Annotated in this window: 63 protein-coding genes (1 of these 63 running past the window's edge); 45 read left to right on the forward strand and 18 right to left on the reverse strand. The window is 69.7% G+C overall.

What is annotated here, in order from left to right:
• Positions 1–320, reverse strand: a 320-nt coding sequence (locus ACFQ9V_RS11775) for a helix-turn-helix domain-containing protein (protein WP_382459336.1), incomplete at its 3' end; no start/stop codon positions are given.
• Between the two features lie 379 nt (positions 321–699).
• Entirely contained in the window at positions 700–1311 is a 612-nt protein-coding gene (locus tag ACFQ9V_RS11780; RefSeq protein ID WP_382459337.1) for a TetR/AcrR family transcriptional regulator, read from the reverse strand.
• Positions 1312–1379: 68 nt separating this feature from the next.
• Here ACFQ9V_RS11780 and ACFQ9V_RS11785 point away from each other — a divergent pair, with 68 nt between their 5' ends.
• A complete protein-coding gene (locus ACFQ9V_RS11785) occupies positions 1380–1688 on the forward strand; it encodes a hypothetical protein (protein ID WP_382459338.1) in 309 nt (102 codons plus the stop codon).
• A 303-nt stretch (positions 1689–1991) separates the two neighbouring features.
• Positions 1992–2354, forward strand: coding sequence for a hypothetical protein (locus tag ACFQ9V_RS11790; RefSeq protein ID WP_382459339.1), 363 nt, complete (start codon positions 1992–1994; stop codon positions 2352–2354).
• 30 nt (positions 2355–2384) lie between these two features.
• On the opposite strand, the gene ACFQ9V_RS11795 is transcribed toward ACFQ9V_RS11790, so the two are convergent.
• A complete protein-coding gene (locus ACFQ9V_RS11795; RefSeq protein ID WP_382459340.1) occupies positions 2385–2807 on the reverse strand; it encodes a MarR family winged helix-turn-helix transcriptional regulator in 423 nt (140 codons plus the stop codon).
• A gap of 81 nt (positions 2808–2888) precedes the next feature.
• Here ACFQ9V_RS11795 and ACFQ9V_RS11800 point away from each other — a divergent pair, with 81 nt between their 5' ends.
• A complete protein-coding gene (locus ACFQ9V_RS11800; protein WP_382459341.1) occupies positions 2889–3635 on the forward strand; it encodes an alpha/beta fold hydrolase in 747 nt (248 codons plus the stop codon).
• Positions 3636–3708: 73 nt separating this feature from the next.
• Here ACFQ9V_RS11800 and ACFQ9V_RS11805 read toward each other — a convergent pair whose 3' ends face one another.
• Entirely contained in the window at positions 3709–4398 is a 690-nt protein-coding gene (locus ACFQ9V_RS11805; protein WP_382459342.1) for an SDR family NAD(P)-dependent oxidoreductase, read from the reverse strand.
• A 120-nt stretch (positions 4399–4518) separates the two neighbouring features.
• Here ACFQ9V_RS11805 and ACFQ9V_RS11810 point away from each other — a divergent pair, with 120 nt between their 5' ends.
• The gene (locus ACFQ9V_RS11810; RefSeq protein ID WP_382459343.1) at positions 4519–5472 is read left to right on the forward strand and encodes an MBL fold metallo-hydrolase; all 954 of its coding nucleotides are present in this window, start codon (positions 4519–4521) and stop codon (positions 5470–5472) included.
• Between the two features lie 27 nt (positions 5473–5499).
• Here ACFQ9V_RS11810 and ACFQ9V_RS11815 read toward each other — a convergent pair whose 3' ends face one another.
• Together ACFQ9V_RS11815 and ACFQ9V_RS11820 are read right to left on the reverse strand one after the other, a co-directional pair.
• Positions 5500–5970, reverse strand: a complete 471-nt coding sequence (locus ACFQ9V_RS11815) for a MarR family winged helix-turn-helix transcriptional regulator (RefSeq protein ID WP_382459344.1) — start codon at positions 5968–5970, stop codon at positions 5500–5502.
• Between the two features lies 1 nt (position 5971).
• Positions 5972–6442, reverse strand: coding sequence for a MarR family winged helix-turn-helix transcriptional regulator (locus ACFQ9V_RS11820; RefSeq protein ID WP_382459345.1), 471 nt, complete (start codon positions 6440–6442; stop codon positions 5972–5974).
• A 126-nt stretch (positions 6443–6568) separates the two neighbouring features.
• On the opposite strand from ACFQ9V_RS11820, the gene ACFQ9V_RS11825 reads away from it, so the two are divergent.
• From ACFQ9V_RS11825 to ACFQ9V_RS11860, 8 genes are all read left to right on the forward strand, one after another.
• The gene (locus ACFQ9V_RS11825) at positions 6569–7180 is read left to right on the forward strand and encodes an isochorismatase family protein (protein WP_382459346.1); all 612 of its coding nucleotides are present in this window, start codon (positions 6569–6571) and stop codon (positions 7178–7180) included.
• Between the two features lie 13 nt (positions 7181–7193).
• Complete coding sequence (locus ACFQ9V_RS11830) at positions 7194–7613, forward strand: ester cyclase (protein WP_382459347.1); 420 nt, start codon at positions 7194–7196, stop codon at positions 7611–7613.
• A 149-nt stretch (positions 7614–7762) separates the two neighbouring features.
• Positions 7763–8023, forward strand: a complete 261-nt coding sequence (locus tag ACFQ9V_RS11835; protein WP_382459348.1) for a (4Fe-4S)-binding protein — start codon at positions 7763–7765, stop codon at positions 8021–8023.
• Positions 8024–8203: 180 nt separating this feature from the next.
• On the forward strand, positions 8204–9307 hold the full coding sequence (locus ACFQ9V_RS11840) for an LLM class flavin-dependent oxidoreductase (protein ID WP_382459349.1): 1104 nt from the start codon (positions 8204–8206) through the stop codon (positions 9305–9307).
• On the forward strand, positions 9300–9974 hold the full coding sequence (locus ACFQ9V_RS11845) for an NADPH-dependent F420 reductase (RefSeq protein ID WP_382459350.1): 675 nt from the start codon (positions 9300–9302) through the stop codon (positions 9972–9974). The genes ACFQ9V_RS11840 and ACFQ9V_RS11845 overlap by 8 nt, the downstream gene beginning before the upstream one ends.
• Positions 9975–10011: 37 nt before the next feature.
• Entirely contained in the window at positions 10012–10593 is a 582-nt protein-coding gene (locus tag ACFQ9V_RS11850; protein WP_382459351.1) for an NADPH-dependent FMN reductase, read from the forward strand.
• A 548-nt stretch (positions 10594–11141) separates the two neighbouring features.
• Positions 11142–11861, forward strand: coding sequence for an RNA polymerase sigma factor (locus ACFQ9V_RS11855; protein WP_382459352.1), 720 nt, complete (start codon positions 11142–11144; stop codon positions 11859–11861).
• Between the two features lie 398 nt (positions 11862–12259).
• Complete coding sequence (locus tag ACFQ9V_RS11860) at positions 12260–12592, forward strand: hypothetical protein (protein WP_382459353.1); 333 nt, start codon at positions 12260–12262, stop codon at positions 12590–12592.
• A gap of 645 nt (positions 12593–13237) precedes the next feature.
• On the opposite strand, the gene ACFQ9V_RS11865 is transcribed toward ACFQ9V_RS11860, so the two are convergent.
• The 3 genes from ACFQ9V_RS11865 to ACFQ9V_RS11875 all read right to left on the reverse strand — a co-directional run bounded on the left by ACFQ9V_RS11865 (position 13238) and on the right by ACFQ9V_RS11875 (position 17449).
• Positions 13238–14626, reverse strand: a complete 1389-nt coding sequence (locus ACFQ9V_RS11865; protein WP_382459354.1) for a pyridine nucleotide-disulfide oxidoreductase — start codon at positions 14624–14626, stop codon at positions 13238–13240.
• Positions 14627–14831: 205 nt separating this feature from the next.
• On the reverse strand, positions 14832–15218 hold the full coding sequence (locus ACFQ9V_RS11870; protein WP_382459355.1) for a MauE/DoxX family redox-associated membrane protein: 387 nt from the start codon (positions 15216–15218) through the stop codon (positions 14832–14834).
• Positions 15219–15301: 83 nt separating this feature from the next.
• On the reverse strand, positions 15302–17449 hold the full coding sequence (locus tag ACFQ9V_RS11875; protein ID WP_382459356.1) for a cell wall-binding repeat-containing protein: 2148 nt from the start codon (positions 17447–17449) through the stop codon (positions 15302–15304).
• Between the two features lie 359 nt (positions 17450–17808).
• On the opposite strand from ACFQ9V_RS11875, the gene ACFQ9V_RS11880 reads away from it, so the two are divergent.
• Together ACFQ9V_RS11880 and ACFQ9V_RS11885 are read left to right on the forward strand one after the other, a co-directional pair.
• Complete coding sequence (locus tag ACFQ9V_RS11880; protein ID WP_382459357.1) at positions 17809–17979, forward strand: hypothetical protein; 171 nt, start codon at positions 17809–17811, stop codon at positions 17977–17979.
• A gap of 146 nt (positions 17980–18125) precedes the next feature.
• A complete protein-coding gene (locus tag ACFQ9V_RS11885) occupies positions 18126–18377 on the forward strand; it encodes a hypothetical protein (protein ID WP_382459358.1) in 252 nt (83 codons plus the stop codon).
• Here the strand turns inward: ACFQ9V_RS11885 and ACFQ9V_RS11890 are convergent.
• Complete coding sequence (locus ACFQ9V_RS11890) at positions 18284–19090, reverse strand: sirohydrochlorin chelatase (RefSeq protein ID WP_382459359.1); 807 nt, start codon at positions 19088–19090, stop codon at positions 18284–18286. The genes ACFQ9V_RS11885 and ACFQ9V_RS11890 overlap by 94 nt on opposite strands.
• 146 nt (positions 19091–19236) lie before the next feature.
• Here ACFQ9V_RS11890 and ACFQ9V_RS11895 point away from each other — a divergent pair, with 146 nt between their 5' ends.
• The 20 genes from ACFQ9V_RS11895 to ACFQ9V_RS11990 all read left to right on the forward strand — a co-directional run bounded on the left by ACFQ9V_RS11895 (position 19237) and on the right by ACFQ9V_RS11990 (position 36257).
• Positions 19237–20949, forward strand: coding sequence for a nitrite/sulfite reductase (locus ACFQ9V_RS11895; RefSeq protein ID WP_382459360.1), 1713 nt, complete (start codon positions 19237–19239; stop codon positions 20947–20949).
• Positions 20913–21686 carry a phosphoadenylyl-sulfate reductase gene (locus tag ACFQ9V_RS11900; RefSeq protein ID WP_382459361.1) on the forward strand — a complete coding sequence of 258 codons (774 nt, stop codon included), beginning with the start codon at positions 20913–20915 and terminating at the stop codon, positions 21684–21686. The genes ACFQ9V_RS11895 and ACFQ9V_RS11900 overlap by 37 nt, the downstream gene beginning before the upstream one ends.
• Positions 21683–22597, forward strand: a complete 915-nt coding sequence (gene cysD, locus ACFQ9V_RS11905) for a sulfate adenylyltransferase subunit CysD (RefSeq protein WP_382459362.1) — start codon at positions 21683–21685, stop codon at positions 22595–22597. Before ACFQ9V_RS11900 ends, cysD begins: the two co-directional genes overlap by 4 nt.
• Positions 22597–23937, forward strand: coding sequence for a sulfate adenylyltransferase subunit 1 (locus ACFQ9V_RS11910; protein WP_382459363.1), 1341 nt, complete (start codon positions 22597–22599; stop codon positions 23935–23937). The genes cysD and ACFQ9V_RS11910 overlap by 1 nt, the downstream gene beginning before the upstream one ends.
• An 11-nt stretch (positions 23938–23948) precedes the next feature.
• Positions 23949–24998, forward strand: a complete 1050-nt coding sequence (locus ACFQ9V_RS11915) for an ABC transporter substrate-binding protein (protein WP_382459364.1) — start codon at positions 23949–23951, stop codon at positions 24996–24998.
• A 4-nt stretch (positions 24999–25002) separates the two neighbouring features.
• Complete coding sequence (locus ACFQ9V_RS11920; RefSeq protein ID WP_382459365.1) at positions 25003–25755, forward strand: ABC transporter ATP-binding protein; 753 nt, start codon at positions 25003–25005, stop codon at positions 25753–25755.
• Entirely contained in the window at positions 25745–26671 is a 927-nt protein-coding gene (locus tag ACFQ9V_RS11925; protein WP_382459366.1) for an ABC transporter permease, read from the forward strand. The genes ACFQ9V_RS11920 and ACFQ9V_RS11925 overlap by 11 nt, the downstream gene beginning before the upstream one ends.
• Positions 26668–27441 (forward strand): uroporphyrinogen-III C-methyltransferase, encoded by a 774-nt coding sequence (cobA, locus tag ACFQ9V_RS11930; RefSeq protein ID WP_382459367.1) that lies wholly within the window; start codon positions 26668–26670, stop codon positions 27439–27441. The genes ACFQ9V_RS11925 and cobA overlap by 4 nt, the downstream gene beginning before the upstream one ends.
• Entirely contained in the window at positions 27438–28820 is a 1383-nt protein-coding gene (locus ACFQ9V_RS11935; RefSeq protein ID WP_382459368.1) for an FAD-dependent oxidoreductase, read from the forward strand. Before cobA ends, ACFQ9V_RS11935 begins: the two co-directional genes overlap by 4 nt.
• On the forward strand, positions 28817–29146 hold the full coding sequence (gene fdxA, locus ACFQ9V_RS11940) for a ferredoxin (RefSeq protein WP_382459369.1): 330 nt from the start codon (positions 28817–28819) through the stop codon (positions 29144–29146). Before ACFQ9V_RS11935 ends, fdxA begins: the two co-directional genes overlap by 4 nt.
• Positions 29139–30086, forward strand: a complete 948-nt coding sequence (locus ACFQ9V_RS11945; RefSeq protein ID WP_382459370.1) for an NAD(P)/FAD-dependent oxidoreductase — start codon at positions 29139–29141, stop codon at positions 30084–30086. Before fdxA ends, ACFQ9V_RS11945 begins: the two co-directional genes overlap by 8 nt.
• Positions 30087–30126: 40 nt before the next feature.
• The gene (gene cysK, locus ACFQ9V_RS11950) at positions 30127–31065 is read left to right on the forward strand and encodes a cysteine synthase A (protein ID WP_382459371.1); all 939 of its coding nucleotides are present in this window, start codon (positions 30127–30129) and stop codon (positions 31063–31065) included.
• A gap of 86 nt (positions 31066–31151) precedes the next feature.
• Complete coding sequence (locus tag ACFQ9V_RS11955; protein WP_382459372.1) at positions 31152–31532, forward strand: hypothetical protein; 381 nt, start codon at positions 31152–31154, stop codon at positions 31530–31532.
• A gap of 168 nt (positions 31533–31700) precedes the next feature.
• Positions 31701–31976, forward strand: coding sequence for a hypothetical protein (locus ACFQ9V_RS11960; protein WP_382459373.1), 276 nt, complete (start codon positions 31701–31703; stop codon positions 31974–31976).
• 120 nt (positions 31977–32096) lie between these two features.
• Positions 32097–32891, forward strand: coding sequence for an EAL domain-containing protein (locus ACFQ9V_RS11965; protein WP_382459374.1), 795 nt, complete (start codon positions 32097–32099; stop codon positions 32889–32891).
• Between the two features lie 102 nt (positions 32892–32993).
• A complete protein-coding gene (locus tag ACFQ9V_RS11970; protein WP_382459375.1) occupies positions 32994–34307 on the forward strand; it encodes a diguanylate cyclase in 1314 nt (437 codons plus the stop codon).
• A 78-nt stretch (positions 34308–34385) separates the two neighbouring features.
• Complete coding sequence (locus tag ACFQ9V_RS11975) at positions 34386–35339, forward strand: serine/threonine-protein kinase (protein WP_382459376.1); 954 nt, start codon at positions 34386–34388, stop codon at positions 35337–35339.
• Positions 35327–35629 carry an ATP-dependent DNA ligase gene (locus ACFQ9V_RS11980; RefSeq protein ID WP_345837258.1) on the forward strand — a complete coding sequence of 101 codons (303 nt, stop codon included), beginning with the start codon at positions 35327–35329 and terminating at the stop codon, positions 35627–35629. The genes ACFQ9V_RS11975 and ACFQ9V_RS11980 overlap by 13 nt, the downstream gene beginning before the upstream one ends.
• A complete protein-coding gene (locus ACFQ9V_RS11985; protein ID WP_382459377.1) occupies positions 35629–35985 on the forward strand; it encodes an ATP-dependent DNA ligase in 357 nt (118 codons plus the stop codon). The genes ACFQ9V_RS11980 and ACFQ9V_RS11985 overlap by 1 nt, the downstream gene beginning before the upstream one ends.
• A complete protein-coding gene (locus ACFQ9V_RS11990) occupies positions 35982–36257 on the forward strand; it encodes a hypothetical protein (RefSeq protein WP_382459378.1) in 276 nt (91 codons plus the stop codon). Before ACFQ9V_RS11985 ends, ACFQ9V_RS11990 begins: the two co-directional genes overlap by 4 nt.
• A 13-nt stretch (positions 36258–36270) precedes the next feature.
• Here the strand turns inward: ACFQ9V_RS11990 and ACFQ9V_RS11995 are convergent, their stop codons facing one another.
• The gene (locus tag ACFQ9V_RS11995; protein ID WP_382459379.1) at positions 36271–37305 is read right to left on the reverse strand and encodes an LCP family protein; all 1035 of its coding nucleotides are present in this window, start codon (positions 37303–37305) and stop codon (positions 36271–36273) included.
• A gap of 128 nt (positions 37306–37433) precedes the next feature.
• Positions 37434–37895, reverse strand: coding sequence for a MarR family winged helix-turn-helix transcriptional regulator (locus ACFQ9V_RS12000; RefSeq protein ID WP_382459380.1), 462 nt, complete (start codon positions 37893–37895; stop codon positions 37434–37436).
• Between the two features lie 61 nt (positions 37896–37956).
• Between ACFQ9V_RS12000 and ACFQ9V_RS12005 the strand changes: the two genes are divergently transcribed.
• From ACFQ9V_RS12005 to ACFQ9V_RS12020, 4 genes are all read left to right on the forward strand, one after another.
• On the forward strand, positions 37957–38325 hold the full coding sequence (locus ACFQ9V_RS12005; protein ID WP_370056157.1) for a VOC family protein: 369 nt from the start codon (positions 37957–37959) through the stop codon (positions 38323–38325).
• Between the two features lie 75 nt (positions 38326–38400).
• The gene (locus ACFQ9V_RS12010) at positions 38401–38841 is read left to right on the forward strand and encodes a MerR family transcriptional regulator (RefSeq protein WP_382459381.1); all 441 of its coding nucleotides are present in this window, start codon (positions 38401–38403) and stop codon (positions 38839–38841) included.
• Positions 38838–39839 (forward strand): NAD-dependent epimerase/dehydratase family protein, encoded by a 1002-nt coding sequence (locus ACFQ9V_RS12015; RefSeq protein ID WP_382459382.1) that lies wholly within the window; start codon positions 38838–38840, stop codon positions 39837–39839. Before ACFQ9V_RS12010 ends, ACFQ9V_RS12015 begins: the two co-directional genes overlap by 4 nt.
• A 65-nt stretch (positions 39840–39904) precedes the next feature.
• The gene (locus tag ACFQ9V_RS12020) at positions 39905–40261 is read left to right on the forward strand and encodes a DUF4234 domain-containing protein (protein ID WP_382459471.1); all 357 of its coding nucleotides are present in this window, start codon (positions 39905–39907) and stop codon (positions 40259–40261) included.
• Positions 40262–40488: 227 nt separating this feature from the next.
• Here ACFQ9V_RS12020 and ACFQ9V_RS12025 read toward each other — a convergent pair whose 3' ends face one another.
• Positions 40489–41424 (reverse strand): LysR family transcriptional regulator, encoded by a 936-nt coding sequence (locus ACFQ9V_RS12025; protein WP_382459383.1) that lies wholly within the window; start codon positions 41422–41424, stop codon positions 40489–40491.
• A gap of 101 nt (positions 41425–41525) precedes the next feature.
• On the opposite strand from ACFQ9V_RS12025, the gene ACFQ9V_RS12030 reads away from it, so the two are divergent.
• The 5 genes from ACFQ9V_RS12030 to ACFQ9V_RS12050 all read left to right on the forward strand — a co-directional run bounded on the left by ACFQ9V_RS12030 (position 41526) and on the right by ACFQ9V_RS12050 (position 47903).
• Positions 41526–43067 carry an aminotransferase class I/II-fold pyridoxal phosphate-dependent enzyme gene (locus ACFQ9V_RS12030; protein ID WP_382459384.1) on the forward strand — a complete coding sequence of 514 codons (1542 nt, stop codon included), beginning with the start codon at positions 41526–41528 and terminating at the stop codon, positions 43065–43067.
• Positions 43068–43114: 47 nt separating this feature from the next.
• On the forward strand, positions 43115–44611 hold the full coding sequence (locus ACFQ9V_RS12035) for an amino acid permease (protein WP_382459385.1): 1497 nt from the start codon (positions 43115–43117) through the stop codon (positions 44609–44611).
• Positions 44608–45513, forward strand: a complete 906-nt coding sequence (locus ACFQ9V_RS12040; RefSeq protein WP_382459386.1) for a universal stress protein — start codon at positions 44608–44610, stop codon at positions 45511–45513. Before ACFQ9V_RS12035 ends, ACFQ9V_RS12040 begins: the two co-directional genes overlap by 4 nt.
• Positions 45514–45583: 70 nt before the next feature.
• Positions 45584–46843: a diaminopimelate decarboxylase gene (gene lysA, locus ACFQ9V_RS12045; RefSeq protein ID WP_382459387.1), complete on the forward strand. Its 1260-nt coding sequence runs from the start codon at positions 45584–45586 to the stop codon at positions 46841–46843.
• 127 nt (positions 46844–46970) lie between these two features.
• Complete coding sequence (locus ACFQ9V_RS12050; protein WP_382459388.1) at positions 46971–47903, forward strand: aldo/keto reductase family oxidoreductase; 933 nt, start codon at positions 46971–46973, stop codon at positions 47901–47903.
• Between the two features lie 47 nt (positions 47904–47950).
• Here ACFQ9V_RS12050 and ACFQ9V_RS12055 read toward each other — a convergent pair whose 3' ends face one another.
• On the reverse strand, positions 47951–48676 hold the full coding sequence (locus ACFQ9V_RS12055; RefSeq protein WP_382459389.1) for an SDR family oxidoreductase: 726 nt from the start codon (positions 48674–48676) through the stop codon (positions 47951–47953).
• An 86-nt stretch (positions 48677–48762) separates the two neighbouring features.
• Here ACFQ9V_RS12055 and ACFQ9V_RS12060 point away from each other — a divergent pair, with 86 nt between their 5' ends.
• Positions 48763–49335 (forward strand): TetR family transcriptional regulator, encoded by a 573-nt coding sequence (locus ACFQ9V_RS12060; protein ID WP_382459390.1) that lies wholly within the window; start codon positions 48763–48765, stop codon positions 49333–49335.
• 528 nt (positions 49336–49863) lie between these two features.
• On the forward strand, positions 49864–51444 hold the full coding sequence (locus ACFQ9V_RS12065; RefSeq protein ID WP_382459391.1) for a stealth family protein: 1581 nt from the start codon (positions 49864–49866) through the stop codon (positions 51442–51444).
• A gap of 25 nt (positions 51445–51469) precedes the next feature.
• On the opposite strand, the gene ACFQ9V_RS12070 is transcribed toward ACFQ9V_RS12065, so the two are convergent.
• From ACFQ9V_RS12070 to ppk2, 4 genes are all read right to left on the reverse strand, one after another.
• Positions 51470–52405 carry a phosphodiesterase gene (locus tag ACFQ9V_RS12070; RefSeq protein WP_382459392.1) on the reverse strand — a complete coding sequence of 312 codons (936 nt, stop codon included), beginning with the start codon at positions 52403–52405 and terminating at the stop codon, positions 51470–51472.
• Positions 52406–52497: 92 nt separating this feature from the next.
• Positions 52498–53247 (reverse strand): phosphatase PAP2 family protein, encoded by a 750-nt coding sequence (locus ACFQ9V_RS12075; RefSeq protein ID WP_382459393.1) that lies wholly within the window; start codon positions 53245–53247, stop codon positions 52498–52500.
• The gene (locus ACFQ9V_RS12080; RefSeq protein ID WP_382459394.1) at positions 53244–53999 is read right to left on the reverse strand and encodes a phosphatase PAP2 family protein; all 756 of its coding nucleotides are present in this window, start codon (positions 53997–53999) and stop codon (positions 53244–53246) included. Before ACFQ9V_RS12080 ends, ACFQ9V_RS12075 begins: the two co-directional genes overlap by 4 nt.
• Positions 53983–54170, reverse strand: partial view of a polyphosphate kinase 2 gene (ppk2, locus tag ACFQ9V_RS12085; protein ID WP_382459395.1) — the final stretch only. The gene runs 640 nt beyond the window's last position; 188 of the gene's 828 nt are visible here — the last part of the coding sequence; its start codon lies beyond the right edge, outside the window; it ends in the stop codon at positions 53983–53985. Before ppk2 ends, ACFQ9V_RS12080 begins: the two co-directional genes overlap by 17 nt.

Below are 54170 nucleotides of genomic sequence, written 5' to 3' on the forward strand. Positions count from 1 at the left end.
TGATACCGCTTCAGATACATGGTGATCTTCTCCGGCCCGAAGTGATACTGCTGACGCAGCCAGAGGATCTTCTCGATGACCTCCGCGTCGGTCGCTGTCGGTGAGTAGTGCGGGGCGCTGGAGCGGTCCTTGAGCCCCTCGAACCCTTCCGCCTCATAGCGCTTCAGCCAGGCGTAGTAGGCCTGCCGGCTCACGCCGTAGTAGCGGCAGCTCGCGGCGATGTTTCCGCTGACTTCCTCGACATGTCGCAGCACCGCGAGCTTGTGATTCGCTCGCCGTTCAATGGCCCGCTGGGCCGAGGCGGAGAGTGTTGATGTCATGAGGTCTTCCTCCCAAATGGAAGACCCGACTGTCAACAACCTCCGTCAGTTTTATACCGGCGTACGGGTAGGCAGGGCCCCCACGAAAACCCCACAACTGTAGGAATCGGGGGTGGTGCAATGTCATCGAAGATGGGCTGGACGACACTGCCGTCATCGAAACGGGGCCAATGAGATCGGACCGCCGTAGAACCCCTACGCGAAAGACGCGATTTCATCATGGCCCATTACGGAGAGGGCTCAGAGAAGACCTTCCGCGGAGGGCCGTCGCCGCTGCCCCGCTCGTCCTCGTCGAAGCAGGACTGGCGGTCATCGTCACCGCGCCGACTGTGGATCAGCCGACCCGGAGGGTTCTGCAGCCCCCGAGGTCGGGATTCGGTTAGTCGCTCGCCGGCGCCTGTGCGCCCGTCTCGGCGGACGAGAGCCGGCTCATCGCAGTCGCGGTCGCCACGAGATGGGCTCGATAGCGGCGACGGACCCCCTCGGGAGCGGCGTCGCCGAAGATCATGCCGACCAGTTGCGGGGCGGCGACGAACCAGTAGCACATGGAGATGAGGGCGAAGAACGTCGCTGCGGCGTCCGAGTCGCCGCCCAGGGCGTCAGCCGTCGCAGCGACCCTGGTCTGGAAGTACGCGGCTCGCTGCGCGAAGTCGGGGACGGCGTCCGGGGCGAAGTGCAGAGCCTCCTGCTCGAACAGCCACGCCACGATCGGGTTTTCGCAGAGGAAGTCGAACAGGTCGCCGACGTATTCGGGGAGGCCGCCCTGGCCGATCGTGACGCGATTCGCCAGCTCGCCGAGTTTGGCTGCGATGGCCGCTTCGAACAGGTCCTCCTTGTTGCCGATGTAGCTGTAGATCGATGCCTTGTTGACCCCCGCACGATCGGCGATCTGGTCGATACGCGCTCCGTGGACGCCCTTTCGTGCGAATTCGACTGCGCTCGCCTCGAGCAGCAGCCGTGTGCTTTCTGCGCTGTCATACCTCTTGGACACGAAACCTCCCTCGTACCATTCTCGCGTGCTATCCTACAACTAAACGTTTAGTTATTTTGGAGGTCGTTATGAAGGTCACCGTTTCGCACCCGGTCGTTTCAGAGGTGCGGTTGAGCATCGGGCAGGTCGCCGAGCTCGAAGCCGATCAGCGCGAAGGCATCGCAGCGGTGGTGCTGGAAGCGTGCGGTCTCGAAGCGCCGCGGCAGTGGATGTCTGAGTTGGAGACCCCGGCCGATCGCATCGTCGTCGATTACGTCGCGGGGGGTCGACGCTACGAGAGGTCGTGGGTGCTGCAGGCGCACACCACCTCAGCGCGGTACTACGCACTTTCAGGTGACTCCTCGTCCAGCGGCTACGTCACCCGGCGAGCCGCCTGAGACAGTCGCCACCTGGAGAAACAGAGAGCTCCGGGGACGCCGCGCAGGCGGCATCCCCGGAGCTCTCTCCGTTGGGGCGTCTGGACCGGGAGGAGGTGCCGTGGTGAATAATTCATTCGAACGACAGATGAATGCAATAAGAAACACCTGTTGGACTCATCAATCATGGGATGCCTATCCTGTCACCCAGGACGTCGGCGCAGTTGCCCCCGCGACGACGGTTCGGCGCGGGACGACCCGCGGTAGCGCCCTGACCCGCTTTCCGCACAGCGTCTCCCGAATCGCCCCATCACCCGAGGAACCATGTCTGATCTGAAGATCGAAGTCGTCGCCCGAGACGAACTCGGAGCCATCGTGGCTCTCATCACACCGCACGGCGTCGTGGACGCGCAGTTCGCTTCGGCTCAAATCAGCCGCGGCGAAGCATGCTACGTCACCGGGCCCGACTCGTACGTACGCGTGCCGGTGCGCGCCATCTCCGCCACGGGCGGCGCGTACCTGTACGCGAACTGGGACGGAACCCGACGAAACAACCTGCACGATCTCGCCGCCGTGCGCGTACGCAGATTGTCGTCCGAAGTGGCAACCGACACCCGCGTCGTGGAGCCGAGGACTCCCACGCGGCGCGTCGCGGCACTGTTGACCCGGCTCTTCGGAGCGCGCTGACAACGATCCGAAACGACCAAAGAGAGACGATCATGAGGGCGGCGCGTCGGCCGTGAGAACCTGGAGCGCGTCGAGAAGCGCTGCGCGTTGATCCTCGTCGAGAGGCGTGAAGAGCTCGTCCAACACCCCGAGCGCGACCTGGTGGCCCTCCCCGAGGGCGGCACGTCCCGATTCGGTCAGCGCATACTCGAGCCGACGGCCTCGGCCTGCTGACCGGACGATGAGACCGCGGGTGACGAGTCGGCTCGCAAGCGTGCCGAACGACTGGTCGCTTTGAAAGGTCGCGATGGCGAGGTCGTGCCCGGACGCGTGGGGCATTCGCTCGATGGCACGTAACGCGTCCCACTGCACAAGGCTGATTCCGATGTGTCGCAGCGCGGCATCCATCGTGCGATGGTTCCGATACTGCGCACGTTTGATCGCCTGACCAAGCACTTCCAGGTTCGTCGTCACGATGCTACTGTATCAACAACGGTATATAAACATGTTGATTTAAGGAGCATGATGAGTCTCTACTTTTTCGAAGACCTGCCCGTGCTCGAGGCCGGCGACCCTGAATCGCGAACGGCCCTCGTACTTCACGGCGGCGGAGGACCGCAGACCGTCGCCCCCATCGTGAAACATCTCGCCTCGACCATGCACGCCTTCGCGCCGACGCATCCGGGATGGGATGGGACGCCGCTCCCCGTCTCGGTCGCCTCGGTCGCAGACCTCGCATCCGGCTACCTCGCCCGATTGTTCGATCGCGGAGAGCGTGACGTCGCGTTGATCGGCTCTTCGATCGGCGGGTGGATCGCACTCGAGATGGCGTTGCAGGCCGCCGCCGACGACCAATACGCCGGGCTGATCAGCGCCGTCGTCGACATCGACGGTGTCGGAGCGGTCGTCGAGGGCGAGCCGATCGCGGACTTCTTCGCCCTCGACGCCCGCGGCCTCGCCGAGGTCGCCTGGCATGACCCTGACCGCGGCTACCAGGATCCCGCCTCGTTGACCGACGCGCAGCGCGCCATCCAGCAGGCGAACGGTCGCACGATGGCCGCCATCACCGGCGCCGGAATGAGCGACCCCTCCCTGCTCGGCCGGCTCGGCACTGTCCAGGTACCGACCCTGATGGTGTGGGGCGAAAGCGACCGTGTCGTCACGCCGGAATACGGACGGGCAGTTGCTCACGCGATTCCCGGCGCGCAGTTCGTGCAGATCCCCGAAGCCGGACACCTTCCCCACCTGGAAGCGCCGGAAGCAACGTGGGCGGCGATCGACTCGTTCCTCGCGCGGTCCTGACCAGCCGTCCCGGCGCGATCGATCGAGCACTCTGCCTGTTCGACGATTCCGGCCCCGCCGGACTATGCGCGGGTCAGCTGCCGTAGGTCGGGATCACGGCGCCGCTCACCGGCGCGGACGTGTCAGTCGCGACGGCGACGATGACGGATGCGACCGCCTCGGGCGCCACGGCATGCGCGATGACCTCGGGTGGGAACGACGCCCGGCCGAACGGACTGTCCAGCAGCTGCGGTGCGACGGCGTTGACCCGGATGCCGGTGGGTCGCAGCTCCGCGTCGAGCACGCGTACGAGGTGCACGAGGGCGCTCTTGCTGAGGCTGTAAGCGAGGCTGCCCGTCATCGGATCGAGCCCGTGCCGCGCCGCGACGTGCACGATCGACCCGCCGCCCGCGGCCCGCATGTGCGGCGCCGCGGCCTGGCTCAACCACAGCGCAGTGCCCAGGTTCACGGACATCATCAGGCCGAGCTGGTCCGGCGTGGTCTCGGCGAGGTCGCCCAGACCGTACGTGCCGATCGTGTTGACGAGGACGCGAGGGGCGCCGATTTCTTCGGCGATGCGGTCGACGACCTCCCGTGCGGTCGCGGGATCGGTGGTGTCCGCGACCTTCCGCCGGATGGCGTCGGGCAGCAGTTCGAGAGCGTCGGCCTTGCGATCGACGGCGACGACCGTCATGCCGGCGTGGGCGAGGCCCAGGGCCACGAAGCGGCCGAGGGCGCCGGCGGCGCCGACGACGATCGCGACCGGGGGGAGTGAATCGGTCATGAGAACCTCCGGGTGGTGTGCATGGCCCAATAATAATGCTTGCGCGAGCAAATAAAAAGGTCTAATGTCACCAGCACCTGACGCGAGCGCCGCCCGCGCCCTCACCTTCGAAGGAGCATCATGTCCACTCCCGACCTTCCGGACTATGCGCCGCTTCCCGACGTCGCCCAGGGTGCGGCTCTGAACGACCAGGGCTACCACGTCGAGCGTGTGGAGCGGAACCTGTTCTGGGTCACTGACACCGTGTACCTGTCCGCGTTCCTGGCGACGCCCGACGGTGTCGTCGTCTTCGACGCGCCGCCGACGATCGGGAACAACATCCGTCGTGCGATCGACGAGGTCACCGCCTCCGAGGGCACCACCAACGCGGTGACGCATCTCGTCTACTCGCATCACCACGCCGACCATGCCGGCGCGGCCAGCCTGTTCCCTGGCGCCGTCCTGATCGGCCACGAGGACACCCGCCGCCGGCTCCTCCGCGACGACGACCCGACGCGACCGGCCCCGACCGTCACGTTCAGCGACACGTACACGCTCGAGGTCGGCGGGGAGCGGGTGGAGCTCGCGTGGCGGGGTCCGAATCATACGCCGGACAACATCTTCATCCATTTCCCGGATCACGACGCGCTCATGCTCGTCGATGTGATCAACCCCGGCTGGGTGCCGATCTTCAATTCGAACCTCAGTGAGGACATGCCGGGCTACATCGACGCTCCCGCACAGGCGCTCGAGTACAAGTGGGTGCACCTCATCGCCGGCCACCTCGGCCGGCTGGGCACGCGGGCGGACGTCGAGCTGCATCAGGCCTACATCGCCGACGTGGTCGCGGCATCCTACGCGGCGCTCTCCTCGGTGGATCCGACGCCGTACCTTGCGAAGTATCCGCCCAACCACTGGGGCTGGGTGAACGGCTACCTCGAGGAGGTCACCACGACCGCCACGAAGCCCGTCGTCGAGAAGTACACCGGAGTGCTGGGAGCGGCCGACATCGAGCCGCTCACGTACACCACGACCTTCATGCTGATGCAGTCGCTCCGCCTCGACAAGGGGGTCGGCTCCCAAGTGCACCCCTGAGCAACCGGTTGGGCGGGAGGTTCCAGATCAGTCGAAGCGATCCTCGGCGCGGAGGATCTCGACGAAGTCGGTGAGCAGGCGCCCGAGCTCCTCGACTTCGTCCGGAGTCAGGTGGTCGAACAGGGTCCGTCGCGCGCCCTCGACCTGCACGTCGTACGCCAGGTCGGTCTGCTTGCTCCCGGCTGCGGTGAGGATCACCGTCGTTGCGCGCCCGTCTGAGGCATCCGGGACCTTCTGCACCCACCCGTGCCCGCGCATCGTCTCGATGACGCGGGTCACACGGCTCGGCGAGATCCCTGTCGCCTCAGCGAGGTCGGACATCCGGAGCGTCCCGTGATCGGACTCGGAGAGATGCAGCAGCAGCCCGAATTCGGACAGCGAGACGCGCCGCGTGTCCATGAGCTCGTCGTTGAGGTGCCGGGGGAGGATCGTCGCGATCCGGACGAGAGCGCGCCAGGCGCGGGTCTCCGCAGCATCCAGACGGTCGATCCCGGTCATGTCAGTCGAAGCGGTCTTCGCGCGCAAGCGTGATCGAGAGCCGCCGCAGGACACGAGCGAGCTGTTCGGCGTCCTCACGGGTGATGTGATCGAACAGGATGCGGCGCGCTCCCTCGACCTGCACGTCGTACGCGGGCCCGACCTGAGCACGGCCGCTGTCGGTGATGGCGACTGTCGTCGCGCGCCCATCGCTGGCATCGGGGGACTTCTGGATCCACCCTCGGCGCCGCAGCGTCTCCACGACGCGCGTCGTGCGGCTGGGGGAGAGGCCGACGTCCGCGGCGAGAGTGCTCATCCGCAGCGTCGAGTCCTGGGATTCCGACAGATGCAGGAGGATCGCGAACTCTTTGACGGAGATGCGCCGCGCGTCCTCCATCTCGTTGTCGAGGTGGCGTGGGAGCAGGTCGGCGACGTGGACGAGCGCGCGCCACGCGCGATCCTCCACGTCATCGAAAGGTCTGACCTCCACCATCGTCCCCACTCTATCGTCGGGGATTGCCGGCGCCCCGATCCCTCGCTCATATAGTTGCACGCGCGAGCAAATAGTTCTACGCTGTCGACATCCACCCACCGTCTTCATCGAGGAGGGACCGGCCTCATGACCAGCGAACCTCGCCGCGATCCGCTCACCGACCCGCTCTTGACGCCGGAGAACTCGGCGCTCGTGATCATCGACTTCCAACCGACGCAGGTCGGCGCCGTGCGCTCAATGGATACGGCATTGATGACGAAGAACGCCGTCTCGCTCGCGCAGATCGCCGTGACGTTCGGACTTCCGATCGTGCTGTCGACGGTCAACGTCGCGAACGGTCAGCAGCCGACCGTTGCGGAGCTGAAGGCCGTGCTCGCCGGCAGCCCGGAGATCGACCGCACTCAGATCAACGCGTGGGAGGACGTCGAGTTCCGCACGGCCGTGGAGGCGACGGGCCGACGGAGGCTCATCATCTCTACGCTGTGGACTGAGGCGTGTCTGGCGTATCCGACGCTCGACGCGCTGCGCGCGGGCTACGAGGTATTCCCTGTGGTGGATGCCGTCGGCGGCACGTCCGAGGAGGCGCATCGCGCCGGACTCCGCCGCATCGAGGCTGCCGGCGCCCAGCCGGTCGGCTGGGTCTCCGTCGCCACCGAACTGCAGCGCGACTGGCTGCGAGGGGAGACCGCCGTTCCGATCCGGGAGATCGTGATCGTCGACCGGCTGATGAAGGAATAGGAAGGGAACGCAGATGGGACAGGAACAAGTCGTCCTCGATTTCATGGACGACGTGCTGAACAACCACAACGGCGCCAACGCGGTGAAGTACCTCACCGAGGACATGGCGTGGCACGGCGGCTCGGTCGGCACGGTCGCCGGCCGGGACAACGTCGCGGGCCTCATGGGCGCCGTGGTCGGCGCCATCCCTGACCTGCACGCCGACCTGCAGGACATCGCCGTCCAGGACGACAAGGTCGTCGTGAGGCTCATCGTCACCGGCACCCTGCGCGGCGACCTGCTGGGAGTCGCCGGCAGCGGCCAGGCGGTGCGCTGGGACGCGATCGACTTCTACCGTCTCGAGGAGGGTCTGATCGCGGAGGAGTGGGCCGGCGAAGACTTCACCGCCTTCCTCAACACCGCCGGTGCGTACCGGGCGCCGTGGATCCAGTAAAGGACATCCTGAGTGAGCGATGGGCTCTCGTGGCCGAGGTGCTCGGCGATCTCTTGCGCCGTGATTCCGCCTCGTCCAACCCGGGCCATCTGTTGGGCCGATCCGGGTTGACAATAGAAGTGGGCCAACCTGAGACGTAGGAGGTCGTCGTGGGTGATGCGACCGATCGACCGAATATCCGCGAGTACAAAGCGGATGGGGTGGTTGTGACCTGGGAGCCGGGTCGATGCCAACATGCCACTGAATGCGTCCGCGGGCTGCCGCGGGTCTTCGATCGGAGTCGGCGGCCGTGGATCGACGCTGAGGGGGCCACGGTGGATGAGATCGTGACGGTGATCGACCGGTGCCCGAGCTTCGCGCTGGGCTATAGAACGGATGATGGCCGGACGCGTACAGCCCCGGCCGCTTGAACCGGGCAAAGATCTCTTGCCCTCCGGGGTCAGCGCGAGGCGGCTGCCGGTAGGTAGTGCTCCTCGGTGACCACGCGTCCTCGACCCGGTAGTCGATGGCGATCGGGAATGGGCACGTCAATCGTTGCGTTCAAAGATGTTGACACGTCAATCACTTGGACGGTTGGAAAGGCGGCCCTCATGAGCGCGCAGTTCGAGTTCGGCCTGAATTCGTTCGGGGATGTCGCGACCGACGGCGGACGGGAGATGACGGATGCCGAGTCGGTCCGGCTGCTCATCGAGGAGGCGCAGCTGGCGGAGTCGGTGGGGCTCGACGTCTTCAGCGTCGGCGAGCATTACAAAGACAAGTCGGTCGACTCCGCGACACCCGTCGTGCTGGCCGCAGCCGCGCAGGCGACCTCGACGATCGGGCTCGGCACGTCGGTCACGGTCCTGTCGACCCAGGATCCGGTCCGGCTCTACCAAGAGTTCGCGACGGTGGATGCGCTCTCGAACGGTCGCACGCAGCTCGTGCTCGGGCGCGCCTCGGCTGTCGAGTCATTCCCGCTATTCGGCTACGACATCGCCCAGTACGAGGAGTTGTTCGAGGAGAAGCTCGACCTGTTCCTGCGGCTGATGTACGAGGACCGCGTCACCTGGTCGGGGAAGCATCGGGCGTCGCTCGACGCCGTGAGGCTGCATCCGCGCATGCCCGACGGTGGCATCCCCGCCTGGATCGGGATCGGCGGGAGCCCGGACTCGGTGATCCGCGCAGCACGCAACGGGCTGCCGCTCATGATGGCGATCATCGGCGGCCGCGCCGAACGGTTCGCGGGTCACGCGGAGCTGTACCTTCGCGCGCTGTCGTCATTCGGGTATCCCGAGATGCCGATCGCGCAGCACTCGCTCGGCCTCATCGCCGACACCGACGATGCGGCGAAGTCGGCGCACTGGGAATACTGGGAGCCGGTCGTCACACAGATCAGCAAGGAGCGCGGCTTCTACCCGCCGACCGCGGAGCGATATGCGGAGGAGGTCGACACAGGCGCGTTGTATGTCGGCTCGCCGGAGACCGTTGCGCGGAAGATCGCCGCCATCGCGCGGGCGAACCACCTCTCCCGTTTCGACCTCAAGTACGACATCACCCACCTGCCGCGCGACGTCCGGGAGCGCAGCATCCGTCTGTTCGGTGAACAGGTCGCGCCGCGCGTGCGCGAGCTGCTCGAGGAGGATGCCGAGCCGTGGCGCGAGACGGGACGACCGGTCGTCGAGATCGTCAAGGGCGGGAAGGCTGTCCATGTCTGAGATACGAACCGTGGGGATCCTGGGCGCGGGCAAGGTCGGCACGACCCTCGCCCGGCTGGCGCTTCGCGCCGGGTACCGGGTCCTGATTGCAGGGTCGGGGGATCCCGAGCGTATCGCGCTCACGATCGAGGTCCTCGTGCCGGGCGCAATGGCCGTGCGACCGGAGCGCGCGGCGCGCGACGCCGACCTCGTCATCCTCGCGCTTCCCCTGGGCAAGTACCGTCGCGTGCCTGCCGCGGACCTCGCGGGCAAGCTCGTGATCGATGCGATGAACTACTGGTGGGAGACAGACGGCGTCCGCGACGATCTCACCGACCCGCGCACCTCGACGAGTGAGATCGTCCAGGAGTTCCTACCTGCGTCACGTGTGGTGAAGGCCCTGAATCACATGGGGTACCACGACCTCGAAGACGAAGCCCGGCCCGCTGGCGCCGCGGGCCGGAAGGCCATCGCCGTCGCGGGCGACCGTCAAGCCGACGTCGCCGCCGTGGCGGAGTTCGTCGACGCTCTCGGCTTCGACCCTTTGCCGATCGGTGCGCTGGCTGCCGGGGCCGTGCTCGAGCCGGGCTACCCGACCTTCGGTGCCGACCTCCCCTCCGACGAACTGCACGCGTTGATCGCGCACGCAGCGATCGAGAACGGACGCCCCCCGGCGCCGGTCGAATAACCCGTCTCCATCCGTCCCCTCGAGAAGGAGCACAGAAATGACCAAGATCGCCATCATCATCGGCAGCACCCGCCCCGGTCGCAAGGGCAAGGATGTCGCAGATTGGGTGTTCGCCCACGCCTCCCAGCGCGACGACGCCGAGTTCGAGCTCGTCGACCTCGCCGACTACCCGCTTCCGCACTTGGACGAGCCGCTGCCGCCGCGCATGGGCCAATACCAGAACGAGCACACGCGAGTGTGGTCGAAGAAGATCTCCGAGTTCGACGGGTACATCTTCGTGACGCCCGAGTACAACCACTCGACATCGGGTGTCCTCAAGAACGCGATCGACTATCTGCACACCGAGTGGAACAACAAGGCCGCGGCGTTCGTCGGATACGGCGGGGTGGGTGGGGCGCGGGCGATCGAGCATCTGCGGCTCGTGCTCGCGGAACTCCAGGTGGCCACGGTGCGCCAGACGCTCACGCTCTCGACCCTGACCGAGTTCGAGAACCTCTCGACGTTCAAGCCGGGCGACTACCAGCTCGGGTTCCTCGACACGCTCCTCGACCAGCTCATCGCGTGGTCAGAGGCGCTTGAGCCGTTGCGGGCCCGGAAGGACGAAGAGCGCGCGGCCTGAACGGCGGTTTCCATCATTCTGACGGATCGTCCGACGAGTTCGTGGTTCTCGTGGGACCGCTGTCGGCCTCGCAGCGGGGACCGCATTCGCCGACAACATCCCGTCGCAGCCGGCGCCGCGGGGCTTGAGTGCCGCCGATGGGACTCCGACGACGCCGAAAGCCGTGGCGAAGTTCCAGCAGAACGCAGGAGGGCTCACGTTCCGGTCAGCCCTGAATGCGGCATCGCCAGCGAACGAACCAGACCTGATCCTGGTCGTCGCGTCGAACGGGCGTGAGGGCTATGCGCTGAAGACGGACCTCCAACGCGCCGAGGGCACTGGTTTCAGCAGCCCTGAGGAGGCTCTGGCGTGGCAGGCAAGCACGGCCGGAAGGACCAGACGGTTCCTGTGTATCAGTCCGACGGTGTCACGATCATCGGTGACTTCGTCGTCAAGGCAACTGTCGGTTCGGCGTCCAAGTAGCCTGACCAAAGGGGCACGGCGCTGAACATGTCGTGCCCCTTCCCCTCGCCAGGGAACCAAACCTCACGAGCCGGACATTCCAGAGCATGAACGACACGCAGACCGACGAATGGCTTCTCCATCAAGCCATCGACGGTGACGGGGCCGCGTTCGCTGAACTCTTCCGACGCCACCGTGACCGGCTCTTCCGCCACGTCCTCCGCCTCGTCCCCACACCCACCGATGCAGAAGACATTGTCGGCCTGGCATTCGCCGAAGCATGGCGAAAGCGGCGGTCCGTGACGTTCATCGACGCATCGATCCTCCCGTGGCTGCTGGTCACCGGAGCAAACCTGGCGCGTAACAGTTTCCGGGCGCGGCGTCGGCACGACGCGTTACTGGCCAAACTTCCGGAGCCTGCCGTCGTTCCTGACCCGGCCACAGAGGTGATCGAGCAAGTTCACGGATCTGAAGTCTCCGCCCGTGTGCGGGAGTCGTTCGACCGGTTGTCCGACAGGGACAAACAGATCCTCAGCCTCTGCGTGCTTGAGGAGCTCAGCACCGCCGATGCCGCTGCGATCCTCCGGATCCCGGCTGGCACCGTCAAATCCAGGCTATCGCGTGCACGGCAACGGCTCACCGAATACGTGCTGAGCGCACAGCTCAGTGAAGCCGAGTTCGGCGGCCCCGAACCGACTTCTCCGGCACAGGCGCTCGAACAACAAGAGGAGCGCCTACGGAAGTACCCGAATGGTCAACGGCTGCCGGTCTACAAGAGTGACGGCGTTACTCAGGTCGGCACCTTCCTGGTCGCACCCGGGACCTAGTCAAACGAGGAATGGAACCGAACGCACGTTGCCGGACATTCCAGAATGACGTCGTACAGCGGGGCAGCCTTCATTCGGCACCGACGTCACGCGCCGCGCGTCTACTGGGGGGAGTAGACGCGCGGCACTCGCCACACGATACCGGCAAGGGAATCCGCGTCGATAGGTCAGCGTCGCTCTCTGGATAATGTCGCTGACTCTCTCCGGGGTCGCTGTCGCGAGCCTCGTGACGGGTTCGATGGCTGCATCGATTCGTCATCAAGTTGCGGGTGGTGGGTCTGGGTGGATTAGGGCGTATGCCGCCGTTGCGCACAAAGCGCTCGGGTTCAGGCGCAAGCGGCGTAGCTGAGGCCCGCAGATGTCCACCATCACCATCGTTCCGGGTCTATGGTGCGGTCATGATTGAACATGCAAAGGGCCGCCCGGACAGGCTTCCGAAGGGCGAGCAACCGATCGCGGAAGTGGCAGCCGACCGATTGGATGAGGACGGCCGACATGCCGGTCGGCTCGTTCTCACCCCGGACAGGATCTACTTCTTCGACGATGAGCACCTCAACGGGAGCCACGACGATGTCATCGACCACACCCGTTTCCAGGGCGCCGAGGTGACGGGCGACGACACTGTCGGCGTGTTGGCGCTCACCTGGAGCGGTCCGTTGAAGGTCTACGAGGGCAACACGATCGAACTCAGGGCTTTCAAGGAGGCGATCGACGACCAGCTGAATCCGTAGCCGAAGGCGCTGCGCAGACGCCGGACCGAGCGCATCGCCGGCGCCGGGGGACTGTGCGGCTCCGCCGACCACACGACATCGCCGCGAGACCGTTTCGAGTCTCCCGGCTCCGGGAGCGGCCACCTGCGCAACAGCGCGGCGTTGACGCGACGAAGATTTCTGGGCCGCTCCTATGCTCGGCGGGTGTTGGCAATGTCACTCGATTTCGCCGGCAGCTGTCAGCAGTTGCGGGAGGTGGATGAATTACGACGCTGGTGGCTGATCTGGATAGGGATCGGATCCGCAGCGGTGGCCTCGATGACGCCCCGGTATCCAGGACAAGAGCAATGGTGCAAGCAACGAGACCTGACGGACCCACTCGTACGCATCGTTCCCTCCGGCGTTTGATGGTGCTCAACGATTCACGACCCCGCACTTACCCCGCACATTGAGGCAGATCCAGGGCGACCCAAATGAAGTCGTTGCAGTCGAAAGCCGCGGAAAATCAGGTCAAGCGCACCCAAAGTAACCCAACGAGATCTACCGGAACCTAATCGTGGTGTCGCGGGTTCGAGTCCCGCCCTCGCTACAGAATCTGGAAACGGCGGCTGTTGAACAGCCGCCGTTTCGTCGTTTGAACCATCAGGACATCTCGGGGTTTGGTTCTCAACTCCCTTCCAGCAGCCGGTGCAGGTTCGCGATCGCCGGCTCGAGACCAGCGCGGTAGCGTGCCAGGTTGGCGGCGAGCTCAGGCCCGGACAGTTGCTCCCTGAGTCCGCGCGAGATGTTGGTCCTTGCCGCGTCCATCCAGTGCGCGATGTCGCGTTCTCGGGCCCAGAGGGCGTCGGCCTGCCACGCGATGAGGGTGCCGCGGATCCAATCGGCCGGGGTGTTCGGCTGACGGTTGGGCGGGCACAGGCGGTTCTTGGTCGCGATGTCGGAACGAGTCGCCTCGACGTAGCCGATCAGTGACGAGTTGAACGGCGTGAGGCCGATCCGCATCGACTGCAGCCGGATCCGCTCCGGCGCAAAGATCGGGACCTCGGGCGCAGGGTTGAGGCCGCCCGCCGCGGCGTAGACGTGCAGGGTTCCCGGCGTCGTGGGGATGGAGCCCTGTTCAAGACGGATGGCATCGGCTTCGATCCGCTGTACCCGTCCCAGGCGGGTCACCCCACCGACCCGTCGGAGTTGCTCGATCTCGGCCGTGCTGGCGGTCGGTCCCCGGAACATCGTCGGTGCGAGGCTCTCGTCGACGCGCAGCAGCTGGTCCGCGTCGCCCAATCGATCGAAGAGCTCGGTCTGGGACCCGGCCTCCGCGCACGCCTCCGCCTGCAGCGCCAGCCCGTCGAACAGTGTGGGGAGCAGCTCGCCGCCCTGGGTGAACCTGCGATTCAGGTACCAGGCTTCGCGAGGCTTGATCCAGCGAATGAGCGCCGGCGGGACGTCGTTCTGCAGCAGGTAGAGGATCGCATCCGCCGCCGTCTTGCCTGCGCCGACGACCGTGTAACCGTCCGGCGGTTCCGCCCGGCGAGCCAGCTCGTTCACCGGTACACACCGGACTCCGTCGTCCACCTCGAAAACGGGAGGGCTCGTTGCGGGAACACGAGGCTCGAGGTAGGTCGCGTCGACGACGGCTCGGCGGGCAGTGACCTCGAAGCGATCGCCTGTCAGGCGGCTGACGAACTCCCCACGCCCGACGTAGTCGCACTGCGGGAAGAAGCGGACCCGACCGGAGGCGAGCAGCCGCTCGTTCATCGCCCGCTCGTAGTACGCGCAGATCTCCCGGCCCGACGCGCGCTCGTACATCCCGGCGTTGACGCCGGTGGCATCGATCGTGTCGGTGCCGAGCGGCAGCGAGTCGACGCCGTAGTACGCGGAGGGCTGGTGCAGCCGGATGAACGGGTAGCTGTCGTTCCAGTGGCCGCCGGGTGCGAAGCGCCGATCGACCATGATCACCTCGGCGTCGGACGCCGTGATCAGGGAGTCGACGAACGCCATGCCCGACGCACCGGCGCCGACGACCAGATAGTCGGTCTCCAGAATCCTGCTCGCCATCGCTGCCGTCCTCTGCACGACCCGGAGGCCGGCACCGGTCGAACGCCCGCTCGGGTAGATCAAGCATGCGCCTGGCGAGGAAAGGACCACCAGCCCCTGGATGTGGACGCGCCGGCCCTCACCGAGGGCCTACGAACTCGATCGCCTCGCCTGCCACGTCGGCCCACTCGAGCGGGAACTCGGCAGCCATCGCGACCACGGGCGATCAACGGGTCGGGCGCCTCCACGTCGACCAGAGCACCGCCGCGATGAGGAGGGGCTGGAAGGCGAGGCGGACGAGCCGCTTGCGATCGGTGTCGAGCCCGAAGGCATCCCGGTGATGCCGCCACTGCGAGACGTTGCCGGGAAAGACCGCCGTGAAGAACGCCGCTGCCACCAAGCCCATCGTCCTTCGCCACGGCGAGGCCACCAGCGCCGTCCCCAACGCGATCTCGGCAGCGCCGGACAGCACGACCGTGGTGTCGTCGTCGATCGGGACGAACTCCGGAACCTGCGCAGAGAACTCCTGACGCGCGAAGGTGAGATGGCTCACTCCGGCGAAGACCAAGGCCGAACCGAGGAGCACGCGGACGAGCGTTCGAGGATGAGACATGCCTGCCATCGTGGCCCACAACGGCCGAATATCCCACCCGTTGGGCTTGGACAATTGAGTGTCCAGCCGAGCCCCTGCGCCCGTCAGCAGCCGTCGAGTGTATCGACGGTGTACCCGAGTGCGTTCGGCCCCCCGAGGATGTCGACCGAAGTCGCGCCGATCGAGTACAGATCGTTTGCCACCGTCCGGGGAAGGCAGGTGGGCTGCACCAGTTCCAGCGCGGAGCCGTTGTACCCGGCCGCGGCGGCGCCCGACAGCGCGTCGGGGAAATTGACACCGCTCGCCAAGTACACTCCGACGTGCGATCCGGGGGCGTAGAAGGCGCGGGTGATCAGGCTCGACGTCTGGTACCGATCACTCCCGGCGAATCGTGTCGGTGCGAAGCCGTCGCTCGCCAGCGAGGACTCCAGCCCGGAGGAGATGACAGTCGTCCCGCCCGCGAGGTACGTCTTCGTGACGCCCAGCTGTGTCAGCTCCGCCGCCGTGGCGCTGTCGATGCTCCCCGCCGCGCCGTTGACGAGGATGATCGGAGCCTTCAGTTTGCCGGCGGGAGCGCCCGCCGAGAGCGCGTCCGGGAAGTTCATGCCGGTCGCGATGAAGGCCGTCGTCGCCGAGGGGAAGGCCGCGGCGGCGACGATGCGGGACGTGGCGAAGCGGTCGTCCCCGAAATAGCGCTGAACGTCGGTGATCCCGGTGTCGTGTGCGATCTGGTCGACCACCGCCTGGCTCACGGCGTTGGGGCCGCCGACCACCCGCAGTTTGCGGATGTGCTGATCGATGAGCTTCTGCTCCAGCCGGGGCGGAACGTAGTTCTTCCCCACCAGTAGCAGTGGTGCGTTGTTGGCCGCAGCGGCGGGTGCGGCCGCGAGCGCGTCGGCGAAGTTCTCGCCCGTGGCGATGTAGGCGGTGTCCGGGTAGAGCAGCCCACTCGACTCGACGATGTTCATGTTCGTGCTGTACCTGTCGGGTCCGGAGATCCGCCACGAGTCCACAGGCTGGACGACGCCGACCGCGTCGTGCACGGAGTCGGCGAACCACGCCTGACCGGTGCTGTCGACCGCGATGCCGCTGACGAACGCGTCCGGCTGGCCCGGGAGCGTGTACCGGTACGAAGTCTCCATGTAGGTGTACTGCTGGAGCCACTGCGAGGTGAGAGTGCCGTAGCCCTGGCTGTCGGTGCCCAGGTGTCCGCGGTCGACCCAGAGCGAACCGTTGGGGCCCGCGACGAACCCGTTGATGATGTCGTCGGCCCGCGAGTACGGGTCGGTTACCAGGTGGATGTCGCTGGGGCTGTTCATCCGCCACACCACGTCGGGGGCGTTGTTGTTCGCGATGTTCGCCCCTTCGAGCCAGACGATGCCATCGTCGTCGGCCACGACCGAGGCGACCTCGTGGACCGCGCCGCCGATGTCGGGGCTTCCGTTCAGCCCGGTCGGCGTCGGGATGGTGGTGACCGTGCCATCGACCGCGATCTTGACGATCGCGCCTTTGAGAGCAGTCCACAGGTTGCCGGCCGTATCCGCGTTCAGGGATGTCTTGTTCGCACCGGGGCTGTACGCATCCCCACCGGGGAGGGGCACGGGAGCGGACGCGCCGCTGGTCGCGTCGATCCGGTTCAGCTTTCCGAGCGAGAAGTCGTAGATGTCTCCCTGGGCGGTGACCTTCCACCCGTAGTAGCCGCGCCAACTGGTGAGCCCGGTCGGATGGAGAACGGTCGTGGCGAAGTCGGGGGTCGTTTCCCGGATGACCGTGTCGAGAGGGGTCGAGTAATAGAAGTGGCCGTTCGGTCCGATCTGCAGGTCGGTGACGGGCCCGGCCGTGCGGGCCAGAACAGTGAGCACGCCGGCCGTGAACTCGCCGATGTAGCCGATCGAACCGTCGACTCCTCCGCCGAACCAGAGGTTGCCGGAGGCGTCCGGCACGATCGGGTTGGGATACGACCCCGCGAGCGAGTTGCCCTGGAACGTGGCGGGGAGCGCGAATTCGGTCACTGCGCCGTCGTGGCCGATCCGCCCGATCCCGTCCGCTTCTCCGAACCACATGTTGCCGTCCGGCTCGAGGCGTAGGCCGTTGGGCGCCGAGCCCCCGGCGGTCGCGTACTCGGAGAGATTGGCGGTGGTCCCGGTCGGAGTGCCGGCGACGGCCGGGGAGGTCGCGCCCGCGATGAGAGATGTCGCCGTCACCGCTGTGGCGAGGGCGAGGGCGACGGCGGCACGGGTCGAGATGCGCACGGAGGCTCTCCTTCTGATGCGCGGGCGCCTCCGCTGCGGCGCAGCCCGATTCCCCCGGCGTGGTGTCATCCTAGGGACGAACGCAGCCGCCCGAACCGGGCCGGTCGACCCCAGTTCGAGGGTCACGACGACACTCATATCCAGGTGGCTCGCACAGCGACATCGTTGGCAGCACGAGGAGTTACTGAGTTCCCGCATTTACCCGATTCCGGGGGTTTAGGGGCGTGACCCCCCATCAGGCGGCACCAGTACTAGGTATTTCGGGTGCCAGTCGATCGCGCGGATACTGGTGCCGATGTAACGCATTGAAACGAAGACGCCAAACGCGCCGACGTCCCGCCGCAGAAAGCCGACCCGAAATGCCGACCACACACAGCATCGACACAGCCACCATCAACGCTGACCCGAACCCGACCCTCGTCGCAGACCGATGCGGGTACTTCGAAGCGCCGCACGCCCATCTCTGGGAGTACACGAACGGGCATCTGGTGTGCGCGTTCTGCGACGAGAAGCGGCCGTTCACGACGTAGGTCGACCCGTCACCGTCGAGACTGACGCCCAGGCGGTTCACACTCCGTAACGGTCGCTTCCCTCGCCCGATGCGCCGCGCCTATCCTTCCCCGGATCGGTTCGTCCTTCCCGGACGGCCGCCAGCAGGCGAAGAGACGGGGTCCGGATGTCCGAGAGCGTGAGGGAGCGCAGGCGTGCGCTCGTGTTCCTCGGGGTCGTGAGCGTGCTGCTCGGCGTCGTGGCCGTCGTCAGCCTGGTGCTGCCCCAGCCGCAGGCCACCGCAGGTGTCACCGTGACGGCTGTCCTGCTCCTGGCCGGGGCGGCCTACGGCGTGGTGGCGACGTCGGTGGCGTTCGTGCGGGGCCCGCGGGTCGCGGCCGATGTTGAGCCGGGGGACGCGGACAGCGCGGTCGAGTAGCGGTCGCGTGCGACGGCGATCAGTTCGGGGGCAGGAGGCATGTCCGGGGTCAACAACGGCACGGTGACGATGTCGGCCGCGCAGGTGCGGGTCCGGTCGTGGAAGTAGCCGGGGGCGAGCAGGTAGCTCGCCACCGCGACGCGGGCGCCGTCGTTCGCGCGGTTCCGGGCGATGGCCTCGTGGAGTCGGGGAGCGGCGGCGCTGAGGAAGCCGACGGTGACGGGATGCCGCGTTGCGGCCTCCAGCAGCAGTCCGGTGCGGAGGGCGTCCTCGACGCCGGCGGAATCGCTGGAGCCGGCGGCCGCGAGGACCAGCCGATCGTCCGGCTCGGCGCCGGCCTCCCGGAGCCGGCGGCGGAGCACCTGCGCGATCCGGTGGTCGGGGCCGAGCGCGTCGGCGAGGATCACGCGCTCGCCGAACGGCGCCGCCGCGAGCGGGAGGTCGTGGCCGAGGTGGTAGCCGCGGGAGAGCAGCAGCGGCACGACGACGATCGTCGCCTCCGGTGGGAGCGCCGCGAGTTCGGTCGGCACGTCCGGCTGCTGGACGTCCACGAACGCGTGGGCGGCGACGTCCGCTTCCACGGCATCGTGGATCGCCTCCGCGTAGGCCCCGATGGCCTGCTGGCCCAGCGGGTCGGAGGTGCCGTGCGAGACGGTGAGGATGGCGATCATGGGGCTCTCGAGGAGGGTCGTGGACGCGGCCGGTTTGACCACGTTCGGTGGTCGACCCAGGATGCCTGAACAGCCGTACAGCCTTTCTGTATTGCGTCTGTTTATTACCGTCGCCCTTCCGTCGCGAAACGTATCCGGCCTAGGTTCCGTACTCGATCCGCCCCGCAGCGGAGGGAAGGACGAACCGCGTGACGATCTCCGAACAGCACACCGCTCCGGCGGCTGCTCGGCCGCGCCGCACCGACGCCCGGCCGAACGGTCAGTGGGCGGTCGACGGGCAGGCGCCGCTGAACGCGAACGAGGCGTGGAAGCAGGAGGACGGCGGCCTCGCCGTCCGTGAGCGCATCGAGCGCGTCTACGCCGACGGCGGGTTCGCCTCCATCGACCCGACCGACCTGCACGGGCGGTTCCGCTGGTGGGGCCTGTACACGCAGCGCAAGCCCGGCATCGACGGCGGCAAGACCGCGACGCTGGAGCCGCACGAGCTGGAGGACGAGTTCTTCATGCTGCGGGTCCGCATCGACGGCGGCCAGCTCACCACCGAGCAGCTGCGGACGATCGCGGGCATCTCGACCGAGTTCGGGCGCGACACCGCCGACCTGACCGACCGGCAGAACATCCAGCTTCACTGGATCCGGGTGGAGGACGTGCCGGAGATCTGGCGGCGGCTGGAGGCCGTGGGCCTGAGCACGACGGAGGCCTGCGGCGACGTGCCGCGCGTGTTCCTCGGCTCGCCGGTGGCGGGTATCGCGGCGGACGAGCTGATCGACCCGACGCCGCTCATCCAGGAGATCGCGGACCGGTTCCTCGGCGACCCGGAGCTGGCGAACCTCCCGCGCAAGTTCAAGACCGCCATCAGCGGGCACCCGAGCCAGGACGTCGTCCACGAGATCAACGACGTGTCGTTCGTCGTGATCGAGCACCCGGAGCTGGGCGTCGGCTTCGACCTCTGGGTCGGCGGCGGGCTGTCCACGACTCCTCGGCTCGCCGAGCGGCTGGGCGCGTTCGTGCCGGCCGAGCGCGTGCCGGAGGTGTGGCACGGGGTCGTGCAGATCTTCCGCGACTACGGCTACCGCCGGCTGCGCAACAAGGCCCGGCTGAAATTCCTGCTCGCCGACTGGGGCGTCGAGAAGTTCCGGCAGGTGCTGGAGGACGAGTACCTGGACGAGCCGCTGGCGGACGGGCCGGCCCCGGCCGCGCCGACGACGACCGGCGACCACGTCGGCGTCCACAAGCAGAAGGACGGCCGCTACTTCATCGGCGTCACGCCGTTCGTCGGCCGGGTCTCCGGCACGACGCTCGGGCAGCTCGCCGACCTCCTGGAGCGGCACGGCTCGACCCGGCTGCGGACGACCCCGCACCAGAAGATCCTCGCGCTCGACATCCCCGAAGCGAACGTCGAGCAGGCCGTCGCCGAGCTGGACGAGATCGGGCTGAGCGCCAAGCCGAGCGTGTTCCGTCGCGGGACGATCGCCTGCACCGGCATCGAGTTCTGCAAGCTCGCGATCGTGGAGACCAAACTCACCGCGACCGCCGCGGTGCAGCAGCTGGAGGAGCGCCTGGCGGGGCTGGACCTCCCGGCGCCGCTCAGCCTCCACGTCAACGGGTGTCCCAACTCCTGCGCGCGCATCCAGACGGCCGACATCGGACTGAAGGGCCAGCTGCTCCCGGACGGGAACGGCGGCCAGGTGCCCGGCTTCCAGGTGCACCTGGGCGGCGGCCTCGCCTCCCGCGACCGTGACGAGGCCGGGCTCGGCCGCACCGTGCGCGGGCTGAAGGTCACCGCGGACGGGATCGCGGACTACGTCGAGCGCGTCGTCACCCGCTACCTCGCCGACCGCGCGGGCGCCGAGACGTTCGCCGAATGGGCGCACCGGGCCGACGAGGAGGCGCTGCAGTGACCGCGACCAACCTGGGCAGCCTGCCCGTCCGCCCCGCCGAGCTCCGGCCCGTCGACGAACTGCGCGCCCTCGCCGAGCGCGGCGCGCGCGAGCTGGAGGACGCGACCGCGGAGCAGGTCGTCCGCTGGGTGGCCGACAACTTCGCCGTGGGGCGCACCGCCGTCGCCTGCTCGATGGCCGACGCCGTCCTCCCGCACGTGGTCGCCGCCGCGCTGCCGGGCGTGGACGTGCTGTTCCTGGACACCGGCTACCACTTCGTGGAGACGTACGTGACCCGCGACGAGGTCGCCCGCTCGCTGGACGTGCGAGTGGTGGACGTGAAGCCGAAGCAGACCGTGGCCGAGCAGGACGCCGAGTTCGGCGCAGAGCTGTTCGCCCGCGACCCCAACCTGTGCTGCGCCCGGCGCAAGGTCGAGCCGCTGCAGCGCTCGCTCACCGGCTACGAGCTCTGGTTCACCGGAGTCCGCCGCGAGGAGGCGCCGACGCGCACCGCCACGCCGTTCATCTCGTGGGACGAGAAGAACGGGCTGGTCAAGGTCAACCCGCTGGCCGCGTGGACCTTCGACGAGCTCCTCGACTACGCCACGGCGAACGCCGTGCCGCTGAATCTGCTGCTGTCCAACGGGTTTCCCTCGATCGGCTGCGAACCGTGCACAAAGCCGGTGGCCGAGGGGGAGGACCCGCGCTCGGGCCGCTGGGCCGGGCTCGCCAAGACCGAATGCGGGTTGCACCAATGACCGACACGACCCAGACCGTCGCCCTTGACCTGATCGAGCAGCTCGAGAGCGAGTCCATCCACATCATCCGCGAGGTCGTCGCGGAGTTCGAGCGGCCGGTGCTGCTGTTCTCCGGCGGCAAGGACTCCGTGGTCGTCCTCCACCTGGCGGCGAAGGCGTTCTGGCCGGCGCGCATCCCGTTCTCGCTGCTGCACGTGGACACTGGGCACAACTTCCCGGAGGTCCTCGACTTCCGCGACGCGACCGCCGAGCGGTTCGGCATCCCGCTGGCCGTGGCCCGGGTGCAGGACTACATCGACGACGGCCGGCTGACCGAGCGCGCCGACGGCACCCGCAACCCGCTGCAGACTCTGCCGCTGCTGGACGCGATCGAGGCCGGACGGCACGACGCGGTCTTCGGCGGCGCCCGCCGCGACGAGGACAAGGCGCGGGCGAAGGAGCGCATCCTCTCGCTGCGCGACGGCTTCGGCCAGTGGGACCCGCGCAACCAGCGCCCCGAGCTGTGGAGCCTGTACAACGGCCGCCACACGCCCGGCCAGCACGTGCGGGCGTTCCCGATCAGCAACTGGACCGAGCTCGACATCTGGCGCTACATCGAGCGCGAGGACATCGAGCTGCCTCCGCTGTACTACGCGCACGAGCGTGAGGTCTTCGCCCGCGACGGGATGTGGCGGGCGGTCGGGCCGGTCTCGCCCGCCGACCGCGGCGAGACCGTCGAGCGGCGGCTCGTGCGCTACCGCACGGTCGGCGACATGAGCTGCACGGGCGCGGTCGAGTCCGGCGCCCGCGACGTGACGGCGGTGGTGCGCGAGGTCGCGGCCTCCACGCTCAGCGAACGCGGCGCCACCCGCGCGGACGACCGCATCTCCGAGGCCGCGATGGAAGACCGGAAACGACAGGGATACTTCTGATGACGCTGCAACTCGACGACACCATGCGACCGGCGGCAGCGGCCTCGGCGGCGACCCGCGGGACGCTGTTCCGCTTCGCGACGGCGGGCTCGGTGGACGACGGCAAGTCGACCCTGGTCGGCCGGCTGCTGCACGACTCCAAGGCGATCCTCGCCGACCACCTCGCGGCGGTCGAGCGCACCTCCCGCGAGCGCGGCTTCGGCGGCGAGGCCGGCGGGCTCGACCTGGCGCTCCTCACCGACGGGCTCCGCGCCGAGCGCGAGCAGGGCATCACCATCGACGTGGCCTACCGCTACTTCGCCACCGACGCGCGCTCGTTCATCCTCGCCGACTGTCCGGGGCACGTGCAGTACACCCGCAACATGGTCACCGGCGCGACCACGGCCGACGCGGTCGTGCTGCTGGTCGACGCGCGCAACGGCGTGCTGGAGCAGACCCGCCGCCACCTCGCGGTCATCAGCCTGCTGCGGGTGCCGCACGTCATCGTGGCGATCAATAAGATCGACCTGATCGGGTTCGACGCCGACCGGGTGCGGCAGGTGACCGAGGAACTGGTCGCGGTGACCGAGGAGCTCGGCATCCGCGACCTCCACGTCGTGCCGGTGTGCGCCGTCGCCGGGGACAACGTCGCCGAGCGGTCCGCCCGCACGCCCTGGTACGACGGACCGGCCCTGCTCGAACTGCTGGAGGCGCTGCCCAGTGCCGACCAGACCGAGGCAGCAACCGACGACCTCCGCCTCCCGGTCCAGCTCGTGCTGCGACCGCAGGGCGCGCTCGCAACCGGGCTCGACGCGACCGACTACCGGGACTACCGCTCGGCCGCCGGCCGCATCGCCTCCGGCGCCGTGCGCGTCGGCGACAGGGTCAGCGTCCACCCCGGCGGCGCGACCTCGGTGGTGACCCGGATCGACGTCGCGGGCCGGAGCGTGGAGTCCGCGGTCGCCTCGCAGTCCGTCGCCGTGAGTCTCGCCGACGACATCGACCTCGCCCGCGGCGCCCTCCTCGGCGCGGCGGGCACCCTCCCGGAGCCGCGGTCGGCGATCACGGCCGAGGTGTTCTGGCTGGACCCCACCCGCGGCGTCACCGGCGCGCGGCTGCTGCTGAAGTGGGGGACCGCGACCGTCCAGGCGCGGCTCACCGCGATCGACGGCCGCCGCGACCTGACCACGCTGCGGGTCGTTCCCGCCGAGGCCCTGGAGGTCAACGACATCGGCCACGTCGCCCTCCAGCTCGCCGAGGCGCTCCCGGTCGAGCCGTACGCGGCCAACCGGGAGACCGGCGCCTTCCTGCTCATCGACCCCCAGTCCGGCGCGACCCTCGCCGCCGGCATCGTCTCCTGAAAGGACCCCGCATGCGCACCCCGCTCCGCACCGTCGCCGTCCTCGCGCTCGCCGCAGCCACCGCCGCCCTCACCGGCTGCGCGGCCTCCGCCGCCAGCGTCGAACCAACCCCGGCGAAGTCCATCCGCGTCGGCTACTTCGACAACGTGACCCATGCGCCCGCCCTCGTCGGCATCCACGACGGACTGCTGCAGAAGGCGCTCGGCACGACCGCGCTGAAGACCACCCAGTTCAACGCCGGCCCCGCCGAGATCGAGGCGCTCACCGCCGGCGCGATCGACGCCGCCTACATCGGCCCGAGCCCCGCGATCAACTCCTACCTGAAGAGCGCGGGCCAGTCGCTGAAGATCGTCTCCGGCGTCGCCATCGGCGGCGCGGCCCTGGTCGTGAAGAGCGATATCACCTCGGCCGACCAGCTCAAAGGCAAGACCATCGCCACCCCGCAGCTCGGCAACACGCAGGACGTCGCGCTCCGCCACTGGCTGAGCACGAAGGGCCTGCACACCTCGACCACCGGAGGGGGAGACCTCACCATCGCCCCGACCGACAACGCGCAGGCGCTGACGGCGTTCCAGGCGGGCAAGATCGATGGCGCCTGGGTGCCGGAGCCGTGGGTGTCCCGGTTCGTGCTCGACGGCAACGCGAAGGTGCTCGTCGACGAGGCGTCGCTGTGGCCGGGCGGGAAGTTCCCGACAACCGTGCTCGCGGTCTCCGCCTCGTTCCTGAAGGCGCACCCGCAGACGGTCAAGGCTCTCGTGCAGGGCAACGCCGACGCGGTCGCCGCCTTGAAGAACCGGGCGAAGGCCGCGAACGACATCAACGCGCAGCTCAAGGCCGACACCGGCAAGACGCTGCCGACCGGGGTGCTCGCGCGTGCGCTCGACCACGTCGCCTTCGACACCGACCCCGATGCCGCCGCGTTCCCGACACTCGTCCAGAACGCCGCCGCGGTCGGGCTCGGGACCAAGGGCTCCCTGAAGGGCGTGTTCGACCTGACCGCCCTGAACGCCGTCCGCGCAACCGCCGGGCAGTCGAAGGTCTCCGCCGGGAGCCTGGGGTAAGACGATGAGCGACTTCGACCGCACCGCCGTCACGCTGACGGGAGTGAGCAAGCGCTTCGGCGCACACGCGCCCGTCGTGCTCGACGGGGTGGACCTCCGGGTGGGCGACGGCGAGTTCGTCTGCCTGCTCGGGGCATCCGGGTGCGGCAAGTCGACCATCCTGAACCTGATCGCCGGGCTCGAACAGCCGACCACCGGCGAGATCGCGGTGCCGAGCGGCGCGGTCGCGATGATGTTCCAGGACGCCGCCCTGCTGCCCTGGCTGACCACCCGCCGCAACGTCGAGCTCGCCCTCGACCTCGGTGGAGTGCCGCGCGACCAGCGCCGGGCGCGCGCCGACGACCTCCTGGAGCTGGTCTCGCTCTCGCACGCCGCCGACCGCCGGCCGCACGAGCTCTCCGGGGGCATGCGGCAGCGCGTCGCCCTCGCCCGCGCGCTGGCGCAGGACCGCCACGTGCTGCTGATGGACGAGCCGTTCGCCGCGGTCGACGCGATCACCCGCGACCTCCTGCACGTGGAGCTGGAGCGGATCTGGCGGCAGACCGGCCGCACCATCGTCTTCGTCACCCACAACGTCCGGGAGGCGCTGCGCCTCGGCCAGCGGATCGTGCTGCTCAGCTCGCGTCCCGGGCGGGTGGCCGCCGAATGGGAGGTGCCCGCGTCCGTCCGCGCCGGCGCCGACCCGGTGGAGACCGCCCGGCTGGACGACCAGATCACCTGCCGGCTGCGAGAGGAGCTGATCCGCAATGCCGCCTGAAGTCACCGTCACCTCCGTGACCCCGACGATCGCACCCGCGCCCGCCCGCGCGGAGGCCGGGACCTCCGAGTTGCGCGCCCTGGAGTCGGGCCTGGACTCCCTGCAGACCGCCCGGGACGCCGGGCCGGGCCGCGCCCGCCGCCTCGGCCGGTCCGTCGTCCCGCCGATCGTGTTCGTGCTCGCCGCCGTCCTCGCCTGGCAGCTCTACACGGTCATCTCGCACCCGCGCCCCGACCTTTACCCTGGGCCGGCGGACGTGCTCAGCGCGCTCGGCAGCGCCGCGGCCTCCGGTCACCTCGCCACCGCCATCGGCACCAGCTTGGGCCGCGGCGGCTTCGGCTTCCTGCTCGCCATCCTGATCGCGACCCCGCTCGGGCTGCTGCTGGCCGAGGTGCGCTGGCTGCGTCGCGCAGTCGGGCCGATCCTCTCCGGCCTCCAGGTGCTGCCGTCGGTGGCCTGGGTGCCCGCCGCGATCCTCTGGTTCGGGCTGACCGACGCGGCCGTGTACTTCGTGGTGCTGCTCGGCGCCGTCCCCTCGATCGTCAACGGCCTCCTCGCCGGCATCGACCAGGTGCCGCCGCAGCTTCGCCGCGTCGGCGTCATCCTCGGGGCGAACCGCCGCCAGCTGCAGACCCGCATCCTCTTCCCTGCCGCGCTTCCCGGCTACGTCGCGGGGCTCCGCCAGGGCTGGGCGTTCGCGTGGCGCTCGCTGATGGCGGCCGAGATCATCGCGGGCTCGCTCGGCTTCGGCCTGGGCTCGATGCTCGAGCAGAGCCGGGAGCTCGCCGACCTGCCCAGCGTGCTCGCCACCATCCTGACCATCCTCGTCGTCGGCATCGTCGTCGAGCTGGCGATCTTCGCACCGGTCGAGCGCACGCTGCTGCGCCGCCGCGGACTGACGGGAGCATCCCGATGACCGAACAACGTCTTGGCTCCGTCGCCCTGGTCGGCGGCGGCCCCGGCCATCCGGACCTCATCACCGTGCGCGGTCGCCAGCTGCTGACCGCCGCGGATGTCGTGATCGCCGACCGGCTCGGGCCACGCGCCCTCCTGGACGACCTCGCGCCCGGCGTGGAGGTCATCGACGTGGGCAAGCGCCCGCACCACCACCCGGTGCCGCAGTCGCAGATCAACGAGCTGCTGGTCGAGCATGCCCGTGCGGGCAAGCGCGTCGTGCGGCTGAAGGGCGGCGACCCGTTCGTGTTCGGCCGCGGCGGCGAGGAGGCCGAGTTCTGCCGCGCCGCCGGCATCCCGGTGGAGGTCGTGCCCGGCGTGACCAGTGCCATCGCGGTGCCGTCCATCGCCGGCATCCCGGTCACCCACCGCGGCGTCGCCGCCGGGTTCACCGTGCTCTCGGCGCACACCGACATCGACGAGGTGCCCGGCGGGCCGGAGCACACGGTCATCCTGCTCATGGGCGTCTCGGGGCTCGCCGGTACGGCCGCCACCCTCGCCGCGGGTCGCCGCGGCGCCGATTGCCCTGTCGCCATCGTCGAGGACGGCTACGGCGACGGGCAGCGCGTCACCGTCGGCACCCTGGGCACCATCGCCGCGGAGGCCGCGGCGCGCGGCGTGCAGTCGCCGGCCGTCATCGTCGTCGGCGACGTGGTCCGGCTGGCCGACCCCGACCTCCTCCCCATCCCCGCAGCACACAGCACTGCACCATACCGAGAGGCACCTCAATGACCCGACCGTTCCGCGTGGCCGTCGTCGGCGCCGGACCCGCCGGCATCTACGCCGGCAACATCCTGCGCACCCGCGCCGCAGAGGCCGGCATCGACGTCCGGATCGACCTGTTCGAGTCCCTGCCCTCGCCCTACGGCCTCATCCGCTACGGCGTCGCCCCCGACCACCCGCGCATCAAGGGCATCGTGACTTCGCTGCACGACATGCTCGCCGACGGCTCCGTGCGGCTGATCGGCAACGTGGAGGTCGGCGCGGACATCACCGTGGACGAGCTCCAGTCCCTCTATCACGCGGTGATCTTCGCGACCGGTGCGCAGCGCGACGCGGTGGTCGACCTCCCCGGCCTCGGCCTCCCCGGCAGCTTCGGCGCCGCCGACTTCGTCTCCTGGTACGACGGGCACCCCGACGTGCCGCGGCACTGGCCGCTGGAGGCCACCGAGGTCGCGGTGCTCGGCAACGGCAACGTGGCCCTGGATGTCGCGCGCGTGCTCGCCAAGCACCCGGCCGACCTGCTGACCACCGACATCCCGGACAACGTGCATGCCGGTCTCGCCGCGTCGCCGGTCACCGACGTGCACGTCTTCGGCCGCCGCGGCCCGGAGGACATCAAGTTCACCCCGATCGAGCTCCGCGAGCTCGGCGAGGTCCCCGGCGTCGACATCGTCCTGTACGAGGAGGACTTCGACCGCGCCGACGCCTCGACGGGGGAGCGGCGGGCCGCGGGCAACCAGGCCAAGGTCATGGCGCGCATCCTGCAGTCGTGGCGCGACCGCGAGCCCACCGGCGCCCCGCGCCGCCTGCACCTGCACTTCTGGCACAAGCCGGTCGAGCTGCTCGGCGAGGAGGCCGTCACCGGCATCCGCTTCGAGCGCACCGAGCCGGACGGGCAGGGCGGCATCCGCGGCACCGGCGCGTTCGCCGACTACGACGTGCAGGCCGTCTATCGGGCGATCGGCTACCGCGGCACACCCGTGCGTGACCTCCCATTCGACGAGGCCGCCGGGGTCATCCCCAACGACGGCGGCCGCGTGCTCGACGACGGCGAGCCGGCGCCCGGCCTCTACGCGACCGGCTGGATCAAGCGCGGCCCGGTCGGCCTGATCGGCCACACCAAGGGCGACGCCGGCGAGACCATCGAGAAGCTGCTGGACGACCACTCCGTCCTGGCCGACGCGGAGCGCCCGGGGGAGGACGCCGTGCTGTCCTTCCTCGAGTCGCGCGGGGTCCGCTACACGACGTGGGAGGGCTGGCTCGCCCTCGACGGCCACGAGCGCGCCCTCGGCGAGGGCTTCGCCGGCGACGTGATCCGCGAGCGGATCAAGGTCGTGCCGCGGGACGAGCAGGTCTCGATCTCCAACCGCGAGGTGATCGTCCGATGACCTACGTGATCGCGCTCCCGTGCGTGGATGTGAAGGACCGCGCCTGCATCGACGAGTGTCCCGTCGACTGCATCTACGAGGGGGAGCGCTCCCTCTACATCAACGTCGACGAGTGCGTCGACTGCGGCGCGTGCGAGCCGGTCTGCCCGGTCGAGGCGATCTACTACGAGGACGACCTCCCGGAGGAGTGGGCGGACTACCACGCCGCGAACGTCGAGTTCTTCAGCGAGCTCGGCAACCCCGGCGGCGCCTCCAAGGTCGGGCCGCAGCCGTACGATCACCCGCTGATCGCGGCGCTGCCGCCGCAGGAGGCCGTGCATGCCTGAGGTCGTCGTCATCGGCGGCGGCCCGGCCGGGCTCTCCGCCACGCTCAACCTCGCGCGGGCGCTGGTCGACGTCGTGCTGGTGGACGCCAGCCGGCCGCGCAACTCTGCCACCCTCCGTTCTCACGGGTTCCTCACCCGGGACGGCATCCGCCCGACCGAGCTGCGCGCTCTCGCGAAGGCCGAGCTCGCCGTCTACGAGAACGTCGAGCACCTGGAGCGGCGGTCGGTCACGTCGGTGCGCGCGGACGGCGACGGGTTCGTGGTCGAGATCGCCGGCCGGACGCCGGGGGAGGAGCACCTCGTCTCCGCCGAGGCGGTCCTCCTCACGACCGGGCTGACCGAGACGCTGCCCGCGCTGCCGAGTGTCCGCTCGTTCTACGGGATGAGCGTGTTCAGCTGCGTCGCGTGCGACGCCTGGGACCTGCGCGGCAAGCCGCTCGCGCTCATCGGCGAGACGCCGGACCTCGCCCGCCGCGCCGTGCACCTGGCCCGCTGGACCACGGACCTCACTGTCTTCACCAACGGTTCCCCGGTCGTCACCGCCGATGAGGAGACCGCGCTGTACGCGCTGGGCATCCGGGTCGAACGGACCACGATCGCCGACCTCGAAGGCGAGCGCGGAGCCGTCCACTCCGTTCTGTTGCAGGACGGCCGGTCCATCCCCATCGACGGCGGCTTCATCCGCCCCACGTGGCAGATCGCGACCGGCTTCATCGACGGCATCCAGCCCGAGGAGTCCACCGACGGCTTCCTGATCACGGACGACGAGGGCCGGACCTCAATCCCCGGGCTGTACGCTGCCGGCGACGTCGCCGCACCGGGCCCGCAGCAGATGATCATCGCCGCAGGCAACGGCGCCCGCACCGCGGCCGCCATCGTCGCCGACCTGCAAGCCGAGGGCGCCGCCGCGGTCAGCCCGATCGCGGAAATCCTCACCTGACCTCCCGCACCTCCATCCTTCACGAACACGAGAGAGAGCCATGCCCACGAACGTCTACGAAGACATCACCGCAGCCGTCGGCCGGACCCCGCTGGTCAAGCTCAACAGGATCGCCGCCGACGCCGGCGCGACCGTGCTGGCGAAGCTGGAGTTCTACAACCCCGGCGGAAGCGTCAAGGACCGGATCGGCGTCGCCATCATCGACGCCGCGGAGAAGTCCGGCGAGCTGCGCCCCGGCGGGACGATCGTGGAGGGCACCAGCGGCAACACCGGCATCGCGCTCGCGATGGTCGGCGCGGCGCGCGGCTACAAGGTCGTCCTGACCATGCCGGAGACCATGTCGAAGGAGCGCCGCGTGCTGCTGCGCGCGTTCGGCGCTGAAATCGTCCTCACCCCCGGCCCGGACGGCATGCGGGGAGCAGTGGAGGCCGCCCAGAAGATCGTCGCGGAGAATGACAACGCCATCTGGGCGCGCCAGTTCGCCAACGAGGCCAATCCCGCCATCCACCGCGCCACCACCGCCGAGGAGATCTGGGCCGACACGGACGGCGGCGTCGACATCCTCGTCGCCGGCATCGGCACCGGCGGCACCATCACCGGTGTCGGCCAGGTGCTGAAGGAGCGCAAGCCCGGCGTGGAGATCGTCGCCGTCGAGCCGATCGACTCCCCGATCCTCAGCGGCGGCAAGCCGGGCCCGCACAAGATCCAGGGCCTCGGCGCGAACTTCGTGCCCGAGATCCTCGACACGTCCGTGTACGACGAGGTCATCGATGTGTCGTTCGACGACTCCATCGCGACAGCCAAGAAGCTCGCCTCCGAGGAGGGCATCCTGGCCGGGATCTCCTCCGGCGCGATCGTCTGGGCCGCGCTGCAGGTCGCCGCACGCCCGGAGAACGCGGGCAAGACCGTCGTGGCGATCGTCGCGGACACGGGGGAGCGGTACATCTCGACGGCGCTGTGGGCGGACCTGCTGGACTGACGCCGTCCGGCCGCGCGTAGCGCCCGGGTCCCCTGGCGCGGTATAGCTGTACTCGCGGAAGGATCGCAGGGCGGAAGGTGACGGCGATGGCAACGAAAGTGAAGTGGAAGTCGAAGGCGGATCAGCACGACTACCCGGCCGCCGCCGACTACCTGAGCCTCGTGCTGGACCCCGACGACGTCGACAAGGCGGTCGCTGCGCTGCAGCACGCGGACCCGCGCGCCTACAAGGCCAAGGATCTGCTGCGAGCGTCGCGGCTGCCGCTGCTGCCGGAGTCCGATCCGGAAGTGATGAAGGACCTGGCGAAGATCCGGGACGGCGAGGTGCTGTCGCCGGTGCTGCTGGTCCGCGGGGACGCGCGGCACGACCTCCCGCTGGTGGTCGCCGACGGGTACCACCGGGTGTGCGCGTCGTACTGGACGGACGAGGACGCGGAGATCCCGGCGCAGATCGCGGGGATGAAGTAGGGAGGCTAGCCCTGAAGCGCGTCGCCGACGTGCGTCGGCTCAGTGCCAACCCGCTATCACCGCGCCCACGCGCTGGTCAACCCCCGAGCATCGGGTCTGAACTGACCTAGTTTCGAGCACAGCGGACGCCACCACCGACCGCAGCGCTCTCGACAGAAGGAGTCAGTGATGACGATCGCAATGGACCGCACCGAAGCCGCTCGGATGCCGGGGGACGCGCTCGCGCCGGGTGTGGCCGCGCCCGAGAACGTGTCGTGGAGCGCTCCGGCCCGGTGGCTCTGGGTCGCCGGCACGCCGACCGCGTACGTCGGGATGGTGGATCGCAATCTCGACGGGTATGCCGCCACCGGCTTCGATGGTCACGATCTGGGGGTGTTCGCGGCGCGTTCCGACGCGCAGACGGCCGTCTGCAGCCACTGGTCCGCGGCAGGTGACGAGAGCTGAACCCCGTGGCACGGTGCGCGGCCGCCGATTATAGAGCTTCGATTGCGATTGGGCAACGGTCCCGGGCTGTGCCGGCGATGCGACACACTGGAGCGAACGACACGAGCTGGGAGGTCCGAAGTGCGCACTGACGACCGTCGCGCCCAGCTGGAGCGCGACCTCCCCGGCGCCGCGAGCCGTGGTGAGATCATCGCCCTGTTCCAGCCGCAGTTCTCGCTGGAGACCGGCGAGGTCGTCGGGGCCGAGGCGCTGAGCCGGTGGATCCACCCGCAGTTCGGTCTGATCGCTCCTGGCGAGTTCATCCCGATGGCCGAGCGCCTGGGGCTGGTCGGTGGGATCGGGGACGTCATGCTGCGGCTCGGCTGCCACGCCGCCCGCGATTGGCAGGACCAGGGCCACCCGATCGAGGTCGCCGTCAACGTCTCGATCCTCCAGTTGCGCACGCCCGCGATCGTCGACACGATCGCCGCGCTGCTCGACGAGTTCTCCCTCCGCCCGAACCTTCTGACGCTGGAGGTCACCGAGACCACTCCACTGACCGACGTCCCGGAGGCGATCGACACCGCCCACCGGCTCCGTGAGCTCGGCGTGAACATCTCCGTCGACGATTTCGGGGCCGCCTACGCGTCGCGCGAGCAGGTCATCGCGCTGCAGGCGACCGAGTTGAAGGTCGACCAGTCCCTCGTGCAGGAGACCCAGGGCCCGCACAGCGAGGACCTCGCACGCGCCGTCGAGTTCGGCAAGGCGCAGGGGATGCGCCTGGTCGCGGAGGGCATCGAGACGGAGGCCCAGCTCGCCCGGGTCCGCGCGCTCCACTGCGATCGCGGTCAGGGGTATCTTCTGTCGCGCCCGACCACCAAAGCGGATGTGGACAGCCTCCTCGTCTCGGCCGGGGGCATCCGCTCAAATGATTGACGTGTGGCAACTTGACGATTGCCTCGCGAACAGCCACTCTCAACACATGCACTTCGACCGGTCACGCATTTGAGAGCCGATGTGCGCGACGAGGTCGCCCGCATGCAGCCCTTCCCCCGAGCCCTCGTAGACCGATCCCACACCATCGTGGACGCCAACATGGCGCTGGAGGTCTGGGCCAGCCGTCAGTCCGAGAAGCTGGTCGGGACGCCGCTCGCCAACGTGCTCGGCGTCGATCCCGACGAGCTGGCTGCGGCGCTGGCGACCGGTAACACCGGCGGCATCCGGCTCGCGTCCAGCGCCCACGGGTACCAGGAGACGCGGAGCTCGGTGGTGATCCGCGCGGTGCGCATCTCCGGCGGCCATACGATCGTCGCGTTCGACCCGGAGCTGGCCGCGGTCGGCGAGCGCACGGTGGCGCTCGGACGACGTGAGAGCGACCGGCTCCAGCTGCTGCTCGCCGCGTCCGTCGCGTTCGCGAAGACGCGGACGGAGGAGGAGCTCGGCGAACTGCTGTCGGAGACCGCCCGCCGGGCGTTCAACGCGACGGCGTGCAGCGTGCACACTGGCGAGCCCGGAAACTACGTGCTCGTGGCGGGGGAGAACCTGCTGGAGGCGGAGTGGCCGGAGGACGCCCGAGATGAGCGGGTGCAGCTCGGGAGTGTGGTGACGATCCAATCGCCCGCTGAAGCCGACGTAGTGGCGCCGGGCCTTGGATTGAGCGGCGTCTTCGAACGGTCGGGCGTCTCCGCGATCATCGGCGTGCCCATCATCGAGGACGACGTCCTCTACGGCGCGTTCGCCTGCTACTTCGACCAGCCCCGGGCCTTCGACGACCAGGCCGTGCCGCTGGCGGAGGCGCTGGCCCAGCTCGCCGGGCAGGTCCTCGTGCGGCTCCGCCTGGAGGCGCGCCTGCGCCGCGCTGCGATGCTCGACGAGGTCACCGGCCTCCCGAACCGCCGGCTGTTCGACGAGAACCTGCAGCAGACCGAGCGCGCCCACACGGATCAAGTCGCGGTGCTCTTCGTCGACCTCGACGGCTTCAAGGCCATCAACGACACCCTGGGGCACGCCGCGGGCGACACCGTGCTCAAGGAGGTCGCGGAGCGGCTGAGCCGGGTCTTCCGCCAGGAGGACATGATCGCGCGCTACGGCGGCGACGAGTTCATCGCCGCCCTGCACGTCGCCGACACGACCGACGCGCTCGAACTCGCCGATCGGGCCAGGGCGGCCATCGCCGAAGACTTCGCCGGCATCCCCCGGGAGCTGAGCATCACGGCCAGCGTGGGCATCGCCATCACGGACGACGTCGCGGGCCAGTCGATCGACCACCTCATCCGGCTCGCGGACCAGGCCATGTACGCGGCGAAGCGCGGTGGCGGCGATCAAGCCGTCGTCTACGGAAACGGGCGGTAGCGGGCAGGGCGCTTACCAGGGAACGGTGTCCCCGTCTACCGGGGGGCAGAGAATTCTGGAATGCCGGAGAATATTCAGGTGAGTGCACCCGACACCCCGGTCCCCCTCCTGCTCGAAAGGTACCGGCCGCAGCGGTTGCTCGCGCGCGGGGGTACCTCGATGGTCTTCCGCGCCCGGGATGAGAACCTCGGCCGCGACGTCGCCGTCAAGCTGTTCACTTCGGGTAGCCGGGACGACGTCGCGCGGTTCCGCACCGAGGTGGGCGTGCTCGCCGGCCTCCGCCATCACGGTGTCGTGTCGATCCTCGACGCCGGGGTCGACGACTCGTCGCCGAAGGACCCGCGTCCCTTCCTGGTCATCGAGCTGGTCGAAGGCGACACCCTCCGCGCCGTGTTGAACGCGGGCACGCCGACGACGCGCCGGATCGGTGAGATCGCCTTCGAGGTCGCAGAGACGCTCGAATACGTCCACGCGCGGGGCGTCATCCATCGCGACGTGACGCCCACGAACATCATGATCGTCGACTACGGGACCCGGTTATCGCGGCCGCGGGCGCGGCTGACGGACTTCGGCATCGCCATCCACGCGACCCGTCCCCAGGAGTTTGCGGAGGGCACGTTCGGGACGGCCGCTTATCTGAGCCCCGAGCAGGTGCGCAGCGAGAGCCTGACCCCGGCGTCCGACATCTATTCGCTCGGCCTCGTCCTGCTGGAGTGCTTCACGGGGACCGTCGCGTTCCCGGGGACGCCCGTGGGGTCCGCCCTGTCCCGGCTGGAGCGCGACCCGGAGACGCCCGACACGGTCCCCGAGCGCTGGCGCGCGCTCATCCGGTCGATGACGCACGCCGACGCGTCGCTGCGGCCGTCCGCCGCGGACGTCGCGACCGCCGCGCGCGGGGCCCTGCGCGCCGACAGGGAACACGACCCTGCCGCGACCACCGGATCGACGGACCAGGCGGCATATGATCAACAGGCCGGCGTGACCCGCACCGGCGGCGGCCCTCGGAAGGAGAGCACCGGTTGGGCACTCTGATTTACGGCACCGGCGCGAAGATCGACATCGACGACCGCCTGCTGGCCCACCTCCAGCTCGTCATCACGTCGAAGCTGCGCCGCAACGAGCAGTTCCTCTTCGAGTGGGACCACGACGAGGCCTACTCGCGCGGCCGCACCGCGATCTGGATCAACCCGTCCGTCCCCGTCCACTTCCAGTACGTGGGCAGCCGCCGGCCGGCGCTCAACCGGGCGTGGACGGAAGCGCTCATGGACGCCGCCAACAGCGTCGGCGGTCTGCGCGTGGTCCCAGAGCCTCCGGCGCACTGATGGGGACGCTCTTCTATGGCGACGCCGCGTCGTCCGTCGAGTTCGACGACCGCCTGCTCGCGCACCTGCAGCTCGCGATCGTCACGAAACTGCGGCGCAGCGAGAGCTTCGTCTTCTCGTGGGACGTCGCGGCCGCGGCGGGAAGCGGCTCCAACTCCGTCTGGATCTCCCCGACCGTCGGCCTCCGCTTCACCTATCCCTCCCACACGCGCGAGCCGATCAACCGGGCGTGGGTCGAGGCGCTGGTCCGCACGGCCAACAGCGTCTCGGGACTCCGCATCGTCGACGAACCTGACGCGGGCGCAGAGTCGTCGGCTCAGGCCCAGGGCAAGACCGACCGAATGGATGAACAGTGATCGTCAACAGGCTGACCGTGGACGGCAAGGACTACTTCCTGCCGGGATCGGTGACGGAGCTGCGCGAGAAGATCAAGAACGCGATCCAGGCGGGCGGCGACTACGTGAACATCCCGCCGCTGCGTTCCGGCCCCGGCATCGACATCCTGTTCTCGCCGGGCATGCCGGTGGTCTGGAGCCAGATCGACGTCGGAGGCGACCCGATCGCGGAGGCCGACGGCGCGGAGGTCTCGGAGTCGAGCATCGACGACGACACGTTCGACGGGCTGTGAGCTCGACGGCTTTCTAGTGCCCACCCGCGACCTGCCCCAGCGTGTCCGTGGCGAGCGCGGTGCGCACCCGGGCGATCGCGGCCGGGTCCTCCAGCACGATCGACTGCCCGTCCGCGGAGGTCCCGGTGCCGGCGGTCGGGAGCGTGAAGGTGTGGATGCTCCCGGCGCCGGAGAGGCGCAGGCTCGCCGCGAGCGACAGCATGCTCGGGAGGTCGAACTGCGCGTCCACGCTCACGGCGGAGCCGGCCGCCTTGGCGAACGCCAGCATGGCGCCCGGGTTGGTCAGCACCGAGCGCTGGATGAGAGTCGTGGCGTAGCCGCGCAGGAGCGCCTGCTGGTCCGCGACCCGCTGGTAGTCGGCCGTGGGGAACGCGTACCGCTCCCGCGCGAACGCGAGCGCCTGGTCCCCGTTGAGATGGTTGATCCCCTGGACGAAGTGGTAGTGCGGCGCTTTCACGGTGGTGAAGGCGAGCGGGCTGTCCACGTCCACGCCGCCGATTGCGTTCGTGATGTCCTTCAGCCCGGCGAAGTCGAGGATCACGATGTGGTCGATCCGCACGCCGAGGAGCTGCTCCACGGTCTCCACGGTCAGCGGCGTGCCGCCCCAGGCCAGGGCCGCGTTGATCTTGGCGGTGCCGTTGCCGGGGATGGGCACCCACAGGTCCCGCATGATCGACATGACGTAGATGTCGCGCCGGTCGGCGTCGATGTGCACGAGCATCATCGTGTCGGAGCGCTGATCGGAGACGGCGGTCGGGCCGACCGCGGTGGGTGCGCCGCGGGAGTCGGAGCCGAGCAGCAGGATGTTCATCGCGCCGGGCGTCGCGGGCGGCGTGGAGGCGGTGGGCGTCGGCACGGCGGTCGGCAGCGCGTTGGGCAGGCGCGTCACGTGGGAGTCGAAGGTGCTCGCGACACTGCCGGCGTAGAGCGCCGCCGCGGTGAACGCCGCCCCGATCGACACCAGGACGACCATCGCGAGCACGATCAGGATGCGGAGCCACCGCCCGGTGTGGCCGCGCGGGTGGATGCGTACGGTGTGGATGGCCATCCGGCTCGCCCCCTCGTGCCGGGGGTCGGGTCCGGCACCAGAGATTTAAATGAGAGTTACTCATCTCTGTAATGAGGACAGTATAAGCAGTCTGTCCTCATTTACGAGGACATGATCTGAGACTGTGTTCAGATCGTTGCGGCGCCCTCATTGCGCAGTGCCCGCACCATGCTCTGCAGGCTCGCGAACGCGGTGGACTGCTCGGCCGGCGTCATCCCGGCCAGCATCCTGACCTCCACGGAACGCACCGCCGCGCTCGCCGTCGCCAGGCTGCGGCGCCCGCGCGCCGTGAGCCGTGCGGGCAGGACCTTGCCGACCGGCGCCTCCGCGGGGCGGGTGACGTAGCCGTCGCGCTCCAGTGACTGGAGGAGCACGTTCATCGTCTGCCGGGTCACGAACGCGCCGCGGGCGAGCTCGGAGTTCGACAGCCCGGGGCGCTGGGCCAGGAGCTCGAGGCAGGAGTAGTGGGTCACCGTCATCCCGAGCGGGCGGAGGACGTCCTCCATCGCCGCGCGGAGGGCGCTCGACGCCTCCTTCAGCAGGTAGCCGAGGGAGGTCTCGAGGTGGATTCCGTCGTCAGGGCCGCTCATGTCAGTAGTCTGACATAGACTCGGCTGTGTCAGAAAACTGACACACGAGAGGAGTTCCACCATGTCCGCCATCGGCCCCGATTTCATCTCCCTCCAGGTGCGCGACCTCGACGCCTCCCAGGCGTTCTACGAGCAGTACCTCGGCCTCGTCCGCTCGCCCGCCGGCCCTCCGCACGCCGTCGTCTTCGCGACGGAGCCGATCGCGTTCGCGCTCCGCGATGTCGTGCCCGGCACCGACCTCGACTCCGTCGCGCAGCCCGGTCTCGGCGTCGCGCTCTGGCTGCGGGCGACGGACGTCCAGGCCATCCACGACGCGCTCGCCGCAGACGGGCGCACCATCGTCTCGGCGCCGATCGACGGGCCGTTCGGCCGGACCTTCACCTTCGCCGACCCCGACGGCTACCACGTCACCCTCCACGACCGGGCCTGAGAACTCGGGCCTGAGAACCCGCGCCCGAGAACCCGCGCTTGACTTCAAGCGCTTGAGGTCTGTTCTGATGGGGACATGACCAGTTTGAGCATCCAGGACGTGTCCCGGCAGAGCGGTCTCAGCGAGCCCACGCTGCGGTACTACGAGGAGGTCGGCCTCCTCGGTCCGATCGCGCGCGACGGCCGCAGCGGCCACCGGCGCTACAGCGAGGGCGACCTCGACACGGCGCAGGTGCTCGCCTGCCTGCGGGCGATGGGCGTCGGGATCGAGGACATGCGCGCCTACCAGGCGAACCGGCTGCGCGGGCACGACGCCGCGGGCGAGCAGCGCGACATTCTGCTGCGGCACGCCGTGCGCGTGGAGGAGCAGATCGCGACGCTGCGCACCCACCTCGACTACCTGCGGACGAAGGCCGCGCTGTGGGACGCCCGTGCGCGTGCCGACATCGCGGGCGAGGCGGAGGCGCAGCTCGAACTGGAGGCCATCCTTCCCCGACTCGAGGAGACATTCCGATGAACAGCACCTCCACCACCTCCACCACCCCCGCCACCCTCGTCACCGGAGGCAACGGCTACCTCGCCACGCGCCTCATCGCCGACCTCCTCGCCTCCGGGGTCGCGGTGCGCGCGACCGTCCGGTCTCCCGACCGCGCGGACGAGGTGCGCGCGGCGGTGCGGCGCGCGGGCGGCGACGATGCGGGGCTGACCTTCGCGGCCGCTTCGCTCACCGACGACGACGGCTGGGAGGCCGCGCTCGCCGGGATCGAGGACGTCTACCACGTCGCATCGCCGATGATCCAGACGGCGGACCCGGCCGAGGTGGTCGTCCCGGCGCGCGACGGGTCCCTCCGCGTGCTGCGCGCCGCCCGCTCCGCCGGGGCCAGGCGCGTGGTGCTCACCTCGTCGTTCGCGGCGGTCGGCTACTCGCCGAAGCCGGTCCGCGACTACGACGAGTCCGACTGGACCGACCCCGAGACGCCCGGCCTCCCGGCCTACCCGCTGTCGAAGGCGGTGGCCGAGCGCGCGGCGTGGGACTTCATCGAGCAGGAGGGCGGCAATCTGGAGCTGGTCGTGGTCAATCCGACCTGGATCGCCGGCCCGACGCTGACCGCCGCGGCGCGATCCTCCCTCCAGCTCTTCGTCGGGATGCTCGACGGCGCGATGCCGGCGGTCCCGCGGCAGCGCTTCGGCATCGCGGACGTGCGCGACGTGGCGGCGGCCCACATCGCCGCGATGACGACGGCGGAGGCCGCGGGCAAGCGCTACCTGGTGCTCGCGGACGGCCCGACGATGACGTTCCTCGACGTGGCGAACGTCCTGCGCGCCGAACTCGGCGACCGCGCGCGCCTCGTGCCGACGGCGGAGCTGCCCGGGGAAGAGCCCGCGCCGCTCGTCATCCACAACGAGCGCGCGAAGGCCGAGCTCGGGCTGCGGCCGCGGCCGGCGGTGGAGACGATCGTCGCGACGGCGGAGAGCCTGGAGGAGTTGAGGATGCTGGCGGGTGGGGGCGCGTAGGGCGGCCGGATCCCGCTGGGCCACGCGAAAGGGGGGCTATTAGTTGCGCGATCACAAGCAATAGCATCGGGCCAACCCTACGAAAGGTCCCCGTTAAACGTCGCAGCCCTGCAGCCGTGTTCTGGCTCCCCCTCATCACCTTCGGCATCTACTCGATCGTCTGGTTCGCCCGCACGCGCGGCGACCTCAACCGCGTCGGCGAATCCGTGCCGACGACCTGGCTCTACATCGTGCCCATCGTCAACTTCTGGTGGCTGTGGCGCTTCGCGGTTGGGACCGCGAACGTCTCCGGCCGCGGCGCCGGCGGTGCGTTCGCCCTGCTCCTGCCGCTCGGGCCGATCGGGGCGGCGATCGTGCAGAGCTGGCTCAACACGCGCGGCGCCGTCGCCGTCGACGCTGGAGCGGCGCCGGCCGTCGCCTGACCGACGAACGAACGTCCCGCCGCGCGCGACGAACGGGTGCGACGCGAGGATGGCCGCCGCGGCGTCCGCTACATGCTCATCCGCAAGCGTTCGGGTCGCATTGGCGGGGGAGGAGGTTGAACGGGTTCGCAGGGCGAGTCAACGGAGGAGATCGGGGGCGACGCGCCGGCGTGAAGCAACCTCCGGAGGATGGGGCCCGGCGTGTCGGGGCGGGTCTCCTCCGGTGGCTACGGCAGGGGGCCGGACCGGAGGGCGGCGAAGCCGTCGCGGACGGCGGCGACGAGGTGGCGGACGGCGGGGGACGGGCGGCGGCTGGCGTCCTCTGCCGAGGTGGCCACGAGGATCAAGCGCACGAACGACGGGTCGTGGATCGGGAGCAGGACGATGCCGGGGTGCGCTGCGGCCGTCGCCAGGCCGGGGATGATCCCGACCACCATCCGCGCGGCGGTCATGCCGAGGAGGACCTGGAAGTCGTCGGTCCGGATCGCGACGTCCAGGACGTGCCCCTCGGCCGCGAACGCGTCGGCGACGACGCGGTCCATCGCGTCCTCCGCGGAGGTGGCGAAGACCCAGCGCTCGTCGCGGAGCGAGAGCACGGCGGCGCGGTCGACCGACGTGCGCGACGCGAGCGGGTGGCCGACGGGCAGCGCCAGCATCAGGGGGTCGCGGTACACCTCCATCGTCACCACGTTCGGGCGGAACGGCAGCTCGTACCCCGGCACTGTGTAGACGAGCGCGGCGTCGAGCGCGCCGCGGTTGATCCGGTCGACGAGCGCTGGAACCTCCTCGAACGTGGCCTCGATCTCGATCCCGAGGTCACCGACGCTGGCCGCGACGAACGGGAGGATGCTCGCCGCCGCCGTCGCGAAGGTCCCGAGCCGCAGCCGCACCCGTCCCAGCTCGCTGAACTCGCGCGCGTCCGCAATGGCCCGCTCGCTGAGGGTCAGGATCTCCTGGGCGCGTTCGAGGAGCAGCATGCCGACCGGGGTCAGCCGGCTGCCGCGCGGCGAGCGCACGAGCACGGGAGCGCCGACCAGCCGTTCCAGGTTCTTGAGGTGGTAGTCGACGGTCGGCTGGCCCCAGCCCAGACGGCGAGCGGCGGCCGTCACGGAGCCTTCGGCGTGGACCGCCCTGAGCGCCTCGAACTGTCGCAGATCCGCCATCGGAAGCCCTGTCGTGAGGTGAGTGAGTCACATACAGTCTATGTGGGTAGGGCGAACTTCGGGGGATTCTGACCGCGGGACCCCGCCCTCACGATGGAGGAATGGCCCCCACCCGTTCGTCTGCGACCGACCCGCACGCGCTGTCGCGCACCTCCGACCTCCGGCACTGGGAGACCCCGTACGCCGACGCGCTGGAGCGCCACGCCGCCCGGTCGCCCCTCCCGCTGATGGTCCCGGGGCACGGCGGCGACGAGCTCGGCCTCAGCGCACGGCTCGCCGACTTCCTCGGGCCGCGGCCGCTGCAGCTCGACGTCCCGATGCTGGTGGATGACATCGACCTGGGCGAGGACTCGCCGTTGAGCCGGTCCCTGGACCTCGCGGCGGACGCGTGGGGCGCGCGCCGCACCTGGTTCCTGACCGGCGGAGCCTCGCAGGCCAACCGGATCGCCGCGCTGGCCGTGCGGGGGCTCGGCCAGAACATCCTGTCGCAGCGCAGTGCGCACTCCAGCTTCAGCGACGGCGTGCTCTCGGCGGGACTGGCGCCCTCGTTCGTGCTGCCCTCCCTGGACGCCGTGCACGGCGTCGCGCACGGCGTCTCGCCCGCGTCGCTGGAGGAGGCGCTGACCGCCGCAGCGCGCGCCGGGCGTCCGGCCGACGCGGTCTACATCGTGTCGCCCAGCTACTTCGGCTCGGTCGCCGATGTCGCCGGGCTCGCCCGGGTGGCGCACGCGCACGGCGCCCCGCTCATCGTGGACGGCGCGTGGGGGCCGCACTTCGGGTTCCACCCGGACCTCCCCGAGTCGCCCGCCCGGCTCGGCGCGGATCTGGTGGTCTCCAGCACCCACAAGCTGGGCGGCTCGCTCACCCAGTCCGCCATGCTGCACCTCGGCCACGGACCGTTCGCCGACGCCCTCGAGCCGCTCGTCGAGCGGGCCGTGTCCATCACCGCGTCGACCTCCACGTCGGCGCTGCTGCAGGCCTCCCTCGACATCGCCCGGCACGCGCTCGCGACCGGCGCGGAGCTGATCGGCCGCTCGATCGCGGTCGCCGACGCCTTCCGCGACGCACTGCGCGCCGACCCGCGCTTCGGCGTGCTCAGCGACGGGTTCGGCGCGTTCGACGACATCGTCGCCGTCGACCCGCTGCGCGTCGCGATCGACGTGTCGAACACCGGGGTCAGCGGCCACTGGCTGCGTCAGCGGCTCATCGACGCCGACGGGATCTTCTTCGAGATGTCGACGGCGACCACCCTCGTCGCGCTGATCGGCGCGGGCAAGACGCCGGACCTCGCGCGGGCGCACCTGGCGCTCGTCGCGGCGGCCGACTCGGCGGAGGCCGGCACCGAGCGGGCGGGCGCCGGCGCCGGCGGGTTCCCGGCTCTGCCCGCGGTCGGCCCGCTGCGCGTCCTGCCCAGGGACGCGTTCTTCGCCGCGACCGAGCTGGTGCCGGCGGCCGAGGCGGTCGGCCGCCTCTCTGCCGACACCCTCGCCGCGTACCCGCCCGGGATCCCGAACCTCATCCCGGGTGAGGAGATCACGGAGCAGACCGTCGCGTTCCTGCAGGCGGTCGCGGCCTCCCCGTCCGGGTACGTGCGCGGCGCCGTCGACCCGCGGGTCGAGCGCTTCCGGGTGACCCGGGACTGAGCGCGACGAATTTCGGAAACCCCACCAATCAAAGGAGACTGGTAGATATGCCCACAATCGCTCAGCAGCTGCTGCGCAGAAAGCCCACGACGCCTCCCGGCGCCGGCGAGGCGCACCTGCGACGCAGCATCGGCCTCTTCTCGCTGACCATGATCGGTGTCGGCGGGACGCTCGGCACCGGAATCTTCTTCATCCTGTCCCAGGCGGTCCCCGTCGCCGGTCCCGCGGTGATCTGGTCGTTCGTCATCGGCGGCGTCGTCGCCGGGCTGACCGCGCTCTGCTACGCCGAGATGGCGGGCGCCGTCCCGGCCTCCGGGTCGACCTACTCGTACGCGTACGCGACGCTCGGTGAGGGAACGGCGATGGCGGTGGGAGCCTGCCTGCTGCTGGAGTACGGCGTCTCCACTGCGGCCGTCGCCGTCGGCTGGTCCCAGTACGTCAACCAGCTGCTGCAGAACCTCCTCGGCTGGCAGCTCCCGGTGCAGCTCTCCCAGGCGCCGGAGCAGGGCGGCATCGTCAACATCCCCGCGGTGATCGTCATCGTGCTGTGCTCGCTGCTGCTGCTGCGCGGGGCGCGCGAGTCCACGATGGTCAACAGCATCATGGTGGTCATCAAGATCGCCGTCGTGCTGTTCTTCTGCGCCGTCGCCTTCACCGGGTGGAACAGCGACCACTTCCACAACTTCGCGCCGGCCGGGTTCGCAGGCATCGTCGGCGGCGCCGGGATCATCTTCTTCTCGTTCGTCGGGCTGGATGCCGTGTCGACAGCGGGCGAGGAGGCCAAGAACCCGAAGCGGAACCTGCCGCTCGCGATCATCTTCGCGCTGGTGATCATCATCGTGCTGTACGTCGCCACCAGCCTCGCCGCGCTCGGCGCGCAGGCTCCGGAGAAGTTCGCGAACCAGGACGCGGGGCTCGCAGCGATCCTGCAGAACATCATCGGCTCCACCTGGCCGGGGACCATCGTCGCGATCGGCGCGATCATCTCCATCTTCTCGGTGACGCTGGTCGTCATCTACGGGCAGACGCGCATCCTGTTCGCCATGTCGCGGGACGGGATGATCCCGAAGGTGTTCGCGAAGGTCAACCCGCGGACCATGACCCCGGTGAAGAACACCGTCATCGTTATGATCGCCACGAGCGTCCTCGCCGCCGTCGTCCCGATCGACTTCCTGGCCGAGATGACGAGCATCGGCACCCTGGTCGCCTTCCTCGTCGTGTCGCTCGGCGTCATCATCCTGCGCGTGCGGGAGCCGGAGCTGGAGCGCGGCTTCCGCCTCCCGTTCGGCTGGACGATCCCGATCCTGTCGATCGCGGGCTGCATCGCGATCATCACCCAGCTGCGCCTCGTCACGATCATCGTGTTCCTGATCTGGACGGCCGCCTTCCTCGTCTTCTACTGGTTCTACGGCCGGAAGCACTCCACGCTGCAGACCGGGACACCGGTCGCCGGCGCGGAGGCCCCGTACACGAGCAACTTCGCCCAGCCCAGCAGGAACGAGATCCGCGAGGCCGCCGAGCGCAGGAAGGCGGGCAGGCGATGAGCATCGTCGTCGGCGTCGATCCCGCGCACCGCTCGGCCTCCGCGCTGCACCTGGCCGAGATGCTCGCCCGCTCCTCCGGCGCCGACCTGATCGTGGCCGCGATCGTCCCGCCCGCCTGGCCGACGACGGCGGGAGGCGCGGACACGGAGTGGCGCGGCTACACCCGGGACAACGCGGACAGCGCCCTCGACCACGCCGCGGCGGTGCTCGGCGGCTCGGTCGCGGCGGAGTACCTCCTCCACGAAGCGCCCTCCGCCCGTCGCGGGCTCGTGGAGCTCGCCGAGCAGCGCGAGGCGTCGCTGATCGTCGTCGGCTCGGCGACGGACGCGCAGGCGGGGCGGATCGGCCTCGGCTCCGCGAGCGACACCCTGCTGCACGCGTCCCCCGTTCCCGTCGCCATCGCGCCCCGCGGCTACCGCACGGCGGAGGGCGCACGCGTCGGCCGGGTCACCGCCGCCTACCGCGGCACCGGCGCGTCGACCGGACTCGTGTTCGGCGCGGCCGGAGTGGCCGCATCGGTCGGCGCGGACCTGCGCGTCGCCTCCTTCGCCGTCGTGCCGCGCGACTCGGGCACCTCGGGCGCCGGGCTCGACGCCGAGCAGGCCGTCGCGGACACCTGGGCCGCCGACATCGAGCGGCACGCCGCTGCGCTGGTGCGTCAGGTGTCGGAACTGCCGGACGCTCCGCCGGTCTCCGACGTCGCGGTCGGGAGGGGCGAGACGTGGGAGTCCGCCCTGGCCGACGTCGGCTGGGAGCCGGACGAGGTGCTGGTCGTCGGATCGAGCACGCTCGGCCCGATCGCCCGCGTCTTCCTCGGCTCGCACGCGGCCAAGATCGTCCGCCACTCGCCCGTCCCGGTCGTCGTCGTCCCGCACGGCGTCACCGGCCCCGAACGCGGCTGACCTCGCGCGACTGACCTCCCGCGACTGACCGCAGCACCTCCTGAACCGACCCCGACCCAAGGACACCGCCATGCCGCACCCCCTCGTCGACCTCTTCCCGGCCGGAGCGACCGTCGACCCCGACGGCGTCCTCGTGATCGCGGGCTGCCGGGTCGACGACCTCGCGCGGGAGTTCGGCACCCCCGCGATCGTCGTGGACGAGGACGCCCTGCGGTCCAGGGCGCGCGAGTACCGCACCGCCCTCACGTCGCGCCGGCCGAACGCACGGGTCGTCTTCGCATCGAAGGCCTTCCCCGCGACCGCTGTGCAGCGGGTCATGGTCGAGGAGGGGATCGGCCTGGACGTCGCGGGCGGCGGCGAGATCCTCAGTGCTCTGCGCGCGGGGGTGGACCCGGCGCTCCTGGTCATGCACGGCAACGCCAAGACGACGGAGGAGCTGCGGATCGCGGTGGAGGCCGGGGTCGGGCTCGTCGTCGTGGACAACGCGGACGACGTCGACCGGCTCGAGCAGTTGGTCGCGCCCGGAACCGTCCAGAGCGTGCTCGTCCGGGTCATCCCGGAGGTCGTCTCGTCCACGCACCCGCACGTGCAGACCGGGCAGCTGGGCTCCAAGTTCGGGCTCACGGTCGGAGCGGCACGCCTCCTCATCGCCCGGATCGAGGCGAGCCCGCTGCTCGAGCTGCGCGGCGTGCACGCGCACGTCGGCTCGCAGATCATGGACCCGGCGGAGCTCGCCGCCGCCGTCGCGCCGCTCGCCGCCCTCGGCGACTTCCCGGTCTACGACCTCGGCGGCGGCCTCGGCGCCCGCTACACGATCGACGACCGGCCCGCGTCCGTGGACGAGTACGTCGAGGCGCTGTTCGCGGCCGCCGACGAGCACCTGCCGGCCGACGCCGAGCTCATCATCGAACCGGGCCGCAGCATGGTGAACGCGTCGGCCTTCACCCTCTACACGGTGACGACCGTCAAGCGGGACGCCCGCACCTTCGTCGCCGTCGACGGCGGCATGGGCGACAACCTGGAGGTCGCCCTGTTCCAGCAGCGCTACGAGGCCGTCCTCGCCGGCCGGCTGCACGAGGAGGACGCCGAGGAGGTCGTAGTGGTCGGCCGGCACTGCGAGTCGGGGGACGTGCTCATCGACCCGCTGCGGCTGCCCACCGCCCGCGTCGGCGACCTCCTCGCCGTGCCGGCGACCGGGGCGTACACGCACACGATGGCGAACAACTACAACGGGTACCGCCGTCCGCCCGTGGTCTTCGTGCGCGACGGCGAGGCGCGGGCCGTCATCCGCCGGGAGACGTGGGAGGACCTCTTCGACCGCGACCTCTGAGGTCGTTTGATCGATCCGGCTGATCACTGGCAGAGACAACAGTTGTTGGACTTCCGAATGCCGCCTTCGTAGCGTGGAGGAACGTCCGTCCGGGCGTGCCCCCACCGCTGTCCAGAAGGGACGACCCGTGCGAACATTCACGTTGCCCGGCACCGAGATCACCGCGCCCAATGTGGTGCTCGGCCTGATGCGCATCCAGGACAAGACCGACGAGGAGGTGCGCACGCTCGTCCGGACCGCCCGGGACGCCGGCATCACCTTCCTCGACCACGCCGACGTATACGGCTCCCCGCTGCACGGCTGCGAGCGCAGGTTCGCCGAGGCGATGAAGCTGAGCCCCTCCGAGCGCGAGGAGTTCGTCATCCAGTCCAAGGCGGGCATCGTGCCGGACGGTCCGTACTTCGACTTCTCGGCCGAGCACATCCTGGAGTCGGTGAACGGCAGCCTGGAGGCGCTGGGTACTGACTACCTCGACATCCTGCTGCTGCACCGTCCCGACGCCCTGGTCGAGCCGGAGGAGGTCGCGCGCGCGTTCGACGAGCTGTCGTCTTCGGGCAAGGTCCGGGCGTTCGGCGTCTCGAACCACACGCCCGGCCAGATCGACCTGCTGCGCCGGTACGTGACCCAGCCGATCGTCGCCAACCAGTTGCAGCTCTCGATCACGCACGCGCCGATCATCGCCCAGGGCGTGGCCTCCAACATGCAGGCCCTCGACCAGTCCGTCAGCCGCGACTACGGGATCCTCGACTACTGCCGGCTCAACGACATCACGGTGCAGGCCTGGTCGCCGTTCCAGGCGGGCTTCTTCGACGGCCCGTTCCTCGGCTCGGAGCGCTACCCCGAGCTCAACGCGGTCGTGGACCGGCTGGCGGAGAAGTACGGCGTCCCCGCCGAGGCGATCGCGGTCGCGTGGATCACCCGCCACCCGGCGCGGATGCAGGTCGTGCTCGGCACGACGACGCCGTCGCGCGTGGCCGCCGCCGCGCTCGGCTCCGAGCTGCCGCTGACTCGGCCGGAGTGGTACGAGCTGTACCGGGCGGCGGGGTACCTGGTTCCGTAGCCGCAGGCAGGCTCGCGACGGAGGCGACCTGCGGACGGGTCGGCATGCTAGCCCGCTGTCAGCAGGGAGCCCCCGTCGACGGCGAGGGTGGTCCCGGTGACATAACCGTTCGTCATCAGGTAGAGGTGCGCCTGGGCGATCTGCTCCGGCTCGCCCATCGCTCCGACGAGCGTCCTCTCTGCGAGGCGGACGAAGGCGGCGTCCCGCTGCGGGGCGGGAATCCGGTCCCACATCGGAGTCCTGACGGCACCGGCGCGGACGGCGTTGACCCGGATCGGGGCGAGCTCGACCGCCAGCCCGCGCACCAGGGCTTCCGCTGCGCCCGCACCCGCCGCCGCGATCACCGCACCGGGCATCGGACGCTGCCCGACGGTCCCGGTCGTCAGCGTGATCGAGCCTGTCGGTCGCAGTCGACCGATCGCGTGCTTGATGACGGTGACCGCGCCCCAGAAGCGGACCTCCAGGGCGGCGCGCCCAGCCTCCAGGTCGAGCTCGGCGAGCGGACGGGGAGTGAAGTCGTCGCCTGCGGTGAAGACGAGGTGATCCAGGTCCTCGAACTGTTCGAGGACCGCCGCGACCTGGGACTCGTCCCGCACGTCCAGCACCGCACCCGCGCACCCGTCGGGCAGTTCACGGAGTGCCGCGTCGATGCGAGCCCGGTTGCTCGATGCGATCCTGACGTGCGCGCCGTCCAGGGCTGCCGCCCGCGCCGTCGCGAACCCCATGCCGGAGCTGCCCCCGACGACGATGACCCGCTGTCCTGTCATGTTCATAGTGCCTCCGACCGAGTGATGTCTCTTTGGGACATGAGCGTAGCACCGACGATGTCTCAGTGGGACATTCCCGATAGAATCGGCCCATGAGCAGATGGGAGCCCGGCGGCGAGGAGCGGCTGCGCGCGGCCGCCATCGAGCTGTTCCTCGAGTTCGGCTACGAGAACGTCACGGTCGCGCAGATCGCGGACCGCGCCGGGCTCACTCGGCGCACGTTCTCGCGCTACTTCGCCGACAAGCGCGACGTGCTCTTCGCCGGTTCCGACCGGTTGCCGCAGGCGCTGGCGGAGGCGCTGCGGGCGGTGGCCCCCGGCGTCGCGCCCTTCCCGGCCATGCTCCAGGCTCTCGTCGACGTGGGCGGGAGGCTCGGTGAACGGGTCGCCGAGCACGCCGCGCAGCGCCGCGAGATCATCGCCGGAAGCCCCGAGCTGCAGGAGCGCGGCCAGGCGAAATTCGCCGCCGCCGCCTCCGCCCTCGCCATCGCCCTGCGGGAGCGTGGCGCCGAACCGCCGACGGCCCAGCTTTTCGCTGATGTCGGGATCGCGATCTTCCGCCGAGGGTTCGAGCAGTGGACCGAGGACGGGCAGGAGACGGACCTGGCCTCGTGCATCCGGGACGCGGCAGGTCGGCTCGCCGAGGCGGCAGCCGCCGTGCCCTAGCCGATCGCGCGCGGGCGGACCTCGATGACGGTCTTGCCCCTGCGCCGCTCGCTCGGGTCGAGCGCGGGTCTTGTCGTCCACGACGATCGCCTTCATGGGGACACCCTGCCACGCCGGGTCACCGCCCCGCCAGGGAGCGGGGTCGGTTGGAATCTCCAGTCAGCGCACCGCCAGTTGCGTGTCCCCGGAGCCTTGGCTCAAGAAGCTCGCGAGCGTCGCCGCGCTCGTGAGGACGACCACCACAGCCTCCCCAGCACCGCTGCGATGAGACCGGCCGGGGCGAGCAGCCCGATCATCAAGGTCAGCAGAATCATGCCGCTCACATTGCTCTCCATCCGGGTAATGCTAGCAACCCAATCAATGTCAACGGGTTTCATCGTGGCATTTATCATTTCCGAAGACCAGCCCACCTCGGTCCGACGTAGCCTCGTCACCGCCCCGCCAGGGAGCCTCCGATCCCGCCGACGCTGAAGTAGCGGTTGAGCGCGGTCAACCGACCCGACCGGGGGAGCCTAGAGTGAGGGGCGTATGCCTGACTTCCCTCCCGCCTCCCTTTCCGTCGAGCCCGAACCCGTCGTCGTCACCAGCGACTCCGGTTCGGGCGCCCAACGGTTCGCCCGCGACGGCATCGTGCAGCGGAAGGGGATGTTCACGCTGGTCTCCGGTCCCTTCACGCCGCGCGCGTCGATGATCGAGGACCTCCTCGCGGTCGGCGAAGCGCTGGACGCGACAGGGCTGGAGTTCCTGCTGGTCCGCGGCGACGACAACCGGCCGATCATCGCGATCGACCGCCGCCGCCGGAAGGAGACGGCTGCCGCGCTCGCGGCCGCCTTCGCCGACGAGCCGTTCTACGTGCACAGCGTCGACCAGGAGGACGACGACCTGCTTGTCGCGGACGGCCGGCTCTCCCGCCGCAAGACGGACGTCCTGCGCCTGTACCGTCCCCGGGTGGAGCCGATCGGGCGCCTGCGCTACGGCGCGGACACCGCGTTCCAACTGGAGTTCTGGCGGTTCGGCGACGACGAGATCACGGCTCCGCGCCCGAACGCGATCATGCGGCCGCGACTGCCGCGCAGCGAGGCCGTGGAGGCGGAGGTGGAGCTGTACGGCCGCCGCTGGCGCACCCTCCAGCACATGTTCGAGCCGCTGGCGAGCGACGTCGCTTTCGACATCGACATCGTGTTCTCGTGGGTGGACGGCTCCGACGCCGAATTCCAGCGCCAGCGCGCCGCGCGGATGGAGGCGTACGTCGTCGGCGAAGGCGACGACAACGAGGCGCGGTACCGGCAGATCGATGAGCTCAAGTACGCGCTGCGCAGCGTCCACATGTTCGCGCCGTGGATCCGGAACATCTACATCGCGACCGATTCGCCCGTGCCGCCGTGGCTCGATCCGGAGCACCCGAGCATCCACATCATGCGGAGCGAGGACTTCTTCCCCGACACCTCCGGGTTGCCGACCCACAACTCGCACGCCGTCGAGAGCCAGCTGCACCACATCCCGGGGCTGGCCGAGCACTTCCTGTACTCCAACGACGACATGTTCATCGGCCGCCCGCTCTCGCCCGACATCTTCTTCTCGCCCGGCGGGGTGACGAAGTTCGTGGAGGCGGGCACCCGCATCGGCCTCGGCGAGACCGACCCGGCCCGCAGCGGCTTCGAGAACGCGGCGCGCGTCAACCGGCGGCTGCTGTGGGAGCGGTTCGGCCGCGTGACCACCCGCCACCTGGAGCACTGCGCCGCCCCGTTGCGGATCAGCGTGCTGCAGGAGATGGAGCGGGAGTTCGCGGAGGACTTCCGCCGCACCGCCGCCAGCCCGTTCCGCTCGGCGACGGACATCTCGGTCACCAATTCGCTCTACCACTACTACGGGCTGATGACCGGTCGTGCGGTCACCCAGGCACAGGCCAAGGTGCTCTACATCGAGACCACCCTGCGGCAGGCGCCGGACATGATGCGGCGGCTCCTGAAGAAGCGCGACCAGGACATGTTCTGCCTCAACGACGGCTCCCACCCGGAGATCGAGCCGGCCGAGCGCCTGCGGGTCGTGACGGACTTCCTGGAGCGGTACTTCCCGTTCCGCGCGCCGTGGGAGCGCCCGGCCGAGTAACACGCGGCGACGGCGTCCCGTCCGGTCAGTGCAGGATCGGGATGGGCGTGGTCGGCGGTTGCTCGCGGACCGGCCTGCGCACGGCATCGGGGATCCGGATGCCGTCGGCGGCCAGGCGCCGCGCCGACTCCTCCGCGTCGATGTAGTCGAGCGCCGGGTACTGGCCGAGCGGGACGACCGAGTGCAGCACGGTGTCCGGGTAGACGTGCACCAGGTTGAAGGCGCGCGCGCCGTCGCGACCGCGCGTGCCGCCGACCGGGACGTTGAGGTCCTGCGTGTAGCAGCTCGCCGAGGCGACGGAGACCGGGATGCCGGCGAACATGGCCGTCGACGAGTAGTGGAGGTGCCCGGCGATGATGGAGCGCACGTCGCTCCCCTCCAGCACCTCGCGGAGCTGCCACTGGTTGCGCAGCTCGACCGAGACGGCCAGGTCGAGCACGCTCGGCACGGGCGGGTGATGCATCGCCAGGATGGTGCCCTCCGGCGCGGGCGACGCCAGCTCGGCGGCCAGCCAGTCGAGTTGCGACTCGCTCACGTCGCCGTAGTGATGGCCGGGCACGGTGGAGTCGAGCGTGATGATCCGCAGGCCGCCGATCCAGTGCACGTCATCGACGGGCGCCGTGCCGCCCGGCTCGTCGCGCAGGGTGCGCCGGAAGGCGGCGCGCTCGTCGTGGTTGCCCATCACCCAGATGACGTGCGCGCCCATCCGCGCGGCGACGGGCTCGACCAGCGCGCGCAGCCGCGCGTAGGCGTCGGGCTGGCCGCGGTCGGCCAGATCCCCGGTGAACACGATCGCCTCCGGACGGCCGCCCGACGATTCGACGTCCTGCAGCAGAGCCCGGAGATGCTCTTCGCTGTCGACGCTCCCGTACAGGCGCTCACCACCGGCGAGCAGGTGCGTGTCGCTGATGTGGAGCAGGAAGTGGTCCGGCCGCGGATACTCCGCGATTCGCGTCTTCACGCGGCTATCGAACCACTCCCGACTGAACGGCCCGTGAACGTGCCGGGCGTGGCCCCGATGAGAATACGTGCAGGATGCCTGCACCGTGCGCTCTAGGCGTCCGCCGGATGGCGGTCCACCTTGATCCAGATGGGTGGATGGGGGCGCCGGCGCTCGCGGTACAGCCGCAGGGCGAAGGGCGCCCAGAGGATGATCCCGACACCCACCCCGACGAGCATGCCCCCGACGGTGTCCAGGATCCAGTGCGCGCCGAGATAGGTGCGGCTGAGCATCATCAGCAGTGTGTAGACCAGACCCGCGATCAGAACCCACCTGCGCCAGAAGATGATCGCGAGCGTCGTCGCGATCAGGGCGGCGGTGGCGCTGTGCCCGGACGGGAACGAGCCGAAGTCGGGTTGGACGAGGATCGCCGTCGGCCGCGGGCGTCCGACGAGGTTCTTGATGATGGTCACGATCACGCCGCTCGTCACCGCGGCGATCACGTAGTACAGGGCGGCCCAGGGACGGCGCCAGATCAGCAGTCCGCCGATGATGACGAGCGGGACGTAGACGATCGAGCTGATGCCACCGCCCACCTGATCGAGGACGAGCGCGGGGACCGTCCAGATCGGCGCCCGCAGCCTGACCATCTCGTTCATCCACGCGAGCTCGAAGGGGAACGGCTTGTCGGCCTGCCGGTAGAAGATCACCGTCGCGAGCAGGACGACGAAGAGGAGCGCCGCCACCCCGGAGACGACCCACCACAGCCGGGCGATCTTGACCTCGGCGGGGGCGTCGCTGGCGACGACCTCCTCGATCGCGTTCACCGGGCCGCTGCCCGGCTCGTGCTGATGAGCGCTCATGGCGACTCGAGCCCGGAAGCCCGCACCCGGACGGTCCGCCAGGTGTCCACGGCGATCACGCCGCCGATCACCACGAGCGAGAGCGACATCGAGGCGAGCACATCGGTCGGCCAGTGGTACCCCAGGTAGACCCGGCAGGCGGCGGTCGCGAGCGCCAGGGCGAACGCGAGGGCGACCGCGATGACCGTGTGCACCGGGTTGCGGCGGCGCGAGAAGACCAGATAGGCCGTGATCAGGAGGAAATCGGCTGCGCCCATCACATGCCCGGACGGGAACGACGAGGTGTGGTCCACACCGATCAGCATGGAGCTGACGGGTGGCCGGTGCCGCCCGATGACCGGAGCGAGGATCTGGACGGTGGCGACGCCGACGCCCATGCTCACGGCGAGCAGGAGCGGTCGCCACGCGTGTCGCGCCGCGATGCCCCACCACACCACCGTGATGAGGACGACGATCGGCAGGACGATCGGGCCGAAGACCGTGGCGACGACCGCCATCACGACGGTCAGCGTCGGTGATCGCATGCCCTCCAGCCAAGCCTGGATCGGCCGGTCGATCGCCGACAGCCCGTCGCTCTCGCGAACCGAGTCCAGCACGACGAGGAAGCAGACCAGCCCGACCACCATCAGGACGGCCGAGACGATGTACAGGTTGCGCCGGGAGGAGGCCGGCACGACCCGCTCCTCGGCGAGGAACTTCTCATGCCATCGTCGACGCGTCCCTGCGCGCCGATCGCTAAGCGCTGAGGTCATCGGAGGCTCGATCCGGCACGTACTTGTACAGTTCGCGCAGCGGCCGCACATAGTCGTCGGCGGCCGGTCGCTCGGGGAGTTTCAGCTTCTTCGGCTCGATCGTCTCGTACGGGATCTGCGAGAGGAGATGGCTGATGACATTCAGGCGGGCCGACTTCTTGTCGTCGCTCT

Source organism: Leifsonia sp. NPDC056665, assembly GCF_042791795.1.
In the GTDB taxonomy this organism is placed as follows: domain Bacteria; phylum Actinomycetota; class Actinomycetes; order Actinomycetales; family Microbacteriaceae; genus Leifsonia.

Excerpts from the sequence above, each read along its gene's own strand:
- ACFQ9V_RS11785 (WP_382459338.1), top strand. The coding sequence starts at position 1,380 with ATGAAGGTCACCGTTTCGCACCCGGTCGTTTCAGAGGTGCGGTTGAGC.
- ACFQ9V_RS11790 (WP_382459339.1), top strand. The coding sequence starts at position 1,992 with ATGTCTGATCTGAAGATCGAAGTCGTCGCCCGAGACGAACTCGGAGCC.
- ACFQ9V_RS11805 (WP_382459342.1), bottom strand. The coding sequence starts at position 4,398 with ATGACCGATTCACTCCCCCCGGTCGCGATCGTCGTCGGCGCCGCCGGC.
- ACFQ9V_RS11810 (WP_382459343.1), top strand. The coding sequence starts at position 4,519 with ATGTCCACTCCCGACCTTCCGGACTATGCGCCGCTTCCCGACGTCGCC.
- ACFQ9V_RS11815 (WP_382459344.1), bottom strand. The coding sequence starts at position 5,970 with ATGACCGGGATCGACCGTCTGGATGCTGCGGAGACCCGCGCCTGGCGC.
- ACFQ9V_RS11820 (WP_382459345.1), bottom strand. The coding sequence starts at position 6,442 with ATGGTGGAGGTCAGACCTTTCGATGACGTGGAGGATCGCGCGTGGCGC.
- ACFQ9V_RS11825 (WP_382459346.1), top strand. The coding sequence starts at position 6,569 with ATGACCAGCGAACCTCGCCGCGATCCGCTCACCGACCCGCTCTTGACG.
- ACFQ9V_RS11830 (WP_382459347.1), top strand. The coding sequence starts at position 7,194 with ATGGGACAGGAACAAGTCGTCCTCGATTTCATGGACGACGTGCTGAAC.
- ACFQ9V_RS11840 (WP_382459349.1), top strand. The coding sequence starts at position 8,204 with ATGAGCGCGCAGTTCGAGTTCGGCCTGAATTCGTTCGGGGATGTCGCG.
- ACFQ9V_RS11845 (WP_382459350.1), top strand. The coding sequence starts at position 9,300 with ATGTCTGAGATACGAACCGTGGGGATCCTGGGCGCGGGCAAGGTCGGC.
- ACFQ9V_RS11850 (WP_382459351.1), top strand. The coding sequence starts at position 10,012 with ATGACCAAGATCGCCATCATCATCGGCAGCACCCGCCCCGGTCGCAAG.
- ACFQ9V_RS11855 (WP_382459352.1), top strand. The coding sequence starts at position 11,142 with ATGAACGACACGCAGACCGACGAATGGCTTCTCCATCAAGCCATCGAC.
- ACFQ9V_RS11860 (WP_382459353.1), top strand. The coding sequence starts at position 12,260 with ATGATTGAACATGCAAAGGGCCGCCCGGACAGGCTTCCGAAGGGCGAG.
- ACFQ9V_RS11865 (WP_382459354.1), bottom strand. The coding sequence starts at position 14,626 with ATGGCGAGCAGGATTCTGGAGACCGACTATCTGGTCGTCGGCGCCGGT.
- ACFQ9V_RS11870 (WP_382459355.1), bottom strand. The coding sequence starts at position 15,218 with ATGTCTCATCCTCGAACGCTCGTCCGCGTGCTCCTCGGTTCGGCCTTG.
- ACFQ9V_RS11880 (WP_382459357.1), top strand. The coding sequence starts at position 17,809 with ATGCCGACCACACACAGCATCGACACAGCCACCATCAACGCTGACCCG.
- ACFQ9V_RS11885 (WP_382459358.1), top strand. The coding sequence starts at position 18,126 with ATGTCCGAGAGCGTGAGGGAGCGCAGGCGTGCGCTCGTGTTCCTCGGG.
- ACFQ9V_RS11900 (WP_382459361.1), top strand. The coding sequence starts at position 20,913 with ATGGGCGCACCGGGCCGACGAGGAGGCGCTGCAGTGACCGCGACCAAC.
- cysD (WP_382459362.1), top strand. The coding sequence starts at position 21,683 with ATGACCGACACGACCCAGACCGTCGCCCTTGACCTGATCGAGCAGCTC.
- ACFQ9V_RS11910 (WP_382459363.1), top strand. The coding sequence starts at position 22,597 with ATGACGCTGCAACTCGACGACACCATGCGACCGGCGGCAGCGGCCTCG.
- ACFQ9V_RS11915 (WP_382459364.1), top strand. The coding sequence starts at position 23,949 with ATGCGCACCCCGCTCCGCACCGTCGCCGTCCTCGCGCTCGCCGCAGCC.
- ACFQ9V_RS11920 (WP_382459365.1), top strand. The coding sequence starts at position 25,003 with ATGAGCGACTTCGACCGCACCGCCGTCACGCTGACGGGAGTGAGCAAG.
- ACFQ9V_RS11925 (WP_382459366.1), top strand. The coding sequence starts at position 25,745 with ATGCCGCCTGAAGTCACCGTCACCTCCGTGACCCCGACGATCGCACCC.
- cobA (WP_382459367.1), top strand. The coding sequence starts at position 26,668 with ATGACCGAACAACGTCTTGGCTCCGTCGCCCTGGTCGGCGGCGGCCCC.
- ACFQ9V_RS11935 (WP_382459368.1), top strand. The coding sequence starts at position 27,438 with ATGACCCGACCGTTCCGCGTGGCCGTCGTCGGCGCCGGACCCGCCGGC.
- fdxA (WP_382459369.1), top strand. The coding sequence starts at position 28,817 with ATGACCTACGTGATCGCGCTCCCGTGCGTGGATGTGAAGGACCGCGCC.
- ACFQ9V_RS11945 (WP_382459370.1), top strand. The coding sequence starts at position 29,139 with ATGCCTGAGGTCGTCGTCATCGGCGGCGGCCCGGCCGGGCTCTCCGCC.
- cysK (WP_382459371.1), top strand. The coding sequence starts at position 30,127 with ATGCCCACGAACGTCTACGAAGACATCACCGCAGCCGTCGGCCGGACC.
- ACFQ9V_RS11955 (WP_382459372.1), top strand. The coding sequence starts at position 31,152 with ATGGCAACGAAAGTGAAGTGGAAGTCGAAGGCGGATCAGCACGACTAC.
- ACFQ9V_RS11960 (WP_382459373.1), top strand. The coding sequence starts at position 31,701 with ATGACGATCGCAATGGACCGCACCGAAGCCGCTCGGATGCCGGGGGAC.
- ACFQ9V_RS11970 (WP_382459375.1), top strand. The coding sequence starts at position 32,994 with ATGCAGCCCTTCCCCCGAGCCCTCGTAGACCGATCCCACACCATCGTG.
- ACFQ9V_RS11985 (WP_382459377.1), top strand. The coding sequence starts at position 35,629 with ATGGGGACGCTCTTCTATGGCGACGCCGCGTCGTCCGTCGAGTTCGAC.
- ACFQ9V_RS11995 (WP_382459379.1), bottom strand. The coding sequence starts at position 37,305 with ATGGCCATCCACACCGTACGCATCCACCCGCGCGGCCACACCGGGCGG.
- ACFQ9V_RS12000 (WP_382459380.1), bottom strand. The coding sequence starts at position 37,895 with ATGAGCGGCCCTGACGACGGAATCCACCTCGAGACCTCCCTCGGCTAC.
- ACFQ9V_RS12005 (WP_370056157.1), top strand. The coding sequence starts at position 37,957 with ATGTCCGCCATCGGCCCCGATTTCATCTCCCTCCAGGTGCGCGACCTC.
- ACFQ9V_RS12010 (WP_382459381.1), top strand. The coding sequence starts at position 38,401 with ATGACCAGTTTGAGCATCCAGGACGTGTCCCGGCAGAGCGGTCTCAGC.
- ACFQ9V_RS12015 (WP_382459382.1), top strand. The coding sequence starts at position 38,838 with ATGAACAGCACCTCCACCACCTCCACCACCCCCGCCACCCTCGTCACC.
- ACFQ9V_RS12025 (WP_382459383.1), bottom strand. The coding sequence starts at position 41,424 with ATGGCGGATCTGCGACAGTTCGAGGCGCTCAGGGCGGTCCACGCCGAA.
- ACFQ9V_RS12030 (WP_382459384.1), top strand. The coding sequence starts at position 41,526 with ATGGCCCCCACCCGTTCGTCTGCGACCGACCCGCACGCGCTGTCGCGC.
- ACFQ9V_RS12035 (WP_382459385.1), top strand. The coding sequence starts at position 43,115 with ATGCCCACAATCGCTCAGCAGCTGCTGCGCAGAAAGCCCACGACGCCT.
- ACFQ9V_RS12040 (WP_382459386.1), top strand. The coding sequence starts at position 44,608 with ATGAGCATCGTCGTCGGCGTCGATCCCGCGCACCGCTCGGCCTCCGCG.
- lysA (WP_382459387.1), top strand. The coding sequence starts at position 45,584 with ATGCCGCACCCCCTCGTCGACCTCTTCCCGGCCGGAGCGACCGTCGAC.
- ACFQ9V_RS12055 (WP_382459389.1), bottom strand. The coding sequence starts at position 48,676 with ATGAACATGACAGGACAGCGGGTCATCGTCGTCGGGGGCAGCTCCGGC.
- ACFQ9V_RS12060 (WP_382459390.1), top strand. The coding sequence starts at position 48,763 with ATGAGCAGATGGGAGCCCGGCGGCGAGGAGCGGCTGCGCGCGGCCGCC.
- ACFQ9V_RS12065 (WP_382459391.1), top strand. The coding sequence starts at position 49,864 with ATGCCTGACTTCCCTCCCGCCTCCCTTTCCGTCGAGCCCGAACCCGTC.
- ACFQ9V_RS12075 (WP_382459393.1), bottom strand. The coding sequence starts at position 53,247 with ATGAGCGCTCATCAGCACGAGCCGGGCAGCGGCCCGGTGAACGCGATC.
- ACFQ9V_RS12080 (WP_382459394.1), bottom strand. The coding sequence starts at position 53,999 with ATGACCTCAGCGCTTAGCGATCGGCGCGCAGGGACGCGTCGACGATGG.